The organism is Algoriphagus aurantiacus (genome assembly GCF_035156405.1).
Lineage (GTDB): Bacteria > Bacteroidota > Bacteroidia > Cytophagales > Cyclobacteriaceae > Algoriphagus > Algoriphagus aurantiacus.
This window is the reverse complement of the sequence record NZ_JAXRUT010000008.1, coordinates 1-55926: the sequence shown is the minus strand read 5'-3', so window position 1 is coordinate 55926 and position 55926 is coordinate 1. Positions and strand designations below refer to the sequence as shown.

The 55926-nt window shown below is 40.3% G+C and carries 68 protein-coding genes and 1 tRNA gene (1 of these 69 only partly in view); 54 read left to right on the top strand and 15 right to left on the bottom strand.

The window, feature by feature from the left end; all coding sequences use genetic code 11:
* The 42 genes from rpoC to SYJ56_RS09800 all read left to right on the top strand — a co-directional run.
* On the top strand, positions 1–1538 hold the 3' end of the coding sequence (rpoC, locus tag SYJ56_RS10005) for a DNA-directed RNA polymerase subunit beta' (RefSeq protein WP_323833915.1). Its footprint begins 2773 nt before the window's first position; 1538 of the gene's 4311 nt are visible here — the last part of the coding sequence; its start codon lies beyond the left edge, outside the window; the stop codon is at positions 1536–1538.
* Positions 1539–1601: 63 nt separating this feature from the next.
* The gene (locus SYJ56_RS10000) at positions 1602–1925 is read left to right on the top strand and encodes a DUF3467 domain-containing protein (protein ID WP_323833913.1); all 324 of its coding nucleotides are present in this window, start codon (positions 1602–1604) and stop codon (positions 1923–1925) included.
* 98 nt (positions 1926–2023) lie between these two features.
* Positions 2024–2431 carry a 30S ribosomal protein S12 gene (gene rpsL, locus SYJ56_RS09995; RefSeq protein ID WP_092894640.1) on the top strand — a complete coding sequence of 136 codons (408 nt, stop codon included), beginning with the start codon at positions 2024–2026 and terminating at the stop codon, positions 2429–2431.
* Between the two features lie 18 nt (positions 2432–2449).
* On the top strand, positions 2450–2917 hold the full coding sequence (rpsG, locus tag SYJ56_RS09990; protein ID WP_323833911.1) for a 30S ribosomal protein S7: 468 nt from the start codon (positions 2450–2452) through the stop codon (positions 2915–2917).
* A gap of 5 nt (positions 2918–2922) precedes the next feature.
* Positions 2923–5046 (top strand): elongation factor G, encoded by a 2124-nt coding sequence (gene fusA, locus SYJ56_RS09985; RefSeq protein WP_323833909.1) that lies wholly within the window; start codon positions 2923–2925, stop codon positions 5044–5046.
* A gap of 12 nt (positions 5047–5058) precedes the next feature.
* On the top strand, positions 5059–5364 hold the full coding sequence (gene rpsJ, locus SYJ56_RS09980) for a 30S ribosomal protein S10 (protein ID WP_008203035.1): 306 nt from the start codon (positions 5059–5061) through the stop codon (positions 5362–5364).
* Positions 5365–5600: 236 nt separating this feature from the next.
* The gene (gene rplC, locus SYJ56_RS09975) at positions 5601–6233 is read left to right on the top strand and encodes a 50S ribosomal protein L3 (RefSeq protein WP_323833907.1); all 633 of its coding nucleotides are present in this window, start codon (positions 5601–5603) and stop codon (positions 6231–6233) included.
* 3 nt (positions 6234–6236) lie between these two features.
* The gene (gene rplD / locus SYJ56_RS09970) at positions 6237–6866 is read left to right on the top strand and encodes a 50S ribosomal protein L4 (RefSeq protein ID WP_323833905.1); all 630 of its coding nucleotides are present in this window, start codon (positions 6237–6239) and stop codon (positions 6864–6866) included.
* A 4-nt stretch (positions 6867–6870) separates the two neighbouring features.
* Positions 6871–7158, top strand: a complete 288-nt coding sequence (rplW, locus tag SYJ56_RS09965) for a 50S ribosomal protein L23 (RefSeq protein ID WP_086500264.1) — start codon at positions 6871–6873, stop codon at positions 7156–7158.
* Positions 7159–7171: 13 nt separating this feature from the next.
* Complete coding sequence (gene rplB / locus SYJ56_RS09960; RefSeq protein ID WP_323833903.1) at positions 7172–7996, top strand: 50S ribosomal protein L2; 825 nt, start codon at positions 7172–7174, stop codon at positions 7994–7996.
* 2 nt (positions 7997–7998) lie between these two features.
* Complete coding sequence (gene rpsS / locus SYJ56_RS09955) at positions 7999–8277, top strand: 30S ribosomal protein S19 (protein ID WP_057939455.1); 279 nt, start codon at positions 7999–8001, stop codon at positions 8275–8277.
* Positions 8278–8279: 2 nt separating this feature from the next.
* On the top strand, positions 8280–8672 hold the full coding sequence (rplV, locus tag SYJ56_RS09950; protein ID WP_323827118.1) for a 50S ribosomal protein L22: 393 nt from the start codon (positions 8280–8282) through the stop codon (positions 8670–8672).
* A 9-nt stretch (positions 8673–8681) separates the two neighbouring features.
* A complete protein-coding gene (gene rpsC, locus SYJ56_RS09945) occupies positions 8682–9413 on the top strand; it encodes a 30S ribosomal protein S3 (protein WP_086500275.1) in 732 nt (243 codons plus the stop codon).
* A gap of 23 nt (positions 9414–9436) precedes the next feature.
* Entirely contained in the window at positions 9437–9859 is a 423-nt protein-coding gene (rplP, locus tag SYJ56_RS09940) for a 50S ribosomal protein L16 (RefSeq protein WP_086500277.1), read from the top strand.
* A gap of 5 nt (positions 9860–9864) precedes the next feature.
* Entirely contained in the window at positions 9865–10047 is a 183-nt protein-coding gene (rpmC, locus tag SYJ56_RS09935) for a 50S ribosomal protein L29 (RefSeq protein ID WP_086500279.1), read from the top strand.
* An 18-nt stretch (positions 10048–10065) separates the two neighbouring features.
* Positions 10066–10329, top strand: a complete 264-nt coding sequence (gene rpsQ / locus SYJ56_RS09930) for a 30S ribosomal protein S17 (RefSeq protein WP_323833901.1) — start codon at positions 10066–10068, stop codon at positions 10327–10329.
* A gap of 2 nt (positions 10330–10331) precedes the next feature.
* Positions 10332–10700 carry a 50S ribosomal protein L14 gene (gene rplN, locus SYJ56_RS09925; protein ID WP_086500285.1) on the top strand — a complete coding sequence of 123 codons (369 nt, stop codon included), beginning with the start codon at positions 10332–10334 and terminating at the stop codon, positions 10698–10700.
* Positions 10701–10702: 2 nt separating this feature from the next.
* Positions 10703–11047 carry a 50S ribosomal protein L24 gene (rplX, locus tag SYJ56_RS09920; protein ID WP_323833900.1) on the top strand — a complete coding sequence of 115 codons (345 nt, stop codon included), beginning with the start codon at positions 10703–10705 and terminating at the stop codon, positions 11045–11047.
* A complete protein-coding gene (gene rplE, locus SYJ56_RS09915; RefSeq protein ID WP_086539684.1) occupies positions 11040–11600 on the top strand; it encodes a 50S ribosomal protein L5 in 561 nt (186 codons plus the stop codon). The genes rplX and rplE overlap by 8 nt, the downstream gene beginning before the upstream one ends.
* 2 nt (positions 11601–11602) lie before the next feature.
* Entirely contained in the window at positions 11603–11872 is a 270-nt protein-coding gene (gene rpsN / locus SYJ56_RS09910) for a 30S ribosomal protein S14 (protein ID WP_086539683.1), read from the top strand.
* Positions 11873–11954: 82 nt separating this feature from the next.
* Positions 11955–12350: a 30S ribosomal protein S8 gene (gene rpsH / locus SYJ56_RS09905; protein WP_323833899.1), complete on the top strand. Its 396-nt coding sequence runs from the start codon at positions 11955–11957 to the stop codon at positions 12348–12350.
* A gap of 9 nt (positions 12351–12359) precedes the next feature.
* Positions 12360–12917, top strand: a complete 558-nt coding sequence (gene rplF / locus SYJ56_RS09900) for a 50S ribosomal protein L6 (RefSeq protein ID WP_323833898.1) — start codon at positions 12360–12362, stop codon at positions 12915–12917.
* A gap of 6 nt (positions 12918–12923) precedes the next feature.
* The gene (gene rplR / locus SYJ56_RS09895; RefSeq protein ID WP_111611458.1) at positions 12924–13274 is read left to right on the top strand and encodes a 50S ribosomal protein L18; all 351 of its coding nucleotides are present in this window, start codon (positions 12924–12926) and stop codon (positions 13272–13274) included.
* A gap of 6 nt (positions 13275–13280) precedes the next feature.
* Positions 13281–13799, top strand: coding sequence for a 30S ribosomal protein S5 (rpsE, locus tag SYJ56_RS09890; protein WP_323833897.1), 519 nt, complete (start codon positions 13281–13283; stop codon positions 13797–13799).
* Between the two features lie 5 nt (positions 13800–13804).
* A complete protein-coding gene (gene rpmD, locus SYJ56_RS09885; protein ID WP_057939441.1) occupies positions 13805–13984 on the top strand; it encodes a 50S ribosomal protein L30 in 180 nt (59 codons plus the stop codon).
* Between the two features lie 2 nt (positions 13985–13986).
* On the top strand, positions 13987–14433 hold the full coding sequence (gene rplO / locus SYJ56_RS09880) for a 50S ribosomal protein L15 (RefSeq protein WP_323833896.1): 447 nt from the start codon (positions 13987–13989) through the stop codon (positions 14431–14433).
* 4 nt (positions 14434–14437) lie between these two features.
* On the top strand, positions 14438–15757 hold the full coding sequence (gene secY, locus SYJ56_RS09875; protein WP_323833895.1) for a preprotein translocase subunit SecY: 1320 nt from the start codon (positions 14438–14440) through the stop codon (positions 15755–15757).
* A 2-nt stretch (positions 15758–15759) separates the two neighbouring features.
* Complete coding sequence (gene map / locus SYJ56_RS09870) at positions 15760–16533, top strand: type I methionyl aminopeptidase (RefSeq protein ID WP_323833894.1); 774 nt, start codon at positions 15760–15762, stop codon at positions 16531–16533.
* Between the two features lies 1 nt (position 16534).
* Positions 16535–16753, top strand: coding sequence for a translation initiation factor IF-1 (gene infA / locus SYJ56_RS09865; RefSeq protein ID WP_057939437.1), 219 nt, complete (start codon positions 16535–16537; stop codon positions 16751–16753).
* Between the two features lie 7 nt (positions 16754–16760).
* Entirely contained in the window at positions 16761–16877 is a 117-nt protein-coding gene (gene rpmJ, locus SYJ56_RS09860) for a 50S ribosomal protein L36 (RefSeq protein ID WP_075349342.1), read from the top strand.
* A 3-nt stretch (positions 16878–16880) separates the two neighbouring features.
* The gene (gene rpsM / locus SYJ56_RS09855) at positions 16881–17258 is read left to right on the top strand and encodes a 30S ribosomal protein S13 (protein WP_323833893.1); all 378 of its coding nucleotides are present in this window, start codon (positions 16881–16883) and stop codon (positions 17256–17258) included.
* A 15-nt stretch (positions 17259–17273) separates the two neighbouring features.
* Complete coding sequence (gene rpsK, locus SYJ56_RS09850; RefSeq protein WP_057939435.1) at positions 17274–17672, top strand: 30S ribosomal protein S11; 399 nt, start codon at positions 17274–17276, stop codon at positions 17670–17672.
* Positions 17673–17690: 18 nt separating this feature from the next.
* A complete protein-coding gene (gene rpsD / locus SYJ56_RS09845) occupies positions 17691–18296 on the top strand; it encodes a 30S ribosomal protein S4 (RefSeq protein WP_091692106.1) in 606 nt (201 codons plus the stop codon).
* Positions 18297–18335: 39 nt separating this feature from the next.
* Positions 18336–19325, top strand: coding sequence for a DNA-directed RNA polymerase subunit alpha (locus SYJ56_RS09840; RefSeq protein ID WP_323833892.1), 990 nt, complete (start codon positions 18336–18338; stop codon positions 19323–19325).
* 6 nt (positions 19326–19331) lie between these two features.
* On the top strand, positions 19332–19880 hold the full coding sequence (rplQ, locus tag SYJ56_RS09835; RefSeq protein ID WP_323833891.1) for a 50S ribosomal protein L17: 549 nt from the start codon (positions 19332–19334) through the stop codon (positions 19878–19880).
* 119 nt (positions 19881–19999) lie between these two features.
* Positions 20000–21097, top strand: a complete 1098-nt coding sequence (gene carA, locus SYJ56_RS09830) for a glutamine-hydrolyzing carbamoyl-phosphate synthase small subunit (RefSeq protein ID WP_323833890.1) — start codon at positions 20000–20002, stop codon at positions 21095–21097.
* A 22-nt stretch (positions 21098–21119) separates the two neighbouring features.
* The gene (gene eno, locus SYJ56_RS09825) at positions 21120–22400 is read left to right on the top strand and encodes a phosphopyruvate hydratase (protein WP_323833889.1); all 1281 of its coding nucleotides are present in this window, start codon (positions 21120–21122) and stop codon (positions 22398–22400) included.
* A gap of 103 nt (positions 22401–22503) precedes the next feature.
* On the top strand, positions 22504–22791 hold the full coding sequence (locus SYJ56_RS09820; RefSeq protein ID WP_323833888.1) for an FtsB family cell division protein: 288 nt from the start codon (positions 22504–22506) through the stop codon (positions 22789–22791).
* Positions 22772–23320 carry a hypothetical protein gene (locus SYJ56_RS09815; protein ID WP_323833887.1) on the top strand — a complete coding sequence of 183 codons (549 nt, stop codon included), beginning with the start codon at positions 22772–22774 and terminating at the stop codon, positions 23318–23320. The genes SYJ56_RS09820 and SYJ56_RS09815 overlap by 20 nt, the downstream gene beginning before the upstream one ends.
* Before the next feature lie 19 nt (positions 23321–23339).
* Positions 23340–24185, top strand: coding sequence for a serine O-acetyltransferase (locus SYJ56_RS09810; protein ID WP_323833886.1), 846 nt, complete (start codon positions 23340–23342; stop codon positions 24183–24185).
* Positions 24172–25047, top strand: coding sequence for a cysteine synthase CysM (gene cysM, locus SYJ56_RS09805; RefSeq protein ID WP_323833885.1), 876 nt, complete (start codon positions 24172–24174; stop codon positions 25045–25047). The genes SYJ56_RS09810 and cysM overlap by 14 nt, the downstream gene beginning before the upstream one ends.
* 277 nt (positions 25048–25324) lie before the next feature.
* The gene (locus SYJ56_RS09800) at positions 25325–25861 is read left to right on the top strand and encodes a pyridoxamine 5'-phosphate oxidase family protein (RefSeq protein WP_323833883.1); all 537 of its coding nucleotides are present in this window, start codon (positions 25325–25327) and stop codon (positions 25859–25861) included.
* 68 nt (positions 25862–25929) lie between these two features.
* Here the strand turns inward: SYJ56_RS09800 and SYJ56_RS09795 are convergent, their stop codons facing one another.
* From SYJ56_RS09795 to SYJ56_RS09745, 11 genes are all read right to left on the bottom strand, one after another.
* Positions 25930–27036: an acyltransferase family protein gene (locus SYJ56_RS09795; protein ID WP_323833882.1), complete on the bottom strand. Its 1107-nt coding sequence runs from the start codon at positions 27034–27036 to the stop codon at positions 25930–25932.
* A 147-nt stretch (positions 27037–27183) separates the two neighbouring features.
* Positions 27184–27912 carry a class I SAM-dependent methyltransferase gene (locus tag SYJ56_RS09790; protein WP_323833880.1) on the bottom strand — a complete coding sequence of 243 codons (729 nt, stop codon included), beginning with the start codon at positions 27910–27912 and terminating at the stop codon, positions 27184–27186.
* A gap of 58 nt (positions 27913–27970) precedes the next feature.
* Complete coding sequence (locus SYJ56_RS09785; protein ID WP_323833878.1) at positions 27971–28342, bottom strand: VOC family protein; 372 nt, start codon at positions 28340–28342, stop codon at positions 27971–27973.
* A 137-nt stretch (positions 28343–28479) separates the two neighbouring features.
* Positions 28480–28938: a DinB family protein gene (locus SYJ56_RS09780; RefSeq protein WP_323833876.1), complete on the bottom strand. Its 459-nt coding sequence runs from the start codon at positions 28936–28938 to the stop codon at positions 28480–28482.
* Between the two features lie 21 nt (positions 28939–28959).
* Positions 28960–29262 (bottom strand): chaperone modulator CbpM, encoded by a 303-nt coding sequence (locus SYJ56_RS09775; RefSeq protein WP_323833874.1) that lies wholly within the window; start codon positions 29260–29262, stop codon positions 28960–28962.
* Position 29263: 1 nt separating this feature from the next.
* Positions 29264–30166: a J domain-containing protein gene (locus tag SYJ56_RS09770; protein ID WP_323833872.1), complete on the bottom strand. Its 903-nt coding sequence runs from the start codon at positions 30164–30166 to the stop codon at positions 29264–29266.
* Positions 30167–30273: 107 nt separating this feature from the next.
* Positions 30274–32160: a DUF4153 domain-containing protein gene (locus SYJ56_RS09765; protein WP_323833871.1), complete on the bottom strand. Its 1887-nt coding sequence runs from the start codon at positions 32158–32160 to the stop codon at positions 30274–30276.
* A gap of 96 nt (positions 32161–32256) precedes the next feature.
* Entirely contained in the window at positions 32257–34551 is a 2295-nt protein-coding gene (gene tamL, locus SYJ56_RS09760; RefSeq protein ID WP_323833869.1) for a translocation and assembly module lipoprotein TamL, read from the bottom strand.
* A complete protein-coding gene (locus SYJ56_RS09755; RefSeq protein WP_323833867.1) occupies positions 34541–39472 on the bottom strand; it encodes a translocation/assembly module TamB domain-containing protein in 4932 nt (1643 codons plus the stop codon). Before SYJ56_RS09755 ends, tamL begins: the two co-directional genes overlap by 11 nt.
* Before the next feature lie 264 nt (positions 39473–39736).
* Complete coding sequence (locus SYJ56_RS09750; RefSeq protein WP_323833865.1) at positions 39737–41104, bottom strand: purple acid phosphatase family protein; 1368 nt, start codon at positions 41102–41104, stop codon at positions 39737–39739.
* Between the two features lie 64 nt (positions 41105–41168).
* Positions 41169–41786 (bottom strand): hypothetical protein, encoded by a 618-nt coding sequence (locus SYJ56_RS09745; protein ID WP_323833863.1) that lies wholly within the window; start codon positions 41784–41786, stop codon positions 41169–41171.
* 215 nt (positions 41787–42001) lie between these two features.
* Here SYJ56_RS09745 and SYJ56_RS09740 point away from each other — a divergent pair, with 215 nt between their 5' ends.
* The 3 genes from SYJ56_RS09740 to SYJ56_RS09730 all read left to right on the top strand — a co-directional run bounded on the left by SYJ56_RS09740 (position 42002) and on the right by SYJ56_RS09730 (position 46329).
* Complete coding sequence (locus SYJ56_RS09740) at positions 42002–44380, top strand: TonB-dependent receptor (protein WP_323833862.1); 2379 nt, start codon at positions 42002–42004, stop codon at positions 44378–44380.
* Positions 44380–45543 (top strand): PepSY-associated TM helix domain-containing protein, encoded by a 1164-nt coding sequence (locus SYJ56_RS09735; protein ID WP_323833860.1) that lies wholly within the window; start codon positions 44380–44382, stop codon positions 45541–45543. Before SYJ56_RS09740 ends, SYJ56_RS09735 begins: the two co-directional genes overlap by 1 nt.
* Positions 45544–45789: 246 nt before the next feature.
* Positions 45790–46329: a hypothetical protein gene (locus SYJ56_RS09730; RefSeq protein WP_323833859.1), complete on the top strand. Its 540-nt coding sequence runs from the start codon at positions 45790–45792 to the stop codon at positions 46327–46329.
* Between the two features lie 13 nt (positions 46330–46342).
* Here the strand turns inward: SYJ56_RS09730 and SYJ56_RS09725 are convergent, their stop codons facing one another.
* Positions 46343–46906 (bottom strand): Crp/Fnr family transcriptional regulator, encoded by a 564-nt coding sequence (locus tag SYJ56_RS09725; protein ID WP_323833857.1) that lies wholly within the window; start codon positions 46904–46906, stop codon positions 46343–46345.
* Between the two features lie 176 nt (positions 46907–47082).
* Here SYJ56_RS09725 and SYJ56_RS09720 point away from each other — a divergent pair, with 176 nt between their 5' ends.
* On the top strand, positions 47083–47637 hold the full coding sequence (locus tag SYJ56_RS09720; protein ID WP_323833855.1) for an outer membrane beta-barrel protein: 555 nt from the start codon (positions 47083–47085) through the stop codon (positions 47635–47637).
* 52 nt (positions 47638–47689) lie between these two features.
* On the opposite strand, the gene ruvC is transcribed toward SYJ56_RS09720, so the two are convergent.
* Positions 47690–48265: a crossover junction endodeoxyribonuclease RuvC gene (gene ruvC / locus SYJ56_RS09715; RefSeq protein ID WP_323833853.1), complete on the bottom strand. Its 576-nt coding sequence runs from the start codon at positions 48263–48265 to the stop codon at positions 47690–47692.
* A gap of 21 nt (positions 48266–48286) precedes the next feature.
* Between ruvC and SYJ56_RS09710 the strand changes: the two genes are divergently transcribed.
* The 8 genes from SYJ56_RS09710 to SYJ56_RS09675 all read left to right on the top strand — a co-directional run bounded on the left by SYJ56_RS09710 (position 48287) and on the right by SYJ56_RS09675 (position 54642).
* Positions 48287–49387, top strand: coding sequence for a glycosyltransferase (locus SYJ56_RS09710; protein ID WP_323833851.1), 1101 nt, complete (start codon positions 48287–48289; stop codon positions 49385–49387).
* 33 nt (positions 49388–49420) lie between these two features.
* Positions 49421–49672, top strand: a complete 252-nt coding sequence (locus SYJ56_RS09705; protein WP_323833850.1) for a hypothetical protein — start codon at positions 49421–49423, stop codon at positions 49670–49672.
* A gap of 2 nt (positions 49673–49674) precedes the next feature.
* Positions 49675–50886, top strand: coding sequence for a PP2C family protein-serine/threonine phosphatase (locus SYJ56_RS09700; RefSeq protein WP_323833848.1), 1212 nt, complete (start codon positions 49675–49677; stop codon positions 50884–50886).
* Position 50887: 1 nt separating this feature from the next.
* On the top strand, positions 50888–51514 hold the full coding sequence (locus SYJ56_RS09695; protein ID WP_323833846.1) for a polysaccharide deacetylase family protein: 627 nt from the start codon (positions 50888–50890) through the stop codon (positions 51512–51514).
* Positions 51511–52620, top strand: a complete 1110-nt coding sequence (locus SYJ56_RS09690; protein ID WP_323833844.1) for a glycosyltransferase — start codon at positions 51511–51513, stop codon at positions 52618–52620. The genes SYJ56_RS09695 and SYJ56_RS09690 overlap by 4 nt, the downstream gene beginning before the upstream one ends.
* Complete coding sequence (locus tag SYJ56_RS09685) at positions 52617–53393, top strand: TatD family hydrolase (protein ID WP_323833842.1); 777 nt, start codon at positions 52617–52619, stop codon at positions 53391–53393. Before SYJ56_RS09690 ends, SYJ56_RS09685 begins: the two co-directional genes overlap by 4 nt.
* Complete coding sequence (locus tag SYJ56_RS09680) at positions 53390–54457, top strand: asparaginase (RefSeq protein ID WP_323833840.1); 1068 nt, start codon at positions 53390–53392, stop codon at positions 54455–54457. Before SYJ56_RS09685 ends, SYJ56_RS09680 begins: the two co-directional genes overlap by 4 nt.
* A gap of 98 nt (positions 54458–54555) precedes the next feature.
* A tRNA-Ser gene (locus SYJ56_RS09675) sits at positions 54556–54642 on the top strand.
* Positions 54643–54842: 200 nt separating this feature from the next.
* On the opposite strand, the gene SYJ56_RS09670 is transcribed toward SYJ56_RS09675, so the two are convergent.
* Together SYJ56_RS09670 and SYJ56_RS09665 are read right to left on the bottom strand one after the other, a co-directional pair.
* Complete coding sequence (locus SYJ56_RS09670) at positions 54843–55388, bottom strand: DUF2971 domain-containing protein (RefSeq protein WP_323833839.1); 546 nt, start codon at positions 55386–55388, stop codon at positions 54843–54845.
* Positions 55389–55605: 217 nt separating this feature from the next.
* A complete protein-coding gene (locus SYJ56_RS09665; RefSeq protein ID WP_323833837.1) occupies positions 55606–55758 on the bottom strand; it encodes a hypothetical protein in 153 nt (50 codons plus the stop codon).
* Positions 55759–55926 lie beyond the last annotated feature (168 nt).

Here is a 55926-nt window from a genome sequence, read left to right as displayed (position 1 = left end):
GTGTTATTGCTGCACAGTCTATCGGTGAGCCAGGTACTCAGCTTACCCTAAGAACATTCCACGTAGGTGGTACAGCATCAAACATGGCTGTTGAAGCTAGTGTGATTGCTAAGTTTGACGGAGTAGTTGAATTTGACGACGAATTACGATTGATCGAGACTACTAACAAAGATGGCGAGCATATAACAGTTGTCATGGGTAGATCTGGTGAAATCAAGATCAATGACCTTAAGACAGGTAAGACTCTAGTGTCTAACCACGCTCCTTATGGTGCTATTATTAATGTGAAAGAAGGTGAGAAAATCACCAAGGGTCAGACTCTTTGTAAGTGGGATCCATATAACGCAGTTATTCTTTCTGAATTCGACGGTAAAATTGAATTCGAAGCTATAGTAGAAGGCGTTACTTATAAGGAAGTCTCTGATGATCAGACTGGTTTCCGTGAAAAAGTAATCATCGATACGAAAGATAGAACTAAGAACCCTGCGATTATTGTAAACTACGGTGAGGAATCAAAAGGATACAATATTCCAGTTGGTGCTCACCTAGCCATTGAAGCAGGTGACAAAGTTAGATCTGGTCAGATTTTGGTAAAAATCCCAAGATCTGTAGGTAAGACAAGAGATATTACTGGTGGTCTACCACGAGTTACTGAGCTATTCGAAGCAAGAAACCCATCCAATCCGGCTGTAGTTTCTGAGATCGATGGTGTAGTAACATACGGAGGTATCAAGAGAGGTAACAGAGAGATCATCATCGAATCTAAAGATGGTGTGATCAAAAAGTATATGGTATCCCTTTCTAAGCATATCCTGGTTCAGGAGAATGACTTTATCAGAGCTGGTGAGCCACTTTCTGATGGAGCGATCACTCCAAATGACATCTTGTCTATCAAAGGCCCAACTGCTGTTCAAGAGTACTTGGTAAATGAAATTCAGGAAGTATACCGACTTCAGGGTGTAAAAATCAACGATAAGCACATCGAGGTGATTGTAAGCCAGATGATGCAGAAAGTTGAAATCCTTGATGCGGGTGACACTGGGTTCCTACAAAACCAAGTGGTGGATAAGTGGGCTTTCAGAGAAGAGAATGACAATATTCTTGACCGTAAGGTGGTCATGGATGCAGGTGATTCTTCTACGTTGAAGCCAGGAATGATTCTCTCAGCAAGAAGATTGCGAGATGAGAATTCTAGCTTGAAGCGCAAAGATCTTAAGTTGGTACAAGTACGTGATGCAGAAACTGCTGTTTCTAAACCAACACTACAAGGTATCACTGCAGCATCTTTGGGTACTGAGTCATTTATCTCGGCGGCTTCCTTTCAGGAGACTACTAAGGTGCTTTCAGAAGCAGCCATTAGAGGTAAGCGAGATGAGTTGAAAGGTCTGAAAGAAAACGTAATCGTTGGTCACTTGATTCCTGCCGGTACTGGTCAGCGGAGATTGCAGCCTGTTATCGTCGGTTCTCAAGAAGAGTATGACAAGCTTTCAGAAAACATGGAGCGAAGTGCTAAAAGATCTAGCGAAGCAATCCTGTAATTTTCTAATAAATTAATTCAAAAGGCCTGTTTCACAACAGGCCTTTTTTAATCTATATAAATCATGCAAGACGACAACGGACCAAAAAAAGGCGATCAACAGATCAATGTGGAGCTTTCAGAAGAAGTGGCTGAAGGTGTTTATTCCAATTTGGCGATGATCGCGCATTCTAATTCAGAATTTGTGATTGACTTCATTCGCTTGATGCCAGGGGTGCCAAAGGCGAAAGTGAAGTCTAGGATTATTGTGACTCCAGACCATGCCAAGCGATTGCTTTCTGCACTCAAAGATAATATAGAGAAATACGAAGCAGCCTTTGGCAAAATCAATCAGTCAGGAGGAGCACCTCAGTTTCCGATTAGTTTCGGAACACCGGGAGAAGCCTAATAAAAATATAACTGCTTAGCTTTGTTACTCTTATTAGTTTGTTTACCTTTGCAGTCCAAAATTTAACAGTTTACGGGAAAACTAAATTTTATCAGTTAATGCCTACTATTCAACAGTTAGTACGAAAAGGTAGAACTACACTGGAGACGAAATCAAAATCAAGAGCTTTGGATGCATGTCCACAGCGAAGAGGAGTTTGTACCAGAGTATACACTACAACCCCTAAGAAGCCAAACTCTGCAATGAGAAAAGTGGCGAGGGTGAGATTGACAAACGGAAAAGAAGTGAATGCTTACATTCCTGGAGAAGGTCACAATTTACAAGAGCACTCGATCGTCTTGATCAGAGGTGGTCGTGTGAAAGATCTACCAGGTGTGAGATATCACATCATCCGAGGTGCACTAGATACCGCAGGAGTAAAAGACCGTAAGCAGGGTCGCTCTAAGTATGGTGCTAAAAGACCGAAGGCAGGCAAAGGTGCTGCAGCTCCGGCGAAGAAAAAATAATAATAACATTTAGAAAAAATGAGAAAAGCGAAACCAAAGAAGAGATATATTCTTCCTGATCCAAAGTTCAATGATACCCTAGTGACTAGGTTTGTGAACAATCTAATGGTAGATGGGAAGAAGAGTATTGCTTACAGAATTTTCTACGATGCAGTAGAAAAGGTAGAATCCAAAGTAGGTGAGAATGGTCTTGAAGTTTGGAAAAAAGCGCTAAACAATATTTCTCCATCCGTAGAGGTGAAGAGTCGTAGAGTTGGTGGTGCTACATTCCAGGTTCCAATGGAAGTCAGACCTGACAGAAAGATTGCCTTAGGAATGAAATGGATGATCAGCTATGCCAGAAGAAGAGGAGAGAAAACAATGATGGACAGACTTGCCGGCGAAATTATCGCTGCTTCCAAAGGCGAAGGCGCCGGTGTGAAGAAGAAAGATGATACGCACAGAATGGCAGAAGCCAACAAAGCATTCTCTCACTTTAGATTTTAATCAATATGGCTAAAAGAGATTTAACACTTACCAGAAATATTGGTATTGCCGCGCACATTGATGCAGGTAAAACAACTACGACAGAGCGAATACTTTTTTATTCAGGCGTATCTCACAAAATAGGTGAGGTTCACGACGGAGCAGCTACCATGGACTGGATGGCTCAGGAGCAGGAAAGAGGTATTACTATTACTTCCGCTGCGACTACCGTTTTTTGGAATTACAGAGAGAAAAAATACCAGATCAACATCATCGATACTCCCGGTCACGTTGATTTTACTGTAGAGGTAAACAGATCACTTCGTGTTCTCGATGGATTGGTGTTTTTGTTCAGTGCTGTAGATGGCGTGGAGCCACAGTCAGAGACCAATTGGAGACTTGCGGATAACTATAAAGTTGCCCGTATTGGCTTCGTAAATAAAATGGACCGTGCCGGTGCAAACTTCTTGGAGGTTTGTAAGCAGGTTAAGGAGATGCTAGGCAGCCACGCTGTTCCGTTGCAACTTCCTATTGGTGCAGAAGATAGATTCCGTGGAGTTGTTGATTTGATCAACAACAGAGCTATCGTATGGAATGAGGATGACTTCGGAATGACTTTCGAAGAAGTTCCGATTCCTGAAGATATGCTTGAGGAAGTAGCTGAGTACAGAGAGTATTTGCTGGAGGCAGTTGCGGATTATGACGAGTCTTTAATGGAGAAATTCTTTGATGATTCTGATTCTATCACAGAGCAGGAAATCCTTACAGCTTTGAGAAAAGCTGTGATTGACATGAAGATCGTACCAATGGTATGTGGATCTTCATTCAAGAACAAAGGTGTTCAGACTATGCTTGATCTAGTAATGGAATTGCTTCCTTCTCCAATGGACAAGGACGATATCATTGCTCATGATATAGACGACGAGGAAGTAGATGTAAGAATCTCTCCTGACGAGACTGAGCCGTTTGCAGGTCTTGCATTCAAAATCGCAACTGATCCATTTGTAGGTCGCCTTTGTTTCGTAAGAGCTTATTCAGGAATCTTGAATTCCGGTTCTTATGTATTCAATAGCCGCTCTGGAAATAAAGAGCGTATCTCAAGAGTTTTCCAAATGCATGCTAACAAGCAAAACCAAATTGACAGCTTAAGAGCTGGAGATATTGGTGCAGTGGTAGGCTTTAAGGATATCAAGACTGGAGATACACTTTGCGACGAAAAGCGTAAGGTAGTATTGGAATCAATGGTATTCCCTGAGCCAGTAATTGGTTATGCTATCGAGCCTAAGACTCAAGCTGACGTTGATAAGCTAGGTATGGCAATTGCCAAACTGGTAGAAGAAGATCCTACACTTGTAGTAAATACTGATCACGAAACTGGTCAGACTATTTTGAGAGGTATGGGTGAGCTTCACTTGGATATCATCATCGATCGTATGAAGAGAGAGTTCAAGGTTGAAATCAACCAAGGTGCTCCTCAGGTAGCTTACAAAGAAGCTTTATTTGGTTCTATTGAACACAAAGAGGTTTACAAGAAGCAAACAGGTGGAAAGGGTAAATTTGCGGATATTTCATTCGAACTTGGCCCTAAGGATCCAGATCCTGAAACAGGTGAGATCAAGCCAGGACTTGACTTTGTGAACGCTATTGTAGGTGGTGTGATTCCTAAGGAATTCATTCCTTCTATTCAGAAGGGTTTTGCTGAATCAATGAAAAACGGTCCATTGGCTGGATATCCTATTGAGTCAATGAAAGTTAGATTGTACCATGGTTCATTCCACGACGTCGATTCAGATGCCCTTTCTTTCGAATTGGCAGCTAGACTTGGTTTCAAAGAAGCTGCTAAAAGATGTAAGCCTCAGTTACTTGAGCCTATCATGGCAGTAGATGTAGTTTCTCCTGATGAGTACACTGGACCAATCACCGGTGACTTGAACAGAAGAAGAGGTTTGATGAAAGGAATGGATACCAAAGGTACTTCTTCTGTAATCAAAGCTTCAGTACCATTGTCTGAGTTGTTTGGTTACATTACTGACCTTAGAACGATTACGTCTGGTAGAGCTACAGCTTCATTGACATTCTCTCACTATGAGTCAGTGCCTAACAACATTGCCGAAGGTGTAATTGCTACAGTAAAAGGTCAGAAGGACTAAATAATATTTGCGATGAATCAGAAAATCAGAATAAAACTAAAATCATACGATCACAGCCTGGTGGATAAGTCATCAGAGAAGATTGTAAAGGCAGTGAAAGCCACTGGCGCAGTAGTAGTAGGCCCAATTCCATTGCCTACTAAGAAGGAGAAATTCACTGTGTTGAAGTCTCCACACGTAAGTAAAAAAGCCAGAGATCAGTACCAGCTTTGTACATACAAGAGATTGGTTGATATCTATTCTAACTCTTCCAAAACTGTGGATGCTTTGATGAAAATCGAACTTCCAAGTGGAGTAGATGTAGAAATCAAAGTTTGATCGGTCTGGATTAATATACATAAAGCCTGCTTTTCGAAGCAGGCTTTTTTTTATAAAATGCTCTGTGAGTGAACAGACAGCTATAAATGCCTGATTCACAACAGAAATATTTTGTAATTCATTTAAAATTTAGGATTTCGGATTTGTTGCAGAATTTAATTTCAGTAACTTTGCAGTCCTTTAAAAGGAGCCCCAGCAGATAAATGCTTGTGGGTTATTATATTATCTTATAAAAGATGTCTGGTATAATAGGTAGAAAAGTAGGAATGACTAGCATTTTCAGTGCCGATGGACGTAACGTCGCATGCACGCTAATAGAAGCTGGTCCTTGTGTAGTTACGCAAGTAAAAAACGTTGAAACAGACGGGTACAACGCCGTGCAGTTGGCTTATGGTGAGCGTAAAGAGAAAAATACGCCAAAACCATTGATCGGTCATTTTAAAAAGGCTGGTACAACACCAAAGCACAAAGTTGTTGAGTTCAGAGAATTCCGGGTCGAGTTTGAAGGCCAGGTAAATCTAGGAGCTACTGTGAAGGCTGGTGAAGTATTTATCGAAGGTGACTTCGTAGATGCTATCGGAACTTCAAAAGGTAAAGGATTCCAGGGTGTAGTAAAACGTCATGGTTTTGCTGGTGTGGGTGGACAAACTCACGGTCAGCATAACAGAGGCAGGCACCCAGGTTCAATTGGTGCATGTTCTTGGCCATCCAGAGTTTTCAAAGGAATGAGAATGGCTGGTAGAATGGGCGGAGACAGAGTAAAGGTAGTCAACCTTCGAGTGTTGAAAATCTACGCTGACAAAAACCTACTATTGGTTTCTGGTTCTGTACCTGGTCCTAAAAATTCTTTCGTTATTCTAGAGAAGTAAGCCATGGAATTAGCAGTAATTAATCAAAAAGGAGAAGACACAGGTAGAAAAATCAGCTTGTCTGATGAGATCTTCGCAATCGAACCTAACGATCACGCGATCTACCTTGATGTAAAGCAGTACTTGGCTAACCAAAGACAAGGTACGCACAAGTCTAAAGAGAGAAATGAGATAGCTGGCTCTACTCGTAAGATCAAAAAGCAAAAGGGCACTGGTAGTGCACGTGCTGGATCTATCAAGTCGCCACTATTCCGAGGAGGAGGAAGAGTATTTGGCCCACAGCCAAGAGACTATTCTTTCAAATTGAATAAAAAGGTAAAACAACTAGCCAGAAAATCTGCACTTACTTATAAAGTGAAAGATAACAGCCTGTCAGTATTGGAAAGCATTTCATTTGACTCTCCAAAAACTAAGAGCTACATGGCATTGCTTAACGGTTTGTCTCTTGGAGATAAGAAGACGTTACTAGTACTTCCTGAGGAGAATATTAACGTATTCCTTTCCAGCAGAAACTTGCCTAAGGCAAAAGTTGTGACTGTAAATGATGTAAATACTTACCAAGTTCTTAATGCTGATCACCTAGTGATCTGTGAAGGTTCTATCAGTAAGTTGGAAACCATTTTATCGAAATAAGACAATGGATATTCTAAAGCAGCCTTTAATTACAGAAAAGATTTCTGCCATGAACGAAAGAGGCGTTTATGGATTCATCGTGGAAAAAACTGCGAAGAAACCGGAAATCAAACATGCTGTAGAAAAAACGTTTGGTGTGAAAGTGGTTTCTATCAGAACCATAAGATATGCTGCAAAGCATAAATCTAGATACACCAAAGCTAAAGTGGTTTCAGGCTTTACCAATGCTTTCAAAAAAGCAATCGTGCAAGTAGCCGATGGTGAAGTTATTGATTTTTACGGAGAAATTTAATTGAATCTATATCATGGCAATTAAAAAGTTGAAGCCTGTAACTCCAGGGACAAGATTCAGAGTAGCTCCAGCATTTGACGAGATTACTAAGTCAAAGCCGGAAAAATCTCTTCTTGCTCCTATCAAGAAGTCAGGTGGACGAAACAATGAAGGCAAAATGACTGTCCGCAATATTGGCGGTGGTCATAAGAGAAGACTACGTCTTGTAGACTTCAAAAGAAACAAGTTCGGTGTACCAGCAGTAGTGAAAGCTATTGAGTATGATCCAAACAGAACGGCACGTCTCGCCCTACTATATTATGCAGATGGTGCTAAGGCCTACATTATCGCCCCGGAAGGTTTGTCAGTAGGACAGACAGTGATTTCCGGTGAGCAAGTTGCTCCAGAAGTGGGCAACGCGATGCCAGTGGTTAATATTCCAATGGGTACAATTGTACACTGCTTGGAATTGAAGCCAGGTAAAGGTGCCGCAATGGTAAGAAGTGCTGGAGGTTATGCGCAGATCGTAGCCCGTGATGGGAAGTACGTGACTGTAAAACTTCCATCTGGTGAGATGAGACTTATACTAAATACGTGCATGGCAACTATCGGAACTGTTTCCAATGGTGATCACATGAACGTAGTATTGGGTAAAGCCGGTCGTAAAAGATGGCTTGGATCAAGACCTCGTGTAAGAGGTGTTGCGATGAACCCAGTAGATCACCCAATGGGTGGTGGTGAAGGTCGTTCTTCTGGAGGACACCCTAGATCTAGAAAAGGTCTATTGTCTAAAGGCAAGAAAACAAGATCTCCTAAGAAGTATTCAAACAAGTTCATCGTAAGCAAAAGATCTAAATAATTATGGCACGTTCATTAAAAAAAGGTCCTTATATCGAGCACCATCTTGTAAAGAAAGTGGATGCTCAGAACGAATCAGGAAAGAAATCGGTAATCAAGACTTGGTCAAGAAAATCAATGATTTCTCCGGATTTCGTAGGACATACCTTCGCTGTGCATAATGGGAATAAATTCATTCCGGTATTTGTAACAGACAACATGGTAGGTCATAAGCTAGGTGAATTTGCTCCTACCAGAAATTTCAGAGGCCACATTGCCAAAAAAGATAAAGGAAAGAGATAATCATGGAAGCATTAGCAAAATTAAATAATGTCCCTACATCTCCGCGTAAGATGCGCCTTGTGGCTGACCTTGTCAGAGGCAAGAGAGTAGGATTGGCACTTAGCATATTGAAATTTACTCCTAACCATGGAGCAATTCGACTTGAGAAGTTGTTGCTTTCCGCTGTAGCCAACTGGCAAGCGAAAAATCCTGACGCCAAACTGGAAGAGGCTGACCTTTTCATCAAAACTGTAATGGTAGATGAAGGTAGAATGCTTAAGAGATTAAGACCAGCTCCTCAAGGTAGAGGTCACAGAATCCGCAAGAGATCAAATCATGTAACCCTAGTAGTTGATTCTTTCAACGATCAGGCAGTTACCGCTGATGTAGTAGAAACAAACGAAAAGGCAAATTAAGAACAGACTATGGGACAAAAGATCAACCCAATAGGATTTAGACTTGGTGTAGTCAAAGGCTGGGATTCCAACTGGTATGGTGGGAAAGACTTCGCTGAAAAACTATACGAAGATCAAAAGATCCGTAAGTACGTCCTTGCCAGAATTCCTAAGGGAGGTATTTCTAAAGTGATTATCGAGCGTACGCTCAAGAGAATCACTCTTACGATACATACTGCCCGACCAGGTGTTGTAATTGGTAAAGGTGGAGCCGAAGTAGATAAACTGAAAGAAGAACTTAAGAATATCACCAATAAGGATATTCAGATTAATATCTTCGAGATCAAGCGTCCTGAATTGGATGCGAAATTGGTAGGTGAATCAATCGCTCAGCAGCTTCAGGCAAGAATTTCTTTCAGAAGAGCTATGAAGCAAGCTATTGCAGCATCCATGAGAGTGGGAGCGGAAGGAATTAAAGTTAAACTTTCTGGACGTCTAGGCGGAGCCGAAATGGCCCGTTCTGAAATGTACAAAGAAGGAAGAATTCCTCTTCACACCTTGAGAGCAGATATTGATTACGCGCTTTCCGAAGCCCTTACGGTTTATGGATTGATCGGGATCAAAGTTTGGATCTTCAAAGGTGAAGTGTACGGTAAAAGAGACCTTTCTCCTAATCAAGGAGCAGCTAATGAGCCAAAAGGCGCTCGTAATGCTGGCCCTAAGAGAAATGATGGTCCAAGACGAAGAAAAAGAAATAACTAATTTTCACCCATAAGTGAGAACTCATGTTACAGCCAAAAAGAACTAAATATAGGAAAATGCAAAAGGGCCGTGTCAAAGGCATTGCACAAAGAGGGCATACGCTTTCTTTTGGCAACTTTGGCATCAAGTCCCTTGAGCCAGGATGGATCACATCCCGTCAGATCGAGGCAGCTCGTATCGCAATGACGAGAGCAATGAAAAGAGAAGGACAGGTTTGGATCAGAATTTTCCCTGACAAGCCTATCACTAAAAAGCCCGCTGAGGTTCGTATGGGTAAAGGTAAAGGTGCTCCAGAATATTGGGTGGCCGTTATCAAACCAGGTACGATCCTTTTCGAAGCTACAGGCGTTAGCCTGGAGACAGCTCAGGAGGCGTTGAGACTTGCACAGCAAAAGCTACCTGTAAGTACCAGATTTGTTGTTCGTAGAGATTACGCTGAATTATAAGCACTATGAAAAATACTGAAATCAATTCACTTTCAAACAGTGAAATCGCCGAGCGACTTGTCGCTGAGCAGGAGAATCTAACCAAACTTAGGTTTGCGCACTCGATATCTCCTATAGAGAATCCTAACAGAATCCGCGAGACCAAGCGCTTTATCGCAAGATTAAAGACTGCATTGGCTGCCAAATAACTAGCTAACAAAAAGAATATGGCTACGATAGAGAGAAATCTTCGAAAAGAAAGAGTTGGTAAGGTGGTAAGTAACAAGATGGACAAGTCCATCACCGTAGCAGTAGAACGTCGCGTAAAGCACGCTATGTACGGTAAGTTTGTTGCCAAAACAACCAAATTTATGGCTCATGACGAGAACAACGAGTGTAACCCAGGTGACCTCGTGAAAATAAGCGAAACTCGTCCGCTGAGTAAGAACAAGCGTTGGAGAGTAGTTGAAATTATTGAAAGGGCTAAGTAATTATGATCCAACAAGAATCAAGACTAAGCGTAGCGGATAACTCTGGTGCCAAAGAGGTACTAGTGATCCGCGTATTGGGAGGAACCAAAAAGCGATATGCTTCCATCGGCGACAAAGTCGTTGTGACAGTAAAATCGGCTTTATCTTCCAGCAGCATGAAAAAAGGTACCGTGTCAAGAGCGGTTATCGTGCGAACTCGTAAAGAAATAAGAAGAAAAGACGGTTCTTATATTCGTTTCGAGGATAACGCAGCTGTGTTATTGAACAACAACGACGAGCCTAGAGGCACGCGTATCTTCGGCCCAGTGGCTCGAGAGTTGCGAGAGAAGCAGTTTATGAAAATCGTTTCATTGGCTCCTGAAGTATTGTAATCATGGAAAGAAAAATGAACAAGCAAACAAAGCTTCATATCAAAACCGGTGACACTGTAAATGTGATCGCAGGTGATGACAAAGGCAAAACTGGAAAAGTACTTTCCGTAGATAAGCTAAAAAATAGAGCAATCGTAGAGGGTCTTAATATGATCACTAAGCACGTGAAGCCTACAGCAGCGAAGCCTCAGGGTGGTATCGACAAGAAAGAAGCTTCTATCCATATTAGTAACCTGAAACTTGTAGATCCTAAAACTGGTGAAGCCACTAGAACAGGTCGCAAAGCTGGTGAAAATGGTAAATTAGTAAGATACTCTAAGAAAACTGGGGAGGTGATCAATGGCTAATCCAAGAATCAAGCAAAAATATGTGGACGAAATCGTCCCTGCTTTAAAAGAGAAATTCCAATACTCTTCAGTAATGCAAGTACCTAAGTTGGAGAAAATTGTTCTTAACAAAGGTATTGGTGCAGCTGTAGCAGACAAGAAATTGGTAGATCAAGGTGTAGAAGAGCTTTCTTTGATCACTGGTCAGAGAGCTGTTTCTACTATTGCAAAGACTTCTGTTTCCAACTTTAAGTTGAGAGAAGGAATGCCTATCGGAGCTAAAGTTACTTTGAGAGGTCAGACAATGTATGAATTCCTTGATCGTCTTATTACTATCGCACTTCCACGTGTTAGAGATTTCAAAGGTATTTCTGATAAAGGTTTTGACGGAAGAGGCAATTACACACTAGGTGTGCAAGAGCAAATCATCTTCCCTGAGATCAGCATCGAGAAAGTCAACAGAATCTCTGGTATGGACATCACTTTTGTGACTTCTGCTAAAACAGATGAAGAGAGTTTAGAATTGTTTAAGGCTTTCGGAATGCCTTTCGTTAAAAAAACTAAAGAAGAATAGTTATGGCAAAAGAGTCAATCAAAGCTCGTGAGAGAAAAAGAGAGCGTCTGGTAGCCAAGTATGCTGATAAAAGAGCCGCGCTGAAAGCAGCAGGTGATTATGAAGCTCTTGATAAATTGCCTAAGAACGCGTCTCCAGTTAGACTTCACAATAGATGTAAATTAACTGGTCGCCCTAAAGGCTATATGAGAAAATTTGGTATCAACAGGGTAACCTTCAGAGAAATGGCCTCAGCAGGCAAAATCCCTGGAGTGACAAAGTCCAGCTGGTAAAATAACGACAGTAGTTTTTATTATAAAAATCAATTCGTAACTTTGCACGCCCAAAACGGGTGTAGCTAGACTATAAAATACAATGACTGATCCAATAGCTGATTATCTGACTAGGTTGAGAAACGCCATCAAGGCATCTCACCGAATCGTAGAAATACCTGCTTCTAACATCAAGAAAGAGATTACAAAAGTATTGCACGACAAAGGATACATTCAGAATTACAAGTTTGAAGAAAACGGTCCTCAGGGATCAATCAAAATTGCTCTGAAATTCAATCCTGTCACAAAGCAAAACGCGATTGTAAGCCTTAAGAGAGTTAGTACGCCAGGTTTGAGAAAATATGTGAAACATACGGAGCTTCCAAGAGTAATCAACGGGCTCGGAATAGCAATCGTTTCCACCTCTAAAGGTGTGATGACAGACAAAGAAGCCCGTGTTGAGGGTGTAGGTGGAGAAGTTCTTTGCTACGTATACTAATTTACTATCATGTCTAGAATAGGTAAAAAACCAATAAATATACCCAGCGGTGTTACTGTAGACGTCACAGCTCATGGAACTGTGACTGTTAAAGGTCCAAAGGGTACTCTGACTCAGGATGTGAATCCCGATATTCAGGTGAAAGTAGAGAACAATGAAATCGTTGTTGCAAGACCTACCGATTCCAAGAGACACAAGTCTATCCACGGTCTTTATAGATCACTAATCAACAATATGGTGATTGGTGTTTCTGAAGGTTACAAGAAAGATTTGGAGCTTGTGGGTGTAGGTTTCAAGGCGTCTAACCAGGGTCAGATTCTTGAATTGAATCTTGGTTACTCTCACAATATCTTTATGCTGCTTCCTGATGAGGTTGCTCTTAAAGCTGAGACTGCAAAAGGTAAGAATCCAATCATTACCTTAGAATCGATAGATAAAGAATTGATTGGACAAGTTGCTGCAAAAATCAGATCTCTTCGTAAGGTTGAACCTTACAAAGGAAAAGGTGTGCGCTTCGTTGGTGAACAAGTTAGACGTAAGGCTGGTAAAACTGCCGCTAAAAAATAATAGGTTATGGCATTTAATAAGAATTCCAGAAGACTTAGAATCAAGCAGGGTATCAGAAGAAAGATTTCTGGTACTGATTCCAGACCTCGTTTGTCAGTTTTCAAAAGTAATACTGGCATATACGCTCAGCTTATCGATGACCTTAAAGGTCAGACTGTGGCACAAGCTTCTTCCAAAGAATTGGGAGCTAAGGCTAACGCCAATGTATCAGTTTCCAAAGAAGTAGGTAAAAAACTTGCTGAAAGAGCTGTTGCAAACGGAGTAGATTCCGTAGTATTTGACAGAAATGGCTACTTGTATCATGGGAATGTGAAAGCTTTGGCAGATGGTGCCAGAGAAGGAGGCCTTAAATTTTAATAAGCTATGTCTCAACTAAGAAGAAAGCCTATCAGGGCAACAGATACAGATTTAAAGGAAAAAGTAGTAGCTATCAACCGAGTTGCCAAAGTGGTAAAAGGCGGTAGAAGATTCTCTTTTTCAGCAATAGTTGTAGTAGGAGATGGCCAAGGTGTTGTAGGTTACGGATTGGGTAAAGCCAACGAAGTAACAGATGCAATCACTAAGGGTATCGAAGACGCAAAGAAAAACTTGGTGAAAGTACCAATTTTGAAGGGTACTATCCCTCATGAGCAGATTGGAAAATACGGTGGAGGATTTGTTTTGATCAAACCGGCAGCAGCAGGTACAGGCGTTATCGCAGGTGGTGCAATGCGTGCAGTTTTGGAAAGTGCTGGCGTTACAGACGTATTGGCAAAATCCAAAGGATCATCTAATCCGCACAACGTGGTAAAAGCTACTATTGAAGCTTTGACTCAGCTAAGAGATGCCATCGCTGTTTCACAACAGAGAGGCGTTAAAATGTCTAAAGTATTTAACGGATAATTATCATGGCTAAGATCAAAATCACGCAAACCAAAAGTACCATTGATAGACCAAAAGATCAAAAAGCAACTATCACAGCTTTAGGTCTTGGTCGTATCAGCAAATCCGTGACCGTAGAGAACACGCCGCAGATTGCAGGTATGGTAAATAAAGTTAATCACCTTGTAAAAGTGGAAGAAGCTTAATTATGAAACTGCATACATTAACACCAGCTGAAGGATCTACCAAAAATCGTAAGAGAATTGGTAGAGGTACAGGTTCAGGTAGAGGTGGGACTTCTACAAGAGGTCACAAAGGAGCTAAATCAAGATCAGGTTATAAGTCTAAATTAGGTTTTGAAGGTGGTCAAATGCCCCTTCAGAGAAGAGTTCCTAAATTTGGTTTTAAAAGCTTGAACAGAGTTGAGTTCAAACCAGTAAATTTGGATACATTGCAAGGTCTTGCCGAGCAATACAATCTTGAAGTAGTCAACATGGAAACTATGGTTTCTCATGGTATTGCTTCTAAGAATGACAAAATCAAAATCCTCGGTGGGGGTGAATTGAAATCCAAATTAGACGTAACTGCCCATAAATTTTCGGCATCTGCGGCAGCAGCTATCGAGAAAGCGGGTGGAACGGTAAACGCAATTTAATTTAATGAAAAAGTTTATTTCGACAGTTAAGAACATTTTCTCTATCGAAGACCTTAGAGTTAGAATCATGAATACGGTCGGGTTTCTGATCATATTCAGACTGGGGTCGTTCATAGTTCTTCCTGGTGTTGACCCTTCTCTTTTGGGTGACGCTCCAGAAGGAATTTTTGGATTGATCGATACTTTCCTCGGTGGAGCGTTCAGTAATGCATCTATCTTCGGTCTGGGCATTATGCCATATATCTCTGCTTCCATTGTGTTGCAGTTATTGACTGTCGGAGTACCGTATTTTCAGAAAATGCAAAAAGAGGGTGAATCTGGAAGGAAGAGAATCAACCAGATCACTCGGGTATTAACCATCTTGATCACTATTGCACAAGGTATTGGATATGTTTCCGCTACTATTATGCCAACAGGTGCTGTGATGATTGATCCTACCTTGTTTATGTTTAGTTCTTTGGTTTTACTTTCCGCAGGGACCATGTTCTGCATGTGGCTGGGAGAGAAAATCACCGAAAAAGGCATTGGTAATGGTATCTCTATGCTAATTATGATTGGTATCATATCTAGATTCCCAGGTGCGTTAATCGCTGAAGGACTAGAGAAAGGTACTTCAGGCATGTTGCTACTTCTGATTGAAGCCGCTGTTTTGTTCTTCGTAGTTGTTGGAGTAATTGCTTTGACTGAAGCAACAAGAAGAATTCCTGTTCAGTACGCCAAGCAGGTTGTAGGGGGTAAAGTTTATGGAGGACAAAGACAGTATATACCTATCAAGGTAAATGCTTCTGGTGTTATGCCCATTATCTTTGCTCAGTCTTTAATGTTCGTACCCGCTTTGATTGCTCAGATATGGGCTTCAGAGAACGACATTGCAAACTACATAGGCGCTACATTCAGTGATTTTACTTCTTGGCAATATAATTTGCTTTTCGCTGCGATGATCATTCTGTTCACCTTCTTCTACACTGCCATCACGGTTAATCCTGAGCAGATAGCTGAAGACATGAAGAGAAATGGAGGATTTGTTCCAGGCATCAAGCCAGGAGCTCCTACTTCGGAATTTATTGACGGAATTATTTCTAAGATCACACTTCCGGGTTCTATTCTCCTTGCAGCAGTAGCTATTCTTCCTGCTCTGGCGATTATATCGGGAGTTGGTAATGAATTTGCGCAGTTCTATGGTGGTACTTCTTTACTTATTATGGTAGGGGTTATCATGGATACACTGAGACAGATTGAGAGCTATTTGTTGATGAGACACTATGAAGGCATGATGAAAAGCGGTAATGTGAAGAATAATCCTTCTAATTACCAAGTTGCTTAAAGATGATTAATTACAAGACTTCTGAGGAAGTTAAGTTAATAAAAGAAAGTGCCGATATACTAGCAAGAGCCCATGGGGAAGTAGCGAAACATATCAAGGAAGGGGTAAAGACCTCTTTTCTAGACAAAATTGCTGAGGAGTTTATCAGGGATCATAATGGAGTTCCTTCATTCAAGGGCTACAATGGATTTCCTTCTTCACTATGTATTTCTGTAAATGAAGTAGTTGTACATGGTTTTCCCAGTGAATATGAATTGAAAGATGGCGATATAATCTCAGTAGATTGTGGAGTCTTTCACCAAGGTTTTCATAGCGATTCCGCTTATACGTACCCTATTGGTGAGGTCTCTCCTGCTGTAAAAGCATTATTAAAAGCCACCAAAGATTCACTTTACATTGGAATTGAGCAAGCTGTCTTTGGGAAAAGAATAGGTGATGTGGGCAACGCCATCCAGAAGTTTGTAGAAGCCAAAGGCTACACTGTAGTCAGAGAGCTTGTCGGACATGGATTAGGTAAAAATCTACATGAAGCACCTGAAGTTCCCAATTATGGAAAGAAAGGTAGCGGTCCTTTACTGAAAGAAGGAATGGTGATCGCCATAGAGCCCATGATTAACTTAGGGACACGAAATATTGTCCAAGAGCGAGACGGATGGACTATACGCACAGCGGATAGAAAACCTTCAGCACATTATGAGCATACAGTAGCGATATTTGAAGATAGAACAGAGGTGTTAACCTCTCATAAATACATAGAAGAGAATTTTAAATTCTAATATGGCCAAGCAAACATCAATAGAGCAAGACGGTACCATCAAGGAAGCATTGTCTAATGCGATGTTCAAAGTGGAACTAGAGAATGGGCATCAGCTGATAGCCCACATATCTGGTAAGATGAGGATGAATTATATAAAGATCCTTCCTGGTGATCGAGTTAAATTGGAACTGTCTCCCTATGATTTGAGTAAAGGCAGAATTGTATATCGATATAAATAAGACTGAGATGAAAGTAAAAACATCCATCAAAAAAAGAAGTGTTGACTGCAAGTTAATCCGTAGAAAGGGAGTTTTGTATGTTATCAACAAGAAGAATCCTAAGTTTAAACAAAGACAAGGTTAAATTATGGCTAGAATTGCAGGTGTAGACATACCAGACAATAAGCGTGGCGTAATCGGACTTACCTATATCTTCGGAATAGGTAACAGTGCAGCCAAAGCTATCCTGACCAAGGCCGGTATCTCTTTCGATAAAAAAGCAGGTGAGTGGGATGACGATGAGTCAACCGCTATCCGTAACATTATCACTGAAGAGTTCAGAACCGAAGGTGTATTAAAGTCAGAGGTCCAATTGAACATTAAGCGACTACAAGATATCGGTTGCTATAGAGGTTTGAGACACAGAAAAGGACTTCCAGTTCGTGGTCAGCATACCAAGAACAACGCCAGAACACGGAAGGGTAAGAGAAAAACAGTTGCTAACAAGAAAAAAGCAACTAAATAAAACCTGATTTAGATTATGGCTCAGAAAAGAAACGATAAAGCAAAAGGTAAAAAAAGAGTAGTAAAGGTAGAAGCTGTAGGTCAAGCTCACATTAGAGCATCCTTCAACAACATCATTATCTCTCTTACCAACAATGCAGGTCAAGTAATATCTTGGGCCTCTGCCGGTAAAATGGGATTCAGAGGTTCTAAGAAAAATACTCCTTACGCAGCACAGATGGCCGCTCAGAACTGTGGGCAGGTAGCATATGACTTAGGTTTGAGAAAAATCGAAGTATTTGTAAAAGGTCCAGGATCTGGTCGTGAATCTGCGATCAGAACATTGCAAAATGTAGGATTGGACGTGACTACGATCATCGATGTGACTCCAATGCCACATAATGGCTGTCGTCCTCCTAAGCGTAGAAGAGTTTAATCATAAAATTGTAATACAATGGCTAGATATACAGGTCCTAAAGCAAAAATTGCCAGAAAATTTGGCGAAGCTATAGAAGGACATAGCAAAGCACTTGCAAAGAAAAACTACCCTCCTGGCATGCATGGAAGAGGTAGAAGAAAAAAGCAGTCTGAATACGCAATCCAGCTTGCTGAAAAGCAAAAAGCAAAATACATCTATGGTGTATTGGAAAGACAATTCGCTAAGATGTTTGATATTGCTTCCAGAAAAACTGGAATCACCGGGGAAAACCTTCTTCAGCTTCTAGAAGCTAGATTGGACAACACGGTATATAGAATGGGAATCTCCCCAACCAGAAGAGGTGCTAGACAACTAGTTTCTCACAAGCATGTGCTTGTTAACGGTGAGGTAGTTAACATTCCTTCGTTTACACTTAAGCCAGGTGATGTAGTTTCTGTAAGAGAAAGATCTAAGTCTCTAGAAGCAATCACCAATAGCTTAGCAGGTAGAGGTGCTAATAAATATTCCTGGTTAGAGTGGGATGGCACTTCATTGACCGGCAAATTCGTCAGTGTTCCGGGCAGAGATGATATTCCTGAGAATATTAAGGAGCAACTCATTGTCGAACTTTACTCTAAGTAATATTTTAATATTTTCAGCTTTTAAAAAAGAACGAGATATATGTCCATACTAGCATTTCAAATGCCCGAAAAAGTGGTAATGGAAAAAGCCGATGATTTTCATGGCTTATTCACATTCAAACCACTCGAAAAAGGCTATGGAGTTACAATCGGTAACGCCCTGAGAAGAATTTTGCTTTCTTCCTTGGAAGGTTATGCCATCACTGCGATCAAGATACCTGGTGTAGTGCATGAGTTTTCGACCATCGAAGGTGTAGTTGAAGACGTTACAGATATTATTTTGAACCTAAAGCAGGTGAGATTCAAGAAGGTCCACGAGGCATTTGACGGAAAAATCACTGTAGAGATTAAAAATCAATCTGTTTTCACTGCAGGGGACATTGCTAAGTTCACTTCTTCTTTCGAAATCTTGAACCCAGAGTTGGTTATTTGTCACATCGACGAAACCAAAAACTTTGAGATCGAATTGACGATGGAAAAGGGAAGAGGGTATCTACCAGCTGAAGAATCCAAACCAAAAGAGCAAATCTTCGGTACTATCGCTATCGATGCTGTATTCACTCCTATCAAGAATGTGAAATACAGTGTGGAAAACACGCGAGTAGAGCAGAAGACTGACTTCGAAAAGTTGATCATGGAAGTTTCTACTGACGGTTCTATCCACCCGGAGAAAGCCCTTCAGGAATCTGCCAAAATCCTTATCCAACACTTTATGTTGTTCTCTGACCAGACTATGGTTCTTGATTCAACAGGAATAGCGGAGCCGGAGCCAATTGACGAAGAATTCTTGCATATGAGAAAGCTTCTTAAGACTTCTTTGAGCGACCTTGACCTTTCGGTTCGAGCGTTCAACTGTCTAAAAGCTGCTGATGTGAAGACGTTGGGTGATCTAGCCAAGCTTGAAATTTCTGATATGATGAAATTCAGAAACTTCGGTAAAAAGTCCCTAGCTGAACTAGAGCAACTTATCCAAGAAAAGAGCCTGACCTTCGGGATGGATATTTCTAAGTATAAACTTGATGAAGAATAAATAATAATGAGACACGGTAAGAAATTTAACCACCTTGGAAGGAAGGCCGCTCATAGAAAAGCAATGCTTTCTAATATGGCAACTTCGCTGATTCTTCACAAGCGTATCTCAACCACGCTTGCCAAGGCAAAAGAATTGAAGAAGTACTTGGAGCCACTAGTGACAAGAGCTAAAGAAGATACTACGCACAATAGACGTATGGCTTTCGCTTATTTGAAAAATAAGGAAGCTATCATCGAACTATTCGGTGATGTGATCGCTAAAGTAGCTACTCGTCCAGGCGGATATACCAGAATTATCAAAACTGGATTCAGATTAGGTGATAACGCTGAAATGTGTATCATCGAGTTGGTTGACTTCAACGAATTGATGTTGAAAGATTCCAAGCCTGCTAAGAAAACTACTAGAAGATCTCGTAGAGGTACTGGTAAAGTAGCAAGTTCTGATGATGCTGCAAAAGCAGAAGTCGCTCCAGCTAAAGAAGAAGCTGCTGAAGAGCCTAAGGCTCCTGAAGCATCTGCAGATTCTGCGGAAGAAGAAACTGATAACAAATAAGTTGATCAGTGACTTCACGATATTGAAAGGATTGGACATTTGTTCAATCCTTTTTTTATACCCTTTTCATTTATCTTCCTTCCCAATAAATATTTAACTTTGGGCAATTACTTAGCAAAATGATCAAACAAAAAGCAACTTTACTCTTGGCCGATGGAACAATCTTTCACGGTTCTCTAATCGGTAACCCAGGAACAAATGGTGGTGAGATTTGCTTCAACACCGGAATGACAGGATATCAGGAAATCTACACAGATCCATCCTACACTGGACAAATCATTGTAACTACTACTTCACACATAGGTAATTATGGTGTGATCGATGAAGAGGTAGAATCGGATCATCCTACTATCGGCGGTATCGTAGTGAATACTTTCTCAGATGTTTACTCCCGCCTTGATGCATCTGGCTCTTTGCAGGATTATTTGGTGAAGAACGGCATCACTGGAATTGCAGATATTGATACTAGGCAACTGGTAAGACACCTTAGATCCAAAGGTGCTATGAATGCAATTATCAGTTCTGAATTTGAAGATGATCTGGACGGCCTCCGAGCTGAACTGGAAAAAGTGCCAGACATGGATGGGCTTGAGCTTTCTTCTACCGTCTGCACACAAGAGCCCTATTTCTTTGGAGATGAAAATTCATCTATCAAAGTAGCATGTATGGATTTTGGCATCAAAAAGAATATCCTACGCAACTTAGCTGATCGAGGTGTTTACTGTAAAGTATTTCCTGCCAAAGCTTCTCTTGCTGAAATGGAAGAATGGGCTCCAAATGCCTATTTCTTATCAAATGGGCCTGGGGATCCTGCTGTAATGGAATACGCTGTGAAAACGACCAAGGATATTTTAGAAACAGGCAAACCTCTATTTGGTATCTGCCTTGGACATCAGCTTCTAGCTGAGTCATGTGGTATTACAACTTACAAAATGCATCATGGACACAGAGGCCTAAATCATCCGATTAAAAATCTGATGACCGGTAAAAGTGAAATAACTTCCCAAAATCATGGGTTCAATATCACTCGCGAGGATACAGAGCAAAATCCAGAAGTTGAAATCACTCATGTGCATTTGAATGATAATACTGTCGCTGGAATCCGACTCAAAAACAAGCCAGCATTTTCAGTCCAATACCATCCTGAATCATCGCCAGGCCCTCATGATTCGCGATACCTGTTTGACGATTTTATTTCTTTAATCAATAAAAATTAATACCCTTAAACCTTTTAAAACTATGACGTTGATTCAATCAATTCATGCAAGACAAATCCTCGATTCTAGAGGAAATCCTACAATTGAAGTAGATGTTTACACAGAAAATGGAGCTTTTGGACGTGCTGCTGTACCAAGCGGTGCATCTACAGGAATAAATGAAGCAGTAGAGCTTCGAGACGGAGACAAGGGTGCATACATGGGCAAAGGAGTAACTAAAGCCGTTGCCAATGTCAATGATATTATTGCTTCTGAACTTGTTGGTTTCGATGTATTCGAGCAAAATATGATTGATCAGATCATGATTGATCTTGACGGGACTCCAAACAAAGGGAATCTTGGTGCAAATGCTATCCTAGGTGTTTCTTTGGCAGTAGCTAAAGCTGCGGCAATGGAATCAAATCAGCCGCTTTACAGATATGTTGGTGGAGTAAACGCCAACACCCTTCCTGTTCCGATGATGAATATCATCAATGGAGGTTCTCACTCTGATGCACCTATCGCATTCCAAGAGTTTATGATCCGTCCAGTAGGTGCTCCTACTTTCTCTGAAGCAATGAGAATGGGAACTGAGATTTTCCACAACCTTAAGAAAATCCTTCATGACCAAGGTCTTAGTACTGCAGTAGGTGATGAGGGTGGATTTGCACCTAATTTTTCTGGAGGAACTGAAGAAGCTCTTGGATGTATTTTGGATGCTATTTCAAAGGCAGGTTATAAAGCTGGTGATGATGTAACTATCGCATTGGACTGTGCCGCATCTGAGTTCTTTGTAGATGGAAAATACGACTACACTAAATTTGAAGGTTCTACGGGCGTAGCAAGAAGCAGAGAAGAACAAGTAGCTTACTTAGCTGAACTTACTGAGAAATATCCAATCGATTCTATTGAAGATGGTTGTGCTGAGGAAGACTGGGAAGGTTGGGCTATGCTCACTGCCAAAATTGGTAATAAAGTACAGTTGGTAGGTGATGATCTTTTTGTAACTAACGTGAAATTCCTTCAAAGAGGAATTGAAGAGAAATCTGCAAATTCTATCTTGATCAAAGTAAACCAAATCGGTACGTTGACAGAAACTATCAATGCGGTTAATCTTGCACATAAAGCTGGATTCACAGCGGTAATGTCACACAGATCTGGCGAGACAGAAGATTCTACTATCGCTGATCTAGCAGTTGCATTGAATTGTGGACAGATCAAAACAGGTTCTGCATCTAGATCTGACCGTATGGCTAAATACAATCAGTTGCTAAGAATTGAAGAGCAATTGGGAGATGCAGCTGTTTTCAAGGGTAAGTTCTAATAAGAGCTTTGTAAAAGTTATATTTATAAAGACAGCTTGCCTTGGTAAGCTGTCTTTTTTTGCATCATTTTTGTACCTTGAACCGGATTAACATTCCTGTCAAATGACCAAATACTTTAAGTACACCAAAAGTTTTTATTTTCTGGGGCTTGTTTTTTTTATAGCATGGATGATTTTTATCGACTCAAATAATGTGGTCAATCAGGTTAAATTAAGTAATAAACTAGGCCAACTTGAAGATCAAAAGGAATTTTATCTAGAGCGGAGAGAGAAAATCAAAGTCGAGCGAGAGGAATTGATGAGTAATCCAGAACTCTTAGAGAAGTTTGCCCGTGAAAAGTACTTAATGAAGAAAAACACTGAAGATCTCTATGTCATTGTTGAAAAGTAAATACCTACTCCTTTTTTTTCTAGCATTTGCTTTATTCCAAACCACTTCGTTTGCTCAGAGGGAGATTTATTCTGACTCAGTTGCATTCAAAGATCGCTTGTATTACGGGGGGAATTTTGGGATGCAATTCGGTACAGTTACGTTAATTGACTTTTCACCCTTGGTAGGGGTTATGATAACGCCGAAGTTTTCATCCGGTGTAGGAATTACATACCAATATTTTAATGATAAGAGATTTATAGGAGGCGAAACGTCTTCATATGGCGGCAGGCTGTTTAGTAGATACAACATCTTCCCTAATATTTTCCTCCATGCCGAATATGAGTCGATAAATTTTGATAATTATAATTTATTTACCGACCAATTTGAGCGAATCTGGTCTAATGCATTGTTTCTAGGCGGTGGTTATTTTGCGCCATTTGGCTCTAGGGGCGGAGTTAATTTCACCTTCCTTTACAACGTTTTGCATGACAATCTTCGTTCGCCCTATGGTGAACCATACGTGATCCGTGTTGGTTTTGTGCTGTAAATACATCTAACACAATTTCATGGAATCTTTTGTTTCAAAACTACACAAAGCACATCAGGATTGTTCAGAATGCCCTTCACCTAAAGTCATTCAGCAGTTTTTTGAAGATGTGCTCGGCTTGCTTTTTCCAGAATATAGAGTTGAGAAAATACTAGATAAATCGCAGATAGAATCAACACTTATTAAGTTGAAGGATAACCTTGCTTCTATTCTGGAGCGCAATCCTCACTTGCATAGTGGAGTTGGTACTAAATTAGCAGATGCGTTTTTTCTTAATCTTGAGCAAGTCTTTGATTGGATTCATCAAGATGTTGAGGCGATGTATGCGGGGGATCCTGCAGCGAAATCGAGAACAGAAATCCTCCGAAGCTACCCTGGATTTTATGCAATATCAGCTTACCGAATTGCACATTCTTTACTTGAGCTTGGAGTGAAATTGATTCCAAGGATGATCACTGAATTTGCCCATAGTCGCACAGGAATTGATATTCATCCAGGAGCTACTATTGGTCAGTATTTCTGCATAGATCACGGAACTGGAGTAGTGATCGGAGAGACTACCATTATTGGCAATCATGTAAAGATCTATCAAGGGGTAACTCTTGGTGCGCTGAGCGTGGATAAAGCTGATGCAGATAGTAAGAGACATCCGACTATTGAAGATGAAGTGGTGATTTACTCAGGGGCCACGATTTTGGGCGGGAGTACAGTTATTGGGAAAGGCAGTGTAATAGGAGGTAATGTCTGGCTTACGAAAAGTGTAGCGGCAAGAAGTAAAGTCTATTACCAAACTCAAATGTATCACTCAGATTCTGCTGTGACCGATATGTACGTTTTCAAAAATGATCAAGATGAAGCTATTTGAACTGATAGGAAACACACCACTGATACAATTAGATCATATTCCAACAAATCCAAAAGTTAAGATTTTTTGTAAACTGGAAGGTCAGAATCCCGGAGGAAGTGTAAAGGATCGTGCGGCATATAATATGCTAAGAAGTGCCATGGATCGTGGTGAAATCAAACCCGGAGATAAACTTGTAGAAGCGACGAGTGGAAATACAGGAATTGCACTGGCTATGGTTGCCAAAGTCCTTGGTTTGGAAATGACCTTGATCATGCCGGATAATTCCACCAAAGAGAGGGTAATTTCAATGGAAGCTTACGGAGCAGAAGTGATTTTAACTCCAGCTGAAAAAACTATAGAGTATTCAAGAACACTTGCTGAACAAATGAGCAAAGAAGGCTACTTCATGCTTGATCAGTTTGGCAATCCAGACAATTACCTTGCCCACTATAAGACCACTGGTCCAGAAATATGGGAAGATACAGATGGTGAGATCACACATTTTGTTTCTGCAATGGGGACGACCGGTACGATCATGGGTGTGTCTAAATATTTGAAAGAAAGAAACCCTGATATTCAAATCGTAGGGACACAACCTACAGACGGATCAAGTATTCCGGGAATTAGAAGATGGTCTCCCGAGTTTTTACCTAAGATATTTGATCCAAGTAGAGTAGATCAAGTGATAGATGTAAGTGAACAGCAGGCTACTGAAATGACTCGTAGAATGGCCAGAGAAGAAGGGATTCTTGCGGGTATGAGTAGTGGCGGGGCTTTGCACGCTGCAATTGAACTCTCTAAAACCTTAGAAAGGGGAATGATTGTTTGCATCACTTGCGATCGTGGTGATAGATACCTCAGTTCGGACCTATTTGGTTGATAAATTTTTTTTCTGGAGTAGCTACCTGGCTTTTTTCAAGTGGGATGCGTAGGAATCTAATTCCCCGATTCAGGTATAAATGCTTTCACTTTTCAGAAAGCTTATTCTTTAATGAGAAAAATAAAAGTGAATAATCTCACTGTATAGCTCCTTTAAGGAGTTTTTTTAGCTGTAAACGGATTTCTCGATTTCCATCCTTTCTTCGGCAACCTGTTTGCATAATTTCAGAGGAGCCCAGATTAAGGGTGTTCATTGTGAAATTTAAACCAACTATACCATGAGCTCGATTAACGAAAATCAAGAAGAACATACTAAAGAAAATCTTGAAGGTCAGAAAGCGGTTGAGAAAATCCGTGAATTGATTGACAAGTCAGGATCATGTTTTTTTGTGACCTCTACAAGCTTAAACAATTCTCATAAATCACGTCCAATGTCTGTTCAGAAGACAGATGAAGAGGGGAATATCTGGTTTCTGAGTGAAAAGGATAGCATGAAAAATATGGAAATTGAAGCTAATACTGATGTGACTTTGTATTTCCAAGGCTCGTCTTACTCAGATTTCTTAGAACTAAATGGCCATGCCGTGATTTCGTTTGACAAAGCAAAAATTGAAGAGCTTTGGGATCCCACTGTCAAAGCTTGGTTTACCGAAGGTAAAGATGATCCTAGAATTTCTGTGATTCAATTTATTCCAGATAGCGGATATTATTGGGACAACAAGCATGGAAATACTGTCGCTGGAATTAAGGTATTGATCAGTGCCATATCAGGAAAGACAATGGATGATTCCATTGAAGGAACTTTAAACGTGTAGTTGGGGCACTTTGAAGTTCATTATGTGATCCAGGAAACTGGATCACATTTTTTTTGCTTACCATCTTCTTAAATCCTGAAGAAGATTTTTTTCTTGTAAAGAAAATAACACAGATACCACATTGCCCCTAATGTCAAGAATGCAGTAATAATGGCAATTGCTGACTCTCCCAGGCCAATAGGATATAATATTCCTCCGCTAAAAATCTCAATAAATCCATATAACCAGAGATGCCCTAGAATCTCTGCAAAGAGATAAATGAAGATGGAATTCATACCCACAATCACAAAAGGGAAAACCCATGAATTTTTCTTTTTGACGTCGATTAGCCAGTAGGAAAAAGCTAATGCCAGAATTGCCCAGCCGCCAGAAGCTAATGCAAATGCTGTGGTGCTGATTCGTTTGACTATAGGAGTGATTCCTGCGAGATCTAATCCATAGCCAATTGCCAAGGCAACTACACCTGCTATCAAGAAGAGTTTGATTTTCTCTTTTTCAGTCTTCGAGGATAAAAGTAAGTTTCCGCAGATTGCTCCCCAGATCGTATGTGCTGCGGTCGGAATGCAGTTGATGGCTACCCAACCTCCATTATTGATTTTGCCCATTAGGATCTGATCTATGTAATTCCCAAAGTTAGCTCCATGCTCGAAAGGGACTTCAGGATTATAGAGCCTGTACATGATCTCTGTCAACCCAAGTAAACCTAGCGAAACACCTAATTGGACTTTCCATGATTTATCCAGTAAGAAATAGGTGACTAAAATGGTGAAAGATAATTGAGTTAAGACATTCCAAAGCTCAAAGACCAGTTCCCCTGCATACACACAATGAAGTCCAGTGCCGAAGAGAAAAAGTAGCAGACATCGCTTCAGGATGTGGCGGGTTACTTTACCTCGATCACCAGCTATGGACATTCTTTTATTCAATGAAAAAGGCATGGCAACCCCTACTATAAACATGAAAAATGGCTGAATCAAGTCCCAAAACCTGAGTCCATTCCAAGGATGATGTGTGAATTGAATGAAAAAATTATGGAGATATGTTCCATCAGGATTAGCCTCAAGTAGCGTATGGTACACCGAAGCAGCTTCTGCTACTAGCAAAAACATGGTCAGTCCTCGGAAAACATCTAGGGAAACTAGCCTGTTTTGGCCAGAAAGATTCAGCTCACTCATTGGTTTGGGTTTAAAGTCAGTGGGTTTTCTAAGATAGAAATAATGAGAATTAAAATATCCTAAACTTGATTATCGGTATCAAAAAGGAGAAAGCGAACTGCGGGATTTCTAAAATTCTGCACCATTTTACCATGCTTACCTCATTACTTAACCCCCGTGACCTGCTTTCTCTTTGATTCCACCAAAAGCTCCAAAGCACATGTTTTTGTGTAAGATCTCCACTTTGCTAAAGCCTACTTTTTTCATCAGATCCAATTGAAAATTCATGGATCTGGGGGAATCCTCCTTTGCTACATAGGCAAGGACTTTTTCGCGGTATTCTTTTCCGCCTACACCTTCGAGATAATCACCGTAACGTTCCCATGTGTAGTCATTGAGCAAGTCTGTATCTTGGGTGATAAGATCGGAAATCATCAGGCAACCTCCAGGCTTGAGTAGCCTAAAGAGCTTTGCAAAAGTCCTTTCCCAATCTTCATCTTCACGCAAATGATGCAAAACTGCTCCCGCTAAAATAATGTCGAAACTCGAATCCGGAAGATAAACATCTCTAATGTCACCTTGGAAAATAGAAACTTTCCCGGTGGTCTCTGCAGAAACACGTTCCATCGCTTTTTCGAGCATTTTACCACTTAGATCCACTAATGTGCAGTTGAGCGAAGGCAATTTAGAAAGCATCATCAGCGAATAATTCCCTGCACCACAGCCCACATCTAAGATTGATTCAGCTTGAGGAACAATACGTTTCGCTGCTTCTGTGATAAGTTCCAATGATATTTTCGCGTCAATGGTAGCTACTTGACCGGTGTCAAGGTTAGAAAATCGTTCTACATCGTTATCGAATCTTTCGCGTATTTCTGCGATACTTGACTTATTCATGGGTTGATTTTATGCGGGATATAATTGACTGGTAATCCAATTGGACTTGAACTATTTATTATAAATGTTGGTCAAATAGAATCATATTTCCATCTGGATCTTTGATCAAAAAGCTAGCTGGTCCAGAACTGCTTTCATCCGCAGGGTTGATGATTTCTATTCCTGTGGATTTGAGATGTTGCTGGATTTTTCTCACGTCCTGGTAACCTTCAATTTCTTTCGCATTCTCATCCCATCCAGGGTTGAAAGTCAGCATATTTCCTTCAAACATTCCTTGAAACAAGCCAATGAGCGTATTCTCATTCTTCATGATTAGGTAATTATTTTCCATGCTTCCACCGAAAATGGAGAAACCGAGATTTTCATAGAATTCTTTAGATGAATCAAGATCTTTGACGCTGAGGCTGATAGAAAAAGCTCCTAGTTTCATATCTGTGGGGTTTATGTTTTTCGATACCATAGCTGGTTTCGATTCTAGGATAGAATTTAAGAAGAATCCCATACTAAAAGACACACAAAGTGCAGTTGCGAAGAGTGATAGCCGATTCATGATAGAAATGTTAAAAGTTAGTTGAGGAATTTTAAGAGACTTACCATTGTGCCCAAGTGTAACGCTTCATGGTAATTATTGAATGAGATCGCATCAGCGGCGCTAGCTAGATGAAATCCTTTTGAAGTGGTGTATTCGTTATAGTTATGGAATCTTCCAAATTGGAAATCAGTTATAGTCTGATCGATAGGGGAGATCAACAATTCTTTGAATAACTCCACTGTTTCCTCTGGCTCGTCCGATTCCGGCCTGGTTCCGGGCTTGTATTTCTGATAAAGCTCATCGCTGATATTCATAGGGAGGCCTGATAAACCATATACTAGTCGCTGCTGAGCTACGATCACATGGCCTATATTCCAGATCAAGTTATTATTGAATCCTTCAGGTATTTTATTGAGCTTATCTAGAGAATTGTGTTGGAGGAATTTATAATAAATGGAGCGGTTATTTTTCCAGATGTGGAAGTCAGTGTTCATGGTTGGTTTTGGCTTGTATGCTTATTTATTGTCTGATTCGTAGCGGTTGAGTCTGTTTTTGGTAGCGGCCAGTTCGCTTTTCAAATCATCTACTTTTCGGAGTAAATTGAAAATTACATCTATACCTTCTGGGTTGACTTCAAGATCCTGATGTATTCTGATCATTTTCTCCAAATCAGAAATTTTATCTTGCGGAATAAACCTCGTCTGTTCTACAGTCATAATTTCGATCAAGCCCAAATTGGAAAGAGAATCCACAAAAGACACTTCTATTTCATAATGTGTACAAAGCGTCTCAATTAATATCAATTCTTGCTGTGCCATATCATCGTAGTTTTTGTAGTTCTTCAAATAACTTTTTCTCTTCTGTAGTCAGTTTTGTAGGGTTTTTGATTGAATAGGTGATGATCAAGTCCCCGAACTCTCCTTCTTTTTTATAGACTGGAAATCCTTTTCCTTTGAGCCTTACCTTGGTTCCGTTTTGAGTTTCTGGAGCGACTTTGAGTTTGACTTTTCCGTCAAAAGTGTCTGCCACTACCTCTCCACCGAGCATTGCCGTATAGAGATCCAGTTCGATTGAAGAATAGAGGTTGTCGCCTTCCCTCTGAAATTTAGTAGTATTTTTGATCACAAACTTGATGTACAAATCACCGTTTGGTCCGCCATTAATTCCAGGTGCACCCTTGCCTTTGATTTTGATTGTCTGTCCATCTTCAATACCCGCTGCGATGGTAAGGCGGATATTTTCGCCGTTGACAGTGAGCACCTGTTTGTGAGTTTTGTAAGCATCGCGGATGTCTAGCTCTAGCTGAGCATTGAAATCCTGACCCTTAAATTTGGAGTTGCGACCTCCTTGTCGGAATCCTCCGCTTGAACCGCCAAACATGGATTCAAAAAAGTCTGAATAATCTGCTCCTCCAAAGCCTTCTCCACTATATCCCGAAGAAGGATTGCCTTGACTTCGTTGTTGTCTTCCCGCTCCTGCTTGCTGGAATTGATCTGCATGCTTCCAATCTTTGCCGTACTTATCGTATTTTTTGCGTTTTTCAGGATCGCTGAGAACTTCATTCGCCTCACTTACTTCTGTGAATTTTAGGGCAGCATTCTTGTCGTCAGGATTTACATCGGGGTGGTACTTTCTAGCTTGCTTTCGATATGCTTTTTTGATATCTGCTTCAGTAGCATTCTTGTCGACGCCTAGTACGCTGTAATAATCTATAAATGCCATAATCCTTAGTGGAATTTATTTTTGGTAGAAAAATAATGTTGAAAACCTTACTGATTTTCTATAACAACAATATACTGACAATGACTTTAGTATGGAAAATCAGAAGGTTATTCCTCTTGAATTTCATTGACTAACAATAACCCTTCTAGGTTTTGGAGCACTAGCGTACCTTCTGAATTTGTCATGGTCAAGGAATTGATTTGTATTTTTATTTCTAGGCCATCCTGGTTTATTAAAAAGAAAAATTCCTCTGAAGGTACATTATGATAACCGCCACCATATAGGTTAAATAGATCTTTTAGTTCTTTTGAAATATCAAAATCCGTTTGCCCGTCAGCCCATTTTAGGATTAGTTTTGTTTTGTTTTCCTCTACTTCTAGGTGATACTTCCTATAAGAAAAGGATTCTTCTTCTGCTGATACCCATGTGCCGATATTAAAACGGCGGAGGTAGTCGAATTCAGATATTTCAAGTTGGTAGTAATCGTTTGTTACTAATGTCATTTCTTTCAATGAATTTGACTCATTCAGCATTTCATAGTAAGGCACATAAGTCAGCCCCATGGATTCTACTAAGAGTTTACTTGGGATAAGGTAGTTTGAATTAACCTGCTCATCTTTTGATTGTCTCATCAGACTTTTCAAATCCTGGTCAAACCAAGGATAGATAGTTTCCATACCATGATAATCGGCTAGATACTGAAGAATAGAATTTACCTCATTCAACTCTTCTCTTGGAAGTGAATTGGTATGTAGTTGTCCAATAGGCTTGAGATTCCCGTTTTTACCGATTTCCCATTTGACTGGATTTCGGATTTTGTAATTAACCAGGATATTGTTTTCTGTCAAAATCTTACTCAAGCGACTTCGTTGCATCGATTCGCCCAGACTAAACATTCCCCATGGACCAAAGGATGATAAGATCATAAACAGCGCAAGAGAAATAGGAATGGTCTTGATGTTTTTTTTGCCCAGTGTATAATAAACTGAAATAAAGGCCAGCCAAATCCCCATCAAGGTGATAATATATCGGTTCACGGTTAGACCATAATCCTGGATTCTGATACCGATAGCTAAGAAAAGTAGGACGACTAAAGGGATGAGGCATATATAATATGCTCTATGAAACTTCTTGATCCAGCCGCTTTCTTTCCATTGCTGATAGGGGTAAAGTAGCAGGTTGGTAAAGATTCCCAGTACTGAAATGGCTATTATCATGTAAGTCACAATCCCCTTCGGCCAGTCTCCTGTAATTAAGATTTTTGCCCCATAGAAATATAGGATGCAGAGATAAATCAGAAGGAGTGGTATTAGGATGAATTGGGTGAATATTTTTAGCCCTTTCGGGTAATCGTCCTGAGTTAGCTTATTATCAAAAGTCTTCGGAATACCCGCCAAAAAAAACCATGTATTGAACACCCCAAATGTTATGGTAAAGATTTGCGGATAGGTCTCCCCTTGAATATTGGCTTCGAAAAGTGCATTTATCGCCAACAAAGCGAGACTAAGTCCAATGAAAATTACCAAGGAATAATATACTCCCAGGACTAGCCTGATGAATAGATTCTTATTGTAATTCCAAAAACCTTCCTGATTATCACTTCCAAAATATGGCAGAAAGGCGACCATCAAATGAATTGCCAGATTGTAAATGGTGTATCGGATGTATGGGACTCTTGTATTAGCAAAAGTATTTTCGGAAGGAAAACTGAAATAGATTAAGCCTAAAATTACTAAGCCGATTATCCAAGAAATCTGTCTATGAAATGGAGTGAAATTCTTCTTTTCTGCAAGAATGTCAATGCAGAAATAAAGTGGAATTCCGAGAGCGAAAGTTAGAAGGAGATTTAGGAGTCTCAGGTCTTCTACAGGATCTATTTCTAGCATCCAACATCCTAATCCTGCTGCTAAAAAACCGAACAGCAGACTCAAAGGAAACCGTATTGCGGAGCTTATTCCATCGTTTTGTAACTGGGCAATCGAAGGAAATCTCATATGAATTGGTTATATGGAAAGAAGATTTAATCCTAAGGTAGTCGAGAATTAGGATTTTTGAAGTTTAAGTTTCAAGAACTCAGTGGTCAAAGATGTTTAGAAAGGATACCCAATTGCAAAGTTGAAGATCAGGTTTTCCTTTCTCCAGGTTTTGCTACCTATATCAAAGCTATTTCCCCATCGTTCACCTTCCTCTAAATAAGGAATACGTAACGGTGTAGCCAAATCAAAGCGTATGACAAAAAACTGAATATCTACTCTTAAACCAACACCAGTTCCGACCGCTAGTTGATTCCACCAAGAAGAAGTAAATTTCCCACCAGGGAGCGCTTCATTATCATTCATTAGCCAGATGTTTCCGGCATCCATAAACAAAGCACCTTTTAATAAGGATACGATTGGGAACCTATATTCAATGTTTCCCTCGATTCGAATATCACCAGATTGATCGAAGTAGGAGTTGATGTCAAAGTTTTCAGGGCGATAAGTACCTGGTCCGATAGAGCGGATACGGAATGCTCTCACGCTATTGGGTCCACCAGAAAAGTATTGCTTGATATATGGCAAAGACTGAGAATTGTTAAAAGGAAATCCAAAACCTGCAAATAGTCTGGTGGCAACAGTTTGTTTTCTGTCTATGTTAAAATGGTATCTTAGATCGAGGTCAAATTTGCCATATTGTGCATATTCTAAGCCTAAAAATTTGCCATCATCTTTTCCAAATACTTTGTCTATAAGGTGAAGAGTGTTTCCTGCGAAATCAAGGCCAAAGCCAAGGAAATATCCATGTGTACGGAATCTGTCATTCAGTTTATTGTAGTTGAACGTGTAGTTAATTCCAGCTATGAAATTCTGTTCGAAACTACGCTTCAGGAAAGGGTTGTCTTCCAAAATCTGGTCAAACTCCGGTGAAGTTTGGGAAAGATTCACCACGCTCAGACTGATAGGATTGATCTCGTGATATGCATATCTGTTAGCATTCCAGAAGTAGCCATAATTTGCAGAAACTGAGTTGAGACGGTAAAGACCACCACGACTTAGGTATTCTGCACTTAATCCCATTTTAGTTTTCGGAACAGATAAACTAAACTTTTCCTTTATTGGGACAAAGAAGATTACTCTCGGGAAAATTAAATCAGCACTTAAGCCAAGCTCTAAGGATTGAAGTCCTTTTCTACCTTCCCCTCCAGCAACTTGAAATTCGTAGCCTATTCTTCCCGTGAGATTAAGAGTTTCTCCTCCATGGAATAAGTTTCTGTTTCTATATATCAAATTCAAAGCTGGCCCGGCAAAGTTGTTGGATTTGGACACTGCAAGTAATTCTGCTCTCACAGAGCGTTTGGTCATTGGGGATAAATAGAAATTAGCTTTAAGATGCCCAAGTGAATCAGAAGATTCCAATTCCTCATATCGTAAATTAACAAATTTGTAATTCCCTATGGAACTAAGTCTGTTACTGGAGAGGCGGGAGAGCCTAGGGTTGTATCGTTGATTCTTTTGGATCAGTATATAATCGTTCAAGAGTTCAGGTTTGAATACATTATCACCTTGGATGAAGTTTTTACCATCTAAAATGACAGTATCGATTTTCTCAGCATTTTCATCGATAGAATAGTTTGGGAAAACATTGATAGAGTCTATGGAATAGGGGATAATACCATTTTTTGGCACATTTCTTTTCAATCTTAGGTAAAGTTTGAAGAGTCTTGCACTATCGGAAATGTTTGTATCTGCTTCGAAAATGAGATAGTCACTATTGAAATTATAATAACCTTTTTCTTTGAGGGCTGAATCAATTCTAGTCCTTTCAAAATTCAACCTGTTTAGATCAAAGCGACTTCCTGAATCAAGAGATGTTTCTTCAATGAGAGCTATAATTTCTTTGTCTATTTCTAAACTGTCGCGTTCCACTACTACCTCAGTGAGTTTATATGGTTTGGAAATCTTGGCGGTATAATCGACTTCGGCAAATTTATCCTTTCGGGTAACTTCAGAGTTGGCTGTACTGTAAAAGAATCCTCGATTTTCCAGTCTGTTTAGGATTAATTCTTCAGTACGACTAGGAGCTACCTGACTGAAATACACAGGCTCTTCACCAATTTTTTTGTTTAAAAAGCGATTGATAAAGCCAGGTTTTTCCTGGGCACCTTTGTAGTGAGCCCAAAGCCCTACATACATTCCTAAGAATTTGGAGTTTGGCTCAGGTCGTAGCAGTCCTTCTAACTCTTCTTTTATAGCATCCAGTTCTTTGATATCGACCTCAGATTGGATTTCTAGCTCTGCTCCTCTGTACAAGAATTCATTTTCTGGAATATATTTTTTCACGTTGCAGCTAAGCACGACTGCAAGTAGAAATAAATAGGTAGCCGATATGAATCCTTTATTTCTCATTTTCTTCTGAATCTTTAGCGCTCTTTTTCTTATTGTTCTTTTTTTCTAATTCATCGATTGGGTTCGTCTTATTTTGATCTTCTGGAGCAATGGGACTCTGCCATAATTCTGAAAATTCATTGAACTCCCGATCGAAGATCAAACCACCACCAGTGACTACTAGTTGTCCGTCGATGATACTTTCAAATTGGTTCTTACGAAAAGCCCTGATTCTCCATCGTCCGTCTTCTGTCAGCATGTATTCAAAGCTGATATTTGCCAAAATCGAATTAGCCTGCTCTGAACTTTGAGAGTTGCCTTCTAAATCAACTTGGCTACCAACCTGCACGACCAAGCGATCATCAAATAGCGTTTGCTGGGCATTAATATTTAAATCTGTTCTGCTTTGAGCGCTACCCGATTGATAGTCCTGATAGCTGTCGACGTCAAATCCCACTTGGAATCCACTATCTCCAAACAGTTTGCTGGACAAAGCATTCATTTGATCCGAAAGCACTTGGCTCACTGAATTCCTAGCTATTGCTTCTGCACCACCATTGGAACCATCACTTCCTGAAGAAGGGAAAAATCTATTAAGGACAAGAAGTGAGAATACTTGCTTGTTCAATTCATCCTCTTGCTCATTGATTTGAAGCACGCGTGAATATACATTACCACCAAAAGCTCCTCTTTGATTCTCTGGCATATCCAGCATAAATGAGATTTCAGGCTTGAGCAGTTCTCCTTTGACATTGAGATAGACTAAGAATGGAAGTTGTTGTTTGTACTGTGTCTGTGTTTGATTATTGCTTCCTGTAAGCTGTGCAGACATTAGTTCTGAAGCTCCGGTTTCTACTTTATAAATAGCCTGAATATCCAAATCGGCATCCATAGGATCACCATTCCAAGTGATTTTGCTTCCTTGATTAATGTTGAATTTCCGGCTGACCAGATTGTAAAGGGACATTTCATAATGTCCGTCGGAGATTTCATAGTTACCGCTTAGTGTAATCCTGCCATTTGGATTGATATCCATCTGAAGATCTGCATCACCTGATACCTGAAGATTATCACCCGTGGATGGGTCAATCACAATAGTGAAAAGTGCCTCAGAATCTACGTTCAATAAAGCCTGAATGTCAAATCCTGCAAATGCACTGGTTGTTTCTTCAGACTGTCGTGTTAGGATATCATCAGGGTTTTCCTTGTTTACAAATAAAACAACACCTTGCCTCTCTACTAAATCAAGTTCTGATTCAGGAATGATGATGGTCAAATCAGTATTATCTTTTACGCCCAATTTTGCATTGATGATAGGGAGTACCAGATCACCCTTGACAGAGACATCTGCATCAATAGTCCCTTTGCCATAAACCAAATCATTCTCTTTATCTGTGGAGTTTACTGCCATAAAGTTTAGAGCAGTAAGATTTAGATCGAAGGTTGGGTTGAGATAGCTTTCTGTACCGATGGTACCGTCAATGGTGAAGGTGTTACTCTCAGTATCTCTGATCGTAAATTGGTCGAAATAAACTCCTGCATTGTCCACTTTCAGGGTTTCATCAGAAAGTATATATTTTGTGCTGAGCTGAGCAGGGACAAAGGAGGTTTCATTGAACTGGATTTCTCCTTCGTATTTAGGATCAGTTGTTGTGCCGTTTGCTGTAATTGTTCCAGAGAGATATCCTGCTGCATTCAGGATTTGATCTTGAGAAAGAGCGGCTACTTTTTCCATTTCAATCCTATTCAAATCGAGTTTTACGTCAAAGTCTGCCCCCGTTTCATTTGCAACAAAATCACCATTCAGGTCCAGATCAAATCCACCATCTTTTAATCCCAGTGTTAGAATGTAATTTCCAATGCTTTTTGCAGTCGCCTCAAGACTCAGATTACCAAGTGGTACATTCACAATTTTGAGACTGTCCACTTTTAGCTCGCCCATAAGTCCTGTTGCTCCAAAAGGATTTTCTACCACCAATCGGCCATCCATCTTTCCTCCAGCTATGATCTCCTGTGGGTTTAATAAGCTGGTAATCGTCGATAATCTGAAGTCTCTAAATAGGAGTGCAATATTTTCATCTGTAAATCCTTCTACATTATTCACAAAGGAGATTTCCTGATTGCCTTTGGTGAATTTGAAATCCTTGAATTCCAGACTTTCGCCTGAATATTTCACCATGTTTTTCTCTGGGACAGCCCATTCCTCTCCCTTAAGCATTAGGTCAATTGATGACACATGATAGCTAACTGTATCTCCGATCAGGCCAATATCTGAAGAGACATGATAGGTGCTCTTTTCATCTTCGAATGAGTGAAAATCAAAATACAATCTGGAGTCAGCCAGTTGCCCTGTCATGAAAGTTGTGCCGATGTTTAACGGTCCTGAAGTTAAGTCTTGAAAACCTACATACATTCTCAGTACATCTTTGTTTGAGCGGACTCTAAGTCCCAAACTATCCACTTCTGTTCCTGCGTAATTGATGTATGGGAAGTCAATATCGGCTGTCAATGAGTCTCTTTCCTGATAATAATCAGCCTGAATTCTTGCCGAATCAAATTGTTCCAAACCCTGTATAAGTACTTCACTTAACAAAGGATCATCAGATATCTTCAAGTCCATATTCATCACGATGTTTCGCTCCCCCATCTGTTGAACTGAATCAGCCTTGTCTATGTATTGGAGGAAATGCTCAGAAATAGCTGTGGTCAATTCAGCAGGATTAGTATTAGTTCGGACGTAGCCGTTTACTAATTTACTGGCAATGTCCACGCTAGTGGAATCCTCCCGAACATTTGCATCAAGTGTTAGCTCACCGATTGGATAGGTTCTCCCATCGTACAATAAAACCCCATCTTGCATCAGCGCGTTAAGGTCAAACTCTTCCAGATTACCTTCGAAATTTGCTTCGAGTGTTAGACTTGTTCTGGTACTTTTTGCTGTCAGACCAAGTTCGTAAAAATCAGCCCCTTTCAGATCCAGATTGAGGTCTACACGTGAGTTGATAGAATCCAGATCCATTTTTGTAATCAACGCAAAATCCAAAAATTCCGAATCTAAAGCCGCATCAAGATCTCCTGCTCCATCAACTAATTTACCTCCCAACTTCAAGCCTGAATAGTCTGAGCCGTAAAGTCTAAGTCGTTCAAACGTGGAGGACAATTCCGCATTAAGATTATTGAGGCTGGATCCTGAGCCTTTGGCATCGATTGTAAATGTCAGTGTGTCCAGTTCCGGTTGCTTAAGGAGATTACCTAGTTGCAGCTGGTTTACATTTAGATTTGCGTCAAAAGCAAGCTGTCCGTTATTTTGATAGGCTCCTTCAAGAAGGATATTACCCATATCTGTGTCCAGATCCAGATTTACCAAAAGGTTATCGATCATCCCGCTTGCACTTGCTTTCAGGTTGATTTGTTCTGGAAACTGTACTCCGTAATCTTCTTCTTTGACAAATTTCAAAAGCATTTCTCTATTTGTCTGGAGATTTATATCCGGGAAATCAAAAGTAAGCTGTTCCACCTCCATAGGGTTTTGAACCGCTCCATTAGCGGTGAATACACTATTTCCCCATTGAAGATTCAGACTGGCAATATTCATTGCTTTCAGATCGCCTTTAGCTTCCAATTCTAATATAATCGGATCTGATGCCAGCTCGCGGATGAGCGTGTCCTGAGCTAATGTCGGGTCAAAGAAATAGCTGTCGCGAATGTCCAATTTGGATTCGTTCACCGTCAAATCAAACTTGAGACTTTCGTAATCGTCGATGAGTTCTTGGATGGAAGGGTATTGTACAGCAATTTCTGCATCCAAATTGCTTCGGTTAGTAGCAAGTAAAAGATTCTCTATACTGGCTGAATTGTTTCCTGCTTCTAAGCCGAATTGGAATTCTTTCAGCTCAAAACCACTGCCTTCTTGGAAATGAAACTCCAGTAGATTTGCTCCGACTTGCTCATCTTTTAGGAAGATGTCTTCTGCGTCAAAAGTTAAGTTTGAGATGGTAATTGTTTCAGGATTGAAGACTCCTTTTTTGATAGGAACATCAGCGGATTTGTATTCGATATCGGTGGAGTCAATATATATATTCTTTCCTTCTACAACCCAATCTGGCCATTCAAATGGAGCGGAAGTGTTTATGTTTACTGAATCACTTGGATTAGTAACAGAGAAGTCGTGGAATAGAATTGAGGACTTTTCTAAAGAGAAAGTGGTGAGGATTACTGTCTGTGATTGCAGATTTGCTTCTGGGAGTTCTAATAGTAAATTCCCTATACTAACCCGCGCTTCCTGACTGTCCGGCGCACTGGTATAACCGACCGTGACATTGGAAAGTGTGAGCTCCTCCACATTCAAGATTGGCATTGGCGTTTCTTCTATAGATTCTTCAGAAAGTGGAAAAGGCTTTGTTTGGCTATACTTGATATCTGCATTTTGGATTGCCACTTTCTCGATGTCAAACTCATACTTTTCCAAATCCAAATCTGGTATTGTCACATCCAATTCTCCGAGGGTTATAGAGGCATCAATTCCCATCACTTCATCGAGGTAAGTGATGTCAAAATCCCGAAGGGAAATAGGGGGAAGTTTTAGTTGAAGAGGATCTGATGCAGTGGTATCAGAGGCTTCAGTTAGGGTAGAATCCGCAGGTTGGGAAGCGAAAGCCTCAATCAAAAAATCAAAGTTGAACTTCTCAGTATCAGTACTCCGACTCACGCGAGCCACCACTCCCTCCCAAGCTAACTTGGTCACGCTGATATCTCCTGTGGTGAGAAGCGGTGCAAAAGCCACTCCTGCTTCTAGGTTTTTGGAGTAAACTAAGGTGTCCCCTTTAATGTCTTCCAGATATAAATCTTCCAGATAAATATTGCCCGAAAAAGTAATAAAAAGGCGCTTTATTGATACTTCAGTCCCTGTTTTGCCAGAAACATAGCTTGTTGCTTTGTCCACAATTATCCCCTGACCCCAAGGGCTGCGGATGAATAGAATCAGAGCTCCTACAATCACCAAAATTACGGCGACAGTAATTCCCAGAATCTTTACAAATTTAGCAAAGAAGCGTTTAATGGATTTAAGCGTTTAAGTAACGTTTGTAAATGTATTTCTCTCTAAACTAAAAAACTGTCAATAAATAAGCCAGCTTGATGTTTTGTCCATTTACTTTTTTACACGCAAAAATAAGGTTGTAAAAGGTGAGCTGTGGTGCTATGAAGATCAATTCCCCTTTTTATATGTGCGCATATATTCCGCCATTTCCTCAGGTGTCATTTTCTTTTCAGAGCCAGGTGTAAGTTCGATGGCCTCTTGGATTGCCTTATCCGCCCTGTCGATGAACTGCTTAGGTTTGTCAACCTCTTTGATGAGGTCAAAAGCGTCGTACAAGTCGCCCGTTGCAGTGTAGGCTCCATAACTAAGCCGATTTCCTTCGATACTTATCAATTGGTATAGTTGCGTATTGGAACCCGCTCGGTCCATCCACTTATCAAAGGTGAGGTTGTACATTTTTGGACCGCTCACCGATACAACATATACAGGTCCCTGCGCTGCTGGATCTTGATTGGCTACTCCAGAAGGAAGATTTCTTCCTCTGCCGTATGAATGGTCATGCCCCTGAAGCACAAGATCAATTTTGTATTTATCAAAAATAGGCTTGAAGGTTTCGCGGAATTCTTTGTTATCGCGGCCTGTTCCAGAAGAATAAATCGGGTGATGAAAAGTAATGATAGTCCACTTTTTGGGGTTTTCTGAAAGTACTTTTTCCAGCCATGTTTTTTGGGTGGCCATGGAGTTTTCATTCACAACTATCTCTTGCGAGTTCAGCGAAATTATTCTTACATCTGAGTAATCTATGTAATAGACTGTCTCTGAGAATTCCTCAGGGCCATTTTCAGGAAATATAAATTGCTTCTTCCAGTGATAATCCAGAACTAAAGTACCATCTTCTTCGCTATCATATTCATGGTTGCCAGGAGTGGCGATACTCGGGATCATTGCATTAATGAATGAACCAGCATAATTCCATTCGCCCCATTCAGAATCGGATTGGGTACTATTGATCAAATCACCTGCATGTAGCATGAATGCAGCTTTTGGCAAATTAGAATATGCCTGTCTGATAATTCTAGACCACTGAGATTTGAGGTTGTTCTGAGCATCTCCAAAATAGATGAAAGAAAATGGAGTATCCTTTTCCGGAGCAGTGGTGAATTGAAACCACTCTGACCAAGTTCCTTCATTTCCTACTCTATAGGCATATGTGGTGCCTGACTGAAGATTCTGGAAAGTCACCGAATGATAGTTTGCCTGTACACTGTCCACTTCCAGAAATTCAGTTTTAGCTTCAATAGTCTCTACACTGTCGAGATAAATTGGTGTATTAGGCGCTAGGATAAATTGTGCCTTTGAATCATTCACATCAGCGGAAGTTCTCCACGTAACAGACTGCGTGGTCATCGGGTCATCCGACCAAGTAAGTACGACCCTGTCTGGGAATTCCGTTGGAAGGAATTTCTGGGCAAAGAGATTGGCGGTAAGAGAAAGTAAAAATAGCGTGGCAAAAGTTATCTTAAGTGCAGTGTTCATCCAATGGAAGTTTTGTGAAAATGTAAAGAAGGAGTAAAATGATTAGATTTTTTCAAAAGTGATGTTATGGAATTTTTAAATCATTATCAATCCACAACTTGCGATCTACTTTAAAACTCAACCCAGAAAGTACCACGCCAATCACCACTACCACACAGGCTGTCATCCAATTCCAATACGAAACTTGAATGGACAAGAACTGTAATCCAAGACCTGCTAGCCACACAAGGTGTCCATTCGTAGTCCTGATGTTTCGGTTTTTCATCCTATAATAGCTTTTCCCCTCGTCGATCAGCGGCCTGAAGAAGTCCCGATACTGCCATAGTATAATCAAATCGAAGAGCAGTAGAATCGCTAAAACATAAGGTGTTCCTTGCCATTTCAAAGAAATGGTTACCATCAGAATATTCCCGATCAGCGGAAGCATCATAATGCTACCAATTAGCTTGTAGCGTGTGGTCAACAGCAGGTATCCAATGGTTATTTGACTAAGGGCAATGAATTTACCATATAGACCAAGGCCATAAGGTTCCAGTTCTTCAATCAGCCAAACCGGACCTATCCATCCAAAGAATCTATGTTCAAAGAATAATTTGGCCATTCCTGAACCCCAGAAGGTAAATCCCAAAAAAACAGAAATGGATAGGAGGATATAGCGAGGCAGGTTTTTCATGAATTTCATTAGCGTTTAAATTTATTCATTTCTCTCTTTATTATCCCGCATAGCATCAGTAAATCTGCTGATTGCAGTAGAAATTGGGCCTTACTTGCAGCTTAGTAGAACACAGAATTGAGCTGAAATTATTTTTTACTTTATTATTAGATTAATTCTAAATAAGGCTTGTTTAGAATCAATCTAAGTAATAGGTTTGTGGAATATTTGAAAACCAAACCAAGATGAATCGTAGAATTATACTCCTAACCACCCTATTTTACCTTTGTGTTTTCGCTGCTTTTGCTCAGTCTGCCAGCATCAAAGGATTTGTAACTACCTCGGATGAGCAGCCGATGGAGTTTGTGAATGTCGGTATCAAAGGACTCGCTAAAGGAAATGCAACTGATAGAAATGGCTTCTTTGAAATCAAAAATATCGCTCCAGGTAGCTATACTGTTTATGCTTCTTTTGTGGGTATCGAAAAGCAGGAACGAAACATACAGCTTAGTGCTGGCGAGACACTTTCTGTAAACTTCATGTTGGCAGAAAGTTCCACGGATTTGTCGGAAGTAATAGTGACAGATCAGGCTTCAAACAGATTTTATTCTGACAGCAATTTCACAATAGCTAAGCTGCCACTGACTGACCTACAAAATCCGCAGGTTTACAATTCTATTTCCCAAAAACTGCTAAAAGAGCAGGTCGTGACCAATATGAATGACGCCCTTAAAAATGCGACTGGTGTCACACGACTTTGGGAATCAACAGGACGTGGAGGCGACGGAGCCGAATATTACGCTATGCGAGGTTTTGCGGTGCAGCCTACTATGGTGAATGGCATGCCAAGCCTAAACAACGGTGGTCTAGATCCAGCAAACGTCGAAACAGTAGACGTGATCAAAGGTCCATCCGGTACGCTTTTCGGAAGTTCCGTTATTTCTTATGGTGGTCTGATCAATATCACTACCAAGCGCCCAACCGATACTTTCAAAGGTGAAGTTGGCTTCATCACTGGAAGCTATGGTCTGAATAGAATCACAGGTGATGTCAATGTGCCATTGAATGAAACGGCTTCTTTTCGGGTAAATACTGCTTATCAGTCAAATAATACTTTTCAGGATGCTGGCGGAAGATATTCTTTTTTCATTGCTCCATCTTTTAAGTTTGAAGCAAGTGAACGCCTTACTTTCTTGATCAATACGGAGTTTTTGAATTCAAACTCTGTAAACGCACCGATGATTTTCTTGAATAGAAACAATCCGATTACTTTCGATTCTATTGATCTTTTTGAGCAGAATTACGAGCGATCATTTACCGGAAGTGAGTTGAGTATCAATAATGCATCTTATGCGCTTCAGGCTCAGGCCTTCTACAAACTTTCAAATTCTTGGACTTCTCAAACGGTAGTTTCGAGAAGCTCTACCAAAACTGACGGCTATTATCACTACCTATTTGACGGAAGCGACGGAGACTCATTCTACAGATACATTTCTGACCGCAATGGGCAGACCTTGACTACAGATATTCAGCAGAATTTCATCGGCGATTTCAATTTAGGTTCGATGCGAAATAAGATGATCATAGGATTGGATTATTTTGATGCTGATATTTTGAACAGCAGCACTGGATGGGTTGGCAATGGTGTGGTAACACTTTCTGATGGAGCCGACACAGGTGTGTTGACTCAGGCGGGTGTGGATGAACTATTGAAAGGTACTTTTGAAGGGAATTCTACGGGAAATACCCGCATCATGAGTGCGTATGTTTCAGATGTAATAGAATTGCTTCCACAGCTTTCCGCAATGGCAAGTGTCAGAATTGACAATTTCAAAAATGAAGCTTGGGGCACAGATTCTGAAGAAAACACCCAAACTGCTGTTTCTCCAAAATTCGGCATCGTGTATCAGCCGGTAAAAGACAAGGTTTCCATCTTTGGTAACTATATGAATGGCTTTGTGAATATCGCTCCAGTGAATGTAAGCGATGCCGATGGCAGCAATACCAGGTTGAAAACTTTTGATCCTGAGAAAGCCAATCAACTGGAATTCGGTGTGAAAACGAATCTTTATAAAGATAAAATCTCAGCTACCGCCAGCTACTACAACATCACCGTTTCCAATAGAGTGATGACCGATCCGGCTGATATCAACAACTCCATCCAAGGTGGTGAAGTAGTCAGCAAAGGTTTTGAATTCAGCGTAATTGCCACCCCGGTGGTAGGTTTGAATGTAGTGGCAGGTTTTAGTAAAAACGATGCTGAAGTGACTGAAGATTATCCTGAAAGTGGCTATTTGGGTCTTCGCCCGGAGGAAGCAGGACCGGAAAACTTGTTTAATTTCTGGACAAGTTATTCCTTCTCAGCTGGTGGTTTGAAAGGCTTAGGGCTAGGGTTTGGTGGCAATACAGCCAGTGAATACTTAACCATGAATAGAGCAAATATTGGCACTTTTGCGCTTCCCGCTTATCAGGTGTTTAATGCTTCACTTACTTACTCAGGTTCAAAATATTTCTTGGCTTTAAAGGTGAACAACTTGACGGATCAGAAATATTACTCTGGGTGGTCCACCGTGACACCTCAGAATTTAAGAAACGCTTCTTTAAGTCTCAATTATCGATTCTGATGAGTTTAAGAAAAACGATTGGAAAAATTCACCTATGGCTTGGACTATCGTCTGGGCTTGTGGTGTTTATAGTAGCTATCACTGGCTGCATCTACGCTTTTCAGGCAGAAATCAAAGAGTTGGCTTATCCTTTCTTAGCTGTTGAACCGCAAGATGAAGCTGTTTTACCACCTAGTGAAATCAGTGAAATCGCTCAAGCAGCCTACCCTGAAGGACATTTGCATGCAGTGCTTTATCCAACCAGAGAGAAATCTGCACAAGCAATATTTTTCAGTTATGGGGAAGGCAATGATCACTATCAAACTGCCTATATCAATCCCTATAGCGGGGAATTACTCCAGATGAAGGATGAATATGCGGATTTTTTCAGGATTGTTCTAGACGGACATTTCTATCTGTGGCTTCCTCCTGAAATTGGTCAGCCTGTGGTGGCATCATTTACCTTGGTTTTCCTTTTTATGGTGATCTCTGGTCTGATCCTTTGGTGGCCAAAGAAAAAGAAGAATCTAAATCAGAGTCTGAAGATCAAATGGTCTGCGAGATGGAGAAGGAAGAACTATGACCTTCACCAGGTGCTGGGATTTTATGTGATGACTTTTGCCTTGGTTTTCGCAGTGACTGGCTTGGTATGGGGCTTTTTGTGGTTTAGAGACGGAGTGTATTTCGTTGCTTCAGGAGGTGAAAAATTTGTAGAATATTACAATCCAATCTCAGATTCCACACAAACCTATCAAGGGGAAATTCCGGCGCTGGATGCGGTATGGATGAAAATGAACGCAGAATATCCCAATGCTGATTGGATAGAAGTTCATCCACCAGAATTCGAAGGAGCTGCGATTGCGGCGAATGCGAATCCCGATGCTTCCACTTATTGGAAATCTGACTACCGATACTTTGACCAGAATACGCTCGAGGAACTTCCTGTGGAGCATTTTTATAACCGACTCGAGGAAGCTACTGTAGCACAGAAAATCATGCGGATGAATTACGATATTCATGTGGGTGCGATTGCGGGTTTGCCGGGGAAGATTTTGGCCTTTTGCCTAAGTGCAATTATCGCTTCATTGCCAGTCACAGGTTTCTTGATCTGGTGGGGAAGGAGGAATAAGGTGAAAAAGTCAGTTTCTCAGGTCAAGGAAAAGAGGGAGTTGACAAAAGCTTGATCTCATTAGTGGTTTTAAGCTAGAATGTGGAAAGGTTGTAAGGTTTTGCAGCCTTTCTACGTTTTAAACCGGCAGATATTGGGGCAACCGAAGTTATATCGGACTATCTCATCCTGAAATAACATTACCAAAAGTGTATGAAATTTAGCGATTGGTAAGATATTATAAATACTGCATCAGGTGCATTTTTTACTGGGTATGAATTTACCGAAATTCCTTATTTTGGATGCCTAAACCTTTATTACAATGGCATCAGCAAGTGAACTAGCTCCGGGAAGTAAACTATCCCATCCCAAATTTGGAACAGGAATGATCCTTTCTGTAGACGACACCTATTACAAAATCTTCTTTTACGACACAGAGGAGATAAAGACACTTGCCCGTGATTATGATGGCTTCACTGTGGAGGAAGCCAAGGTGCCGGATTTCCCTATGCTCACGATGAAGGATGTGGAAAGGGCGATTCGAGAAGCGCTTATCCAGACTTCGGAGAGAGCTCCAATTATTCCTTTAGGGGGAAAGTGGATAGGAGGGAATGTAGTGTTTGAACCCAATGATTCTTCACTACAAAGCAAGGAGATTCCGATGGCTGCCTTTTTTCATAAGATTGTGATGGTTCGGGAGAAGCTTCGAGTCTTGGAACAAAACATCAACAATCATCCCAAATTGGACGATGAAGACCGCGTTCATCTTCAGCAATACATCACCAGAGCATACGGTTCATTGACAACTTTCAACGTGCTTTTTGCTTACAAGGAAGATCAGTTTAAGGGAAGTGGGTCTTAATTAAGGAGTAGCGTTAGATCTTAGCCCTTATCCTACTGAGAGTCTCAATGGTCATATCCAGAAAAGAAGCGATTTGACCCACAGAGGCTCTATGAATCACTTTGGGTCGGTATTGCAGCAGTTCGAGGTATCGTTCCCGAGCTGTTTTGAATTTTGTGAAAATCTGTTGCTCTTCCAGCACAATATAATACTGCTCCAAAATCATACGATAGGCACGCTCCAGTTCAGGAAATTCGATAAAGCATGCTTGCAGGTTTTCATAGGAGATTTTAAAAATTTTACTTTTCTCCATTGTTTCGATGTTTTCGTAGGAGGGTTTTCGGGTGATAAAGGAATGCATGGCGGTGACAAATTCCTCATCTAAGGTGAAAGAGACCGTGATATCTCTATTATCACGGATGTAATAACTTCTTGCGGAACCTACAGCCACAAAGTATAGATACTTACTTACCTGTCCTTCTTTTTCAAGTAAAAAGCCTTTTTCTACCTCAAATTCTTCCAAGTGATTTGCAAAAGCTTGCTTTGCATCGTCACTTGTGGTAGGGAATTTGCTGAACAGGCTTAAGAAATTTTCCATTTGTTCGTTATAAAAAAGTTAGGTGGCTAACTGCAAATAATGGCCTTTACCTTAATTTGTGCAGTTAAATTTAAAAAGAAGCAGACTAACTCACGTCTTAATACTGGAAATATCTCAGGTTTAAATACTTAAATCATTGAATTAACCGATAAACTCTATTAACTAATTAATATTTTATGAAAAAACTTTTGGTATTCGTTTTCGCGCTCGGTTTCTTCGGTACTGCTCAAGCGCAATTTGGCGTTCGGGCAGGCTTTAGCAGTGCTAACTTCACTGACTTTGGTTCTGAAGCTATAGCAGGCTTTCATGCTGGAGCATACTACAAAAAAGACTTAGGATTTCTATCGATAGAGCCAGGAATTCAATTTTCACAAAAAGGTCACGAGCGGGTTGGGGACACAGGAACGCCTGCTGTGAAAAGTGATAGATTGAATTATGTAGAAGTACCAGTTTTGCTTAGAGCTAATTTACTTCCTTTTCTAAATGTTTTCGCAGGTCCACAAGGTTCTGTATTGGTGTCTAGAAAGCTTGAATACGTAGACGGTGGCACTGAAACAACCACAGAGCCCATCAAAGGTTATGATCTAGCTGGAGTAGTGGGAGTAGGAGCTAATTTACCACTGGGATTGAATGCTCAGGTAAGTTATGATATAGGATTCCAGAGTGTGAACTACTACAATCAAAATGTCAAAAATAATGTATTGAAAATCTCATTGGGATATGATTTCTAATTGATTTTATGCATTAAGAGTCTATTTAAAACCCGGTTGTTTTGCCGGGTTTTTATTTTTTCAGCCGATCTGGGTTCTCTTCTATGAAAGATTTCCACCCTGCATTTCTGCCTTTAGTCTGGATTCTGCCTTCATGAAAATGATGGCATAATGCTACCGCCAAAGCATCAGTCGCATCCAGCATTTTGGGAAGTTCGGTTATCGAGAAAAGTGTCAGAAGCATAGCTGCAACTTGTTCTTTAGAAGCGTTTCCATTTCCTGTTACTGACTGCTTTACTTTTTTAGGGGAATATTCTGTGATAGGGATATCTCTTGCCAAAGCAGCTGCCATAGCTACACCTTGTGCCCGGCCAAGTTTCAGCATAGATTGCACATTTACCCCAAAGAAAGGCGCCTCTAGAGCCACACTGTCAGGCATAAATTCCTCTAAAATCCCTGTAATCCGTTCAAAAATTTTCTTGAGTTTCAATTCATGCGATTCATACTTTTTGAGATGAATGACGCCGTATTGTAAGAGTTTGTACTTTTTGCCTTCTGTCAAAATCACCCCATAACCCATTACGTTTGTGCCGGGATCTATGCCTAAGATGATTTTTTCCTTTGGTGCTTTTTCTTGTTCTTTGCTCACCCGCGCAAGTTAGCCCAAAACATGCTAAGTTTTTACCTCATCTGGTCTCTGAGTTACCTCGCATTGCTTTGGTGGATGAGTAGATTTTGGGAAATAAATGGATATAAGGCTATAGATCTTTCATTTACTCCGTTAGTGACACTCATCATTCCTTTTCGGAACGAAGCTAAAAACATCCCAAGTTTGAGTTTAAATTTGAAGAAACTCAGCTATCCAAGTCTTGAGATTCTGCTGATAGATGATCATTCTGAGGATGACTCTTTTCGGCTGTTGGAAAAGTGTTTTTCAGAGAATCAAAATGTCCAAGTTCTTCGAAGTCAAAAAGAGGGGAAGAAGAGCGCATTGGAATTGGGGGTGAAACTGGCGAATGGAGAAATTATCCTTTGCTCAGATGCGGATTGTGATTTTCAGGATTTTTGGATTGAAAGAATGGTTTTGTCATTCCAAAATCCTAAAGTTCAGTTAGTAGCTGGAGCAGTACAGGTGGAGGGGAAGGGTGAGTTTTTAGATGTATTTCAAGCGATTGACTGGGCAAGTATTCTGTTGCTGACAAATTACTCTTTTGCAAACAAAGCCCCCTTGATGTGTAGTGGAGCTAATCTGGCTTACAGGAAAGAGGCTTTTGAGCAAGTGAATGGGTATGATGGGAATCGAGAATTTCCTTCAGGTGATGATGAGTTTCTAATGAAGAAAATCCATAAACTATATGGAAAAGGAGCTTGTTATTATTTAGCAACTTTGGATTCTTTGGTCAAAACAAAGCCAGAGCCTACATGGAATGCATTGATCAATCAGCGTGTTCGCTGGGCGAGTAAGTGGAATGCACATTCCTCCATCTCTCATGCTTTGTCTTCCGCTGCAGCATTTTTCACTCAATTAGTTTGGATTGGAAGTGCTTATTTGATTTTTCTTGGAGGCAAAGGAGTACTGGCTTTTGCATTGGTTTGGGCAATAAAAATATATGCAGAACAGCTTAGTTTGGGCAAAGTTTTAAAAACTCTTGGTAGCAAACCGAGTAATCTCTCGATACTTCAAACGTCATTTGTACATCCCTTCTATGTTTTGCGAGTTGGGATAGGAGCTTTGAGCGGAAAATTCACATGGAAAGGCAGGGAGAACTAGAGAAGTGTTAATTTAGAATCTGAAAATCAGAACATGAACGACGAAGAATTTGATTTAATGGACGAACTCTATTTCGTCCAACCATACGGATATCTATTGGAAACATTGAGTTGGGAGGAGGAATTGCTGTTGACGACTTTGCAGAGCCTTTTTTCTCAAGGATATGTCAAATGTCTGGATAATCCCGATACTGAGAGATTTGGAGCAGTTGATATTATAAAAGAAGGCAAGGATTTATATTTTTTGGCAACAAAAAAGGGCTTGATGGCACACAATACACGTTAGAATTGGTCAAAGAAACACACAAATATCAACGCAAGGAGCTACAACTCAAATCTCTACTGGAGATCACTCAGGCTATCAATGAAAATCAGTCCGAGACAGTTTTGCTCAATATTTTCAAGTTCACTTGCCTAATTCATCTCAATATCAAAGCGCTGATATTGTACGTGGCAAAGGAAGGGGCTTTTGAAAATAAAATTTCTCATGGAGTAAAGGGGAATGTACCTATTTTGATTTCGGCTGATCAGGTATTGGATGTGAAGGCCACTGGTGAATTGAGATTAGAATTGGAAGAACAGTATTCATTTGAAGAACTCGAAACATATCTGCCAGTCTATCATAAGGACAAGATGCTTGCAATTCTCTTTCTCAAGAGAAAGGATTTGAACTTGGATTTGGATCTGAATTTTACGCAGGCCTTGACCAATATTCTGGTAGTGGCTTTGGAAAATAAGCGATTTGCCAGAAAGCAGCTTGAGCAGGAAATCTTGAATAGAGAAGTTGCGATAGCCTCTCAGGTGCAGCAAATGCTTTTCCCAGCTGAGCTTCCCGTAGATAAAGAGCTGAAGGCGAAGGTGACTTATTTACCACATAGTATGGTGGGAGGCGATTATTATGATCTGATCCGCAAATCCAAAGATGAGGTTTACTTTTGTATAGCAGATGTATCTGGCAAAGGGATTTCTGCGGCATTGCTCATGTCTAATTTTCAAGCAGCATTGCGTACACTTTTGCGCAGCGATGCAGACCTGGAAATGGTGGTAAAGCAGTTGAATTACACCTTGTATGAAAATACACATGGTGAGCGCTTCATTACATTTTTTCTTGGGTATTTCAATTTCAAAACCCGCGAACTTACCTATGTGAATGCTGGACATAATCCGCCATTGCTATGTCGCGAAGAAACAGGCAAATGTGAGAATCTACATGCAGGAACAACGATTTTGGGAGCTTTTGAGGAGCTGCCATTTCTGGAAATAGGAAAGCGTGAACATCTCAAAAACTTCTCGCTACATCTATATACAGATGGATTGACGGAAGCAATGAATCCATCTGAAGAAGAGTACGGAGAAGAACGCTTAGAAAAATTTATTGACAAGAACTTAAAGTTAGATCCAGATGATTTTCATCGGAAATTTTTGAAAAAAATCAGGGAGTTTTCGAAAGATGTGCCACTGAGGGATGATTTGACTTTGCTAAGTTTAAGATTCCAATAGTATGGTATGGCATACAGTTCCAATGCTTTTTCAGCGACTCTATCCAGAAAGGATTTGGAGCAAAAAAACTGCTGAAAACACGATTTTCTTGACTTTTGATGATGGCCCGGTACCTGGAGTTACAGATTATGTTTTGCAGGAACTGGCCAAAAGAAATCAGAAAGCAACTTTTTTTGTGGTGGGAGATAATGTGCGAAGGAATCCAGCCCTAGCTCAGGAAGTTCTCAGTTCTGGTCATAAGCTAGGTAATCACACCTTCAACCACCTAAATGGCTGGAAAACGGAAAAGTCGATTTACCTTGATAATATTGAACTGTGTGATAGGGCGGTTGAAGATGTCTTGGGTATAAAAACAAAACTTTTTAGGCCACCTTATGGATTGATCAAATCAAGTCAGGCTGTGGAGGTATCTAAATTCCATCAGATTGTGATGTGGACAATGCTTTCGGGTGATTATGATCAAAGCTTGAATTCAAAAGTTGTTTTGAGAAAATCAATACAGCATACCAAAGCTGGCTTTATTACCGTCTTTCATGATCAGTTAAAGACAAAAGAACTTTTGCCAAAAATACTGCCTCAATACCTTGATTACATTCAGGAGATGGGGTGGCAAACAGACGTGCTATGATTCTCTGGTTTTGTATCGGAATAGTAGGGCTTATTCTGGTTCAGTTTGTCATTCTGTTGTGTCGACTATTTTTTTTCTGGAAAGATCACAGCGGAAAGTTACCCTCAGACTTACCTTTTGTATCCATTCTGGTTGCTGCCAGAAATGAAGAAATAGACCTTCCTAATCTTCTTAGATCCTTTGAGTGTTTGGATTACCCGGCAGCTCGTATCCAGTTTTTTTTTGCAGATGATCAAAGTACCGACGGGACTGCTGAGATCTTGGAAGTCTGGTGTTCTGAAAGTTTAAATCGCACATGTTTAACAATCAAACCTTCGCAAACGGCATTGTATAATGAAAATGGGAAGGCAAATGCTTTGGCAATTTTAGGAGAGAAAGCCAATGGTGAGTATTACTTTTTTACGGATGCGGACTGCGAAGTAAATCCTAATTGGATAGTAGAAGGAATTTCCTCTTTTGATAAGAATGTAGGTATGGTCATTGGGATTACGCAGGTGAAAGCTAAGAGCTTGATGGAGAAGTTTCAGGAGATTGATTGGTGGTTAACCTTGGGATTTGTCAAACTAGCTACGGACTTGAATATTCAGACGACAGGCCTAGGGAATAATATGGTGATTAGCAAGGAAGCGTATAAGCAATCCGGGGGCTTTAAAAATTTGCCTTTTTGCCTTACCGAAGATCTGGAAATATCACGTTCTATTCAGCGTCTGGGATTCAAAATAGCTCATCAAGTAAGTGCAGGAATGCTGGCAAGGACAATTCCTGAAACTGGCTTTCTCAACTTAATGGATCAGAGAAAGCGATGGATGAATGGCGCGATGACTTTGCCGGTTTACTGGAAGCTGATATTAGCCTTTCAGGTCGGTTATTTTGTAGGGCTTATAGGTCTATTATTTCTGAATCCAGTTGCAGGCATAATTCTGGGCTTAATGAAAGCACTGTTACAGGCCATATTTCTTGCAGGGATTGCCAGTAAAGTGGATGTGAAAATCAGCTGGCTACCCATACTGGTTTTTGATTTTTATAATTTCAATACTACCGTCCTTACTATTCTTTACTATTTTTGGCCTTCCAAAGTAAAATGGAAATCCAGAATATACCCATGAATTATATAGAGACACACGCACATATTTACTCTTCCAAATTTGATTCGGATCGGGATCAGGTAATCCAAGATATCCGAGATGCTGGCATAGAGCGGGTTTACATGCCGAATGTGGATGTGGAGACCATCACAGCGATGCTTGGCTGTGAGGAGAAATATCCGGGATTATGCATTCCTATGATGGGGTTGCACCCATGTGATGTGAAGGAAGATTTTCATGAGCAATTAGCTACTATGGAAGATTGGCTGAGTAAACGTCAGTTTGCTGCTGTGGGAGAAATTGGGCTAGATCTATATTGGGACAAAACATTTTTTGAGCAGCAAAAAGAAGCACTGAGAATTCAGATCAATTGGGCTAAAGAAAGAGATTTGCCAATTGTGCTACATTGTAGAGACTCAATAGATGAGACAATTGCTATAGTTAAGGAGGAGCATGACGGCCAATTGAAAGGGATATTCCACTGTTTCAATGGCAATTTGGAACAAGCAAAGCAAATTATAGACTTAGGCTTTTTGTTAGGTATTGGAGGTGTAGCGACGTTCAAAAATGGAGGATTGGATCAGGTAATTCCTGAAATTGGCCTTGATCATTTGGTTTTGGAGACGGATGCCCCATACCTTGCTCCGGTACCATTTAGAGGAAAAAGGAACTCTCCTTCGTATTTACCCATTATTGCTGAGAAAATCGGGGATTACCTCCAGATTTCGAAGGAGGAAGTAGCTCTTAAGACTAAACAAAACGCCCTTAACTTATTCCGTGAAATTGGATCATGAATTATAAAATAGTACGATTAAACACAGCACTGCGTACCAGCAAAACTTCCTCTGTCCTTATAATTTACACAGGAGGCACACTTGGTATGGCCTACGATGATAGTGGCGCACTGGTACCATTTAATTTCGGACAGATCCTTGAGAAGATCCCTATTCTCTACACTATGGATATTGCCATTACCGTCATTTCTTTCCCTGAACCGATTGATTCTTCTAATGTCACTATGAGTCACTGGAAAGATATGGCTTATATTATCTATGAGAATTACGATAGTTATGACGGATTTGTCGTGCTTCACGGTACAGATACCATGGCGTATTCTGCATCTATGCTAAGCTACATGCTTCAAGGCTTGAATAAACCGGTGATTTTCACAGGAGCACAGTTGCCAATATCGGCTATGCGATCAGATGCACGTGAAAATCTGATGACCTCTTTGGAAATTGCTACAGCAAAAATCAATGGAGAGCCGATAGTGCCTGAGGTTTGTATTTTCTTTAATCACTTACTGCTAAGGGGCAATCGCTCTAAGAAGGTGCAAAGCGTGCATTTTGACGCGTTTGAATCAGAGAATTACCCGCCTCTCGCTGAGTCAGGAATTGTGATTGATTATAACACGCAGGCAATTCGTCCCCTAGAAACCCACAAGAAATTGGTGAATAGAAATTCACTTGACAATAATGTACTTATCCTGAAATTATTTCCCGGGATCACTCAAAATGTGATTGATGCCACACTTAATATAAAGGGGCTTAAAGCAATTGTATTGGAAACATATGGCTCAGGAAATAGTCCTAGCGAAGCATGGTTTATGGATTCGCTTCAAAAGGCCATTAAAAAAGGAATCATCATCCTAAATGTGTCTCAATGTAATGGAGGCCGAGTGATTCAGGGACGATACGAGACTAGTAAAGAGTTACTGAATGTTGGGGTGATCAGTGGAACCGATATGACTACTGAAGCAGCTGTGACGAAATTGATGTTTCTACTAGGGCAGGAAAATAAGCACGCAGATGTTGTTGCAAAGCTGAAAGCACCTTTGGCAGGAGAGATGAGCGCTTGATAACAATTTCAACGGCTATTTTTCAGGATAATTTGGAAACGGCACTAATAATATTTTTCTTTGCACTCCGATTCGGAATACGTATTGGAAATCAATCTAGAGAGGTGGCCGAGTGGCTGAAGGCGCACGCTTGGAAAGCGTGTATACTCGTGAGGGTATCGAGGGTTCGAATCCCTTCCTCTCTACAGGACAAAGCCCTAACTATCTGTAATATTGATAGTTAGGGTTTTTGTTTTTGAATCAGTAGCGAATTTGGATTGTTTTTGGAACAGACACTTCCTCTTAAATGGATCACTCTGAAAGTTTGGGAGGGTAAACAGTCCAAGCTCAAACAGTTGAATTGCGGACAAATGGCTAACTGAATCTAACCGATTAGGCGTTTGGCTTACTTAGATAATTTCAATTCCTTAAAAAAATTCTTATTCTTTCTGTAGTCCCTCGCTCTAAACGAACTATACTGCCAGTCCATTTCAATTAAATTCACGTTGAATTTATTTGCATAATCAAGTAGATCATCTTTCTGTTTTTCATTTGCAAAACTTGATACAAATATCGCCGTGATACAACCTGAAATATCGAGCATCATCGATCTATCAAAAATTATTTCTCCTCGAATATTCTCAACGCAACATTTTTCCTTATGAAATAATGTTCCAATTCTATATTCAGTTTCTCCAGAATAGTCAAGATGTTTATAAAAAAAAGATTTTTTAACTGATTCTTCAAGTTGTTGTTTGTATGGCTCTACTCCACAATTAGACAAATGATCCGCCTGAATATCACCTGGCTTTTCAATCCACAGTTTTTGGAATGTTAAATATTGTACGTCACCTTTTATTAGATCAAATTTTTTAGAATTCTTGGATAGAATTTTTTCTTTTGAAAATGCTATACAAACCCCAGAAAATCTATCTGCATATTGATCCCACATTCTAAGTTTAGTAAACCCAAATAACTCTTCGTGACCTCTAAAGTTTGAAAAGTCATTTTTTCTAGCAAAATCCTCGTCCTTTCTATTTTGAGAAAAACAAATTTGATGAAATCGATCTTCTAAATTATTGACAAAATCGTGTAATTCATTTTCATCTTCAGATTGTTTATTACTTCTAATCTTTTCTCTTCCAGTATTATAAGAAACGGTTCTTCTTTCAGCTTTCTATCGGATCATTTGATTTACGAGCTTGTTGAAATCGTAGATTTTCATTGTGAAGAATATAGTCAATTGCTGTTGAAGCCTTCGTGTAATGATAGGTATTACCATCATAGATGTTTTTAAGGAAATCAATGAAAATATCGATCATAAGATTTATTGACTTTTCTTAGAGTATTCTCACACCTTCAGCTTGACGTGTTACTATTAACCTGAGTTCGATTAATAAAATGTAGAATTATTGGGAGGTGAATATAGATAGAACCAGTGTACTTGAGTATATTTAAGTATCTGAAATTCAAACATATACAAGCAGATC

Excerpts from the sequence above, each read along its gene's own strand:
- SYJ56_RS10000 (WP_323833913.1), top strand. The coding sequence starts at position 1,602 with ATGCAAGACGACAACGGACCAAAAAAAGGCGATCAACAGATCAATGTG.
- rpsL (WP_092894640.1), top strand. The coding sequence starts at position 2,024 with ATGCCTACTATTCAACAGTTAGTACGAAAAGGTAGAACTACACTGGAG.
- rpsG (WP_323833911.1), top strand. The coding sequence starts at position 2,450 with ATGAGAAAAGCGAAACCAAAGAAGAGATATATTCTTCCTGATCCAAAG.
- fusA (WP_323833909.1), top strand. The coding sequence starts at position 2,923 with ATGGCTAAAAGAGATTTAACACTTACCAGAAATATTGGTATTGCCGCG.
- rpsJ (WP_008203035.1), top strand. The coding sequence starts at position 5,059 with ATGAATCAGAAAATCAGAATAAAACTAAAATCATACGATCACAGCCTG.
- rplC (WP_323833907.1), top strand. The coding sequence starts at position 5,601 with ATGTCTGGTATAATAGGTAGAAAAGTAGGAATGACTAGCATTTTCAGT.
- rplD (WP_323833905.1), top strand. The coding sequence starts at position 6,237 with ATGGAATTAGCAGTAATTAATCAAAAAGGAGAAGACACAGGTAGAAAA.
- rplW (WP_086500264.1), top strand. The coding sequence starts at position 6,871 with ATGGATATTCTAAAGCAGCCTTTAATTACAGAAAAGATTTCTGCCATG.
- rplB (WP_323833903.1), top strand. The coding sequence starts at position 7,172 with ATGGCAATTAAAAAGTTGAAGCCTGTAACTCCAGGGACAAGATTCAGA.
- rpsS (WP_057939455.1), top strand. The coding sequence starts at position 7,999 with ATGGCACGTTCATTAAAAAAAGGTCCTTATATCGAGCACCATCTTGTA.
- rplV (WP_323827118.1), top strand. The coding sequence starts at position 8,280 with ATGGAAGCATTAGCAAAATTAAATAATGTCCCTACATCTCCGCGTAAG.
- rpsC (WP_086500275.1), top strand. The coding sequence starts at position 8,682 with ATGGGACAAAAGATCAACCCAATAGGATTTAGACTTGGTGTAGTCAAA.
- rplP (WP_086500277.1), top strand. The coding sequence starts at position 9,437 with ATGTTACAGCCAAAAAGAACTAAATATAGGAAAATGCAAAAGGGCCGT.
- rpmC (WP_086500279.1), top strand. The coding sequence starts at position 9,865 with ATGAAAAATACTGAAATCAATTCACTTTCAAACAGTGAAATCGCCGAG.
- rpsQ (WP_323833901.1), top strand. The coding sequence starts at position 10,066 with ATGGCTACGATAGAGAGAAATCTTCGAAAAGAAAGAGTTGGTAAGGTG.
- rplN (WP_086500285.1), top strand. The coding sequence starts at position 10,332 with ATGATCCAACAAGAATCAAGACTAAGCGTAGCGGATAACTCTGGTGCC.
- rplX (WP_323833900.1), top strand. The coding sequence starts at position 10,703 with ATGGAAAGAAAAATGAACAAGCAAACAAAGCTTCATATCAAAACCGGT.
- rplE (WP_086539684.1), top strand. The coding sequence starts at position 11,040 with ATGGCTAATCCAAGAATCAAGCAAAAATATGTGGACGAAATCGTCCCT.
- rpsN (WP_086539683.1), top strand. The coding sequence starts at position 11,603 with ATGGCAAAAGAGTCAATCAAAGCTCGTGAGAGAAAAAGAGAGCGTCTG.
- rpsH (WP_323833899.1), top strand. The coding sequence starts at position 11,955 with ATGACTGATCCAATAGCTGATTATCTGACTAGGTTGAGAAACGCCATC.
- rplF (WP_323833898.1), top strand. The coding sequence starts at position 12,360 with ATGTCTAGAATAGGTAAAAAACCAATAAATATACCCAGCGGTGTTACT.
- rplR (WP_111611458.1), top strand. The coding sequence starts at position 12,924 with ATGGCATTTAATAAGAATTCCAGAAGACTTAGAATCAAGCAGGGTATC.
- rpsE (WP_323833897.1), top strand. The coding sequence starts at position 13,281 with ATGTCTCAACTAAGAAGAAAGCCTATCAGGGCAACAGATACAGATTTA.
- rpmD (WP_057939441.1), top strand. The coding sequence starts at position 13,805 with ATGGCTAAGATCAAAATCACGCAAACCAAAAGTACCATTGATAGACCA.
- rplO (WP_323833896.1), top strand. The coding sequence starts at position 13,987 with ATGAAACTGCATACATTAACACCAGCTGAAGGATCTACCAAAAATCGT.
- secY (WP_323833895.1), top strand. The coding sequence starts at position 14,438 with ATGAAAAAGTTTATTTCGACAGTTAAGAACATTTTCTCTATCGAAGAC.
- map (WP_323833894.1), top strand. The coding sequence starts at position 15,760 with ATGATTAATTACAAGACTTCTGAGGAAGTTAAGTTAATAAAAGAAAGT.
- infA (WP_057939437.1), top strand. The coding sequence starts at position 16,535 with ATGGCCAAGCAAACATCAATAGAGCAAGACGGTACCATCAAGGAAGCA.
- rpmJ (WP_075349342.1), top strand. The coding sequence starts at position 16,761 with ATGAAAGTAAAAACATCCATCAAAAAAAGAAGTGTTGACTGCAAGTTA.
- rpsM (WP_323833893.1), top strand. The coding sequence starts at position 16,881 with ATGGCTAGAATTGCAGGTGTAGACATACCAGACAATAAGCGTGGCGTA.
- rpsK (WP_057939435.1), top strand. The coding sequence starts at position 17,274 with ATGGCTCAGAAAAGAAACGATAAAGCAAAAGGTAAAAAAAGAGTAGTA.
- rpsD (WP_091692106.1), top strand. The coding sequence starts at position 17,691 with ATGGCTAGATATACAGGTCCTAAAGCAAAAATTGCCAGAAAATTTGGC.
- SYJ56_RS09840 (WP_323833892.1), top strand. The coding sequence starts at position 18,336 with ATGTCCATACTAGCATTTCAAATGCCCGAAAAAGTGGTAATGGAAAAA.
- rplQ (WP_323833891.1), top strand. The coding sequence starts at position 19,332 with ATGAGACACGGTAAGAAATTTAACCACCTTGGAAGGAAGGCCGCTCAT.
- carA (WP_323833890.1), top strand. The coding sequence starts at position 20,000 with ATGATCAAACAAAAAGCAACTTTACTCTTGGCCGATGGAACAATCTTT.
- eno (WP_323833889.1), top strand. The coding sequence starts at position 21,120 with ATGACGTTGATTCAATCAATTCATGCAAGACAAATCCTCGATTCTAGA.
- SYJ56_RS09820 (WP_323833888.1), top strand. The coding sequence starts at position 22,504 with ATGACCAAATACTTTAAGTACACCAAAAGTTTTTATTTTCTGGGGCTT.
- SYJ56_RS09815 (WP_323833887.1), top strand. The coding sequence starts at position 22,772 with ATGTCATTGTTGAAAAGTAAATACCTACTCCTTTTTTTTCTAGCATTT.
- SYJ56_RS09810 (WP_323833886.1), top strand. The coding sequence starts at position 23,340 with ATGGAATCTTTTGTTTCAAAACTACACAAAGCACATCAGGATTGTTCA.
- cysM (WP_323833885.1), top strand. The coding sequence starts at position 24,172 with ATGAAGCTATTTGAACTGATAGGAAACACACCACTGATACAATTAGAT.
- SYJ56_RS09800 (WP_323833883.1), top strand. The coding sequence starts at position 25,325 with ATGAGCTCGATTAACGAAAATCAAGAAGAACATACTAAAGAAAATCTT.
- SYJ56_RS09795 (WP_323833882.1), bottom strand. The coding sequence starts at position 27,036 with ATGAGTGAGCTGAATCTTTCTGGCCAAAACAGGCTAGTTTCCCTAGAT.
- SYJ56_RS09790 (WP_323833880.1), bottom strand. The coding sequence starts at position 27,912 with ATGAATAAGTCAAGTATCGCAGAAATACGCGAAAGATTCGATAACGAT.
- SYJ56_RS09785 (WP_323833878.1), bottom strand. The coding sequence starts at position 28,342 with ATGAAACTAGGAGCTTTTTCTATCAGCCTCAGCGTCAAAGATCTTGAT.
- SYJ56_RS09780 (WP_323833876.1), bottom strand. The coding sequence starts at position 28,938 with ATGAACACTGACTTCCACATCTGGAAAAATAACCGCTCCATTTATTAT.
- SYJ56_RS09775 (WP_323833874.1), bottom strand. The coding sequence starts at position 29,262 with ATGGCACAGCAAGAATTGATATTAATTGAGACGCTTTGTACACATTAT.
- SYJ56_RS09770 (WP_323833872.1), bottom strand. The coding sequence starts at position 30,166 with ATGGCATTTATAGATTATTACAGCGTACTAGGCGTCGACAAGAATGCT.
- SYJ56_RS09765 (WP_323833871.1), bottom strand. The coding sequence starts at position 32,160 with ATGAGATTTCCTTCGATTGCCCAGTTACAAAACGATGGAATAAGCTCC.
- tamL (WP_323833869.1), bottom strand. The coding sequence starts at position 34,551 with ATGAGAAATAAAGGATTCATATCGGCTACCTATTTATTTCTACTTGCA.
- SYJ56_RS09750 (WP_323833865.1), bottom strand. The coding sequence starts at position 41,104 with ATGAACACTGCACTTAAGATAACTTTTGCCACGCTATTTTTACTTTCT.
- SYJ56_RS09745 (WP_323833863.1), bottom strand. The coding sequence starts at position 41,786 with ATGAAATTCATGAAAAACCTGCCTCGCTATATCCTCCTATCCATTTCT.
- SYJ56_RS09740 (WP_323833862.1), top strand. The coding sequence starts at position 42,002 with ATGAATCGTAGAATTATACTCCTAACCACCCTATTTTACCTTTGTGTT.
- SYJ56_RS09735 (WP_323833860.1), top strand. The coding sequence starts at position 44,380 with ATGAGTTTAAGAAAAACGATTGGAAAAATTCACCTATGGCTTGGACTA.
- SYJ56_RS09730 (WP_323833859.1), top strand. The coding sequence starts at position 45,790 with ATGGCATCAGCAAGTGAACTAGCTCCGGGAAGTAAACTATCCCATCCC.
- SYJ56_RS09725 (WP_323833857.1), bottom strand. The coding sequence starts at position 46,906 with ATGGAAAATTTCTTAAGCCTGTTCAGCAAATTCCCTACCACAAGTGAC.
- SYJ56_RS09720 (WP_323833855.1), top strand. The coding sequence starts at position 47,083 with ATGAAAAAACTTTTGGTATTCGTTTTCGCGCTCGGTTTCTTCGGTACT.
- SYJ56_RS09710 (WP_323833851.1), top strand. The coding sequence starts at position 48,287 with ATGCTAAGTTTTTACCTCATCTGGTCTCTGAGTTACCTCGCATTGCTT.
- SYJ56_RS09705 (WP_323833850.1), top strand. The coding sequence starts at position 49,421 with ATGAACGACGAAGAATTTGATTTAATGGACGAACTCTATTTCGTCCAA.
- SYJ56_RS09695 (WP_323833846.1), top strand. The coding sequence starts at position 50,888 with ATGGTATGGCATACAGTTCCAATGCTTTTTCAGCGACTCTATCCAGAA.
- SYJ56_RS09690 (WP_323833844.1), top strand. The coding sequence starts at position 51,511 with ATGATTCTCTGGTTTTGTATCGGAATAGTAGGGCTTATTCTGGTTCAG.
- SYJ56_RS09685 (WP_323833842.1), top strand. The coding sequence starts at position 52,617 with ATGAATTATATAGAGACACACGCACATATTTACTCTTCCAAATTTGAT.
- SYJ56_RS09680 (WP_323833840.1), top strand. The coding sequence starts at position 53,390 with ATGAATTATAAAATAGTACGATTAAACACAGCACTGCGTACCAGCAAA.
- SYJ56_RS09670 (WP_323833839.1), bottom strand. The coding sequence starts at position 55,388 with ATGTGGGATCAATATGCAGATAGATTTTCTGGGGTTTGTATAGCATTT.
- SYJ56_RS09665 (WP_323833837.1), bottom strand. The coding sequence starts at position 55,758 with ATGATCGATATTTTCATTGATTTCCTTAAAAACATCTATGATGGTAAT.